Genomic DNA, 57,671 nt, shown 5'->3' with positions numbered 1-57,671 from the left:
GCGCGATTTCGTCCCGCGCCGCGACACCTTGGCAGGGCTTTGTCGATGAGAATGTCGCCTATGTTGAGATGGCGCTGGAGCCGGAAATTCAGCGCATCATGTTCAGAGACGGTCCCGCGGTGCTAGGAGACCCGTCCGGCTGGCCAAATGCCAATGGCTGTATTGCAACAGTCGCCCGCAGTCTCGCGGATCTGCAAAAGGCTGGTATTATCGTAGACATTGACCCGGAAGCTGCCGCGCGCCTCATTAATGCAGCCAGCAGTAGCGCTGCCCAATGGATTGCCAATGCAGAAGACCCGCAAGTCACCTCAAAAAAGGCTGTGCAGACATTTCGCACTTTGCTGGAAGGGCTTCTCATAAAGAAGGAAACGCTAGCGCCTGAAGCCAAAGCTCGTTGATGCGATGGCATGCATGTTTCGCAGCCTTTGATAAGCCGCTATCGATTTAGAAAAACTTGTGCCGTTACCACCAGACAGTCAGGACTAAAGTTCGATCTGCGTCTCTATACGATGGAGCATTTTTCGCATTTTCTGGTTTTCGGCATTGAGCTTTTCAGCCAGCTGTCGTTTTAGTGCAGCATTCTCGGCCTCAAGCGCTTGCAGTTCATCCAGAATATCAAGTTTCGCTCTCGGAGATGGTTTTGCCTTTACCGGCTTGGCAGCAATTGGCTTCAAGTGACGGCGAGTATTTCGCTTTTTACCTTCAGGCGTTGCCGAGACGGGAGCGGCGATAGCCGGAAGCGTTTCGGCTTCTTGCGGCGACGCGATTGCTTCCAAGATCACCGGCTCAACAATGGCTTTCCCCTGTGGGGTGGGTTCTTGGATGGTCTCAGCAGGCTTGCTGTCAGTTTGCGGGATAGCGGGCTTTGACGGCTCGGCTGCGAGCGGTGCCTTGACATCCTCATCCACTTCAAGGGCAATCGATTTCAGATCAAGGTTGCCCCAAAGAGAGTTGCCGCTCTTGCGCGCACGCCGGTTCTTATATTCAACCACAACATTGCGGATTGGATTCTTCATCCGAAAATAGCTTTCTCGATCAAATTCCATGGAAGTGTACGACAGGTACTGCGCTCTACCTATATATTTCGGGGCCCGTTTTCAACAATCAATCCGCCTTCACAATAGATCGCTCGCCGCATGTCTTTGGATGGCATCTCTTCACAAATTGTCAAAGTAATGGCACTTATGGTTGCATTAAGCATTGTCCCATATATTCGGCACCCGGAAAGCTTACCCGAGTATCAATTCAGGAGAAACTGAACATGGCTGATGAAACCATTGTAGAAGCAAACCAGACCGCTGCCGCAGAGCCTGCAAGCAGCAAGCCGAAAACCCGCGCACCGCGCAAGAAGGCCGAGCCTAAAGCAGCCGCTGCAAAGCCTGCGGCGAAGGCAGCCAAGGCTCCCAAAGCTGCCAAGAGCGCACCCAAGGCCGCTGCAGCTGCTGCAGCACCAGCTGGTCGCAAGGTGAAGAAATATTCGCCAGCCGAACGCGCTTCTATTCTTGCCTCCGTTGAAAAGGCTACCAAGGGTGGCAAGGTCACGTTGAAAGCTGCATTGCAGCAGGCTGAAGTCAGCGAACAGACCTATTACAACTGGAAGAATGCTGCTGGAAAGACCGCAGCACCGGCTGCTGCCAAGGCATCGTCGAGCGACGATCTCAAGGCGCTTGTTGCACTGGAAGCTGAAAACCTCAAGCTGCGCAAGGAACTGGCTGCAAAGCTTCGCTCCGAAAACACCGAATTGCGCAAGCGTCTCGGCAAGGCATAACAAACAACCCACTTGGGGCAGCCCCTGCCCCAACCCGACCATGACAAAAAACAGGTGACCCGCCGGAAAGCGGGCCACCTGTTTTGGTTTGGGACTATTCCTTGTGTTCCGGCCAGCCGTAACGATCGTCCAGTGCATCATACCCTGCAAGTCCAGTGACAGCACTGAACTCTGCATATGATACCATGGCGCTTGCGCGATTATGCGGTGTTCCTTCTGCCTTCAACACATCAAGTGTGTCTCGAACGGCTTTAACCGCAGAGAAAAGAGCAGAAAGCGCATAGAAAGCAACGTTGAAACCAAGCTCTTCCAGGTCCTTTGCGCTGAGTGCGGTGGTCTCGTTGCCATCAACAATGCTGACAACCTTGGGACCTTGCACGCCCTTGGAAACCGCCTCAACTTCAGCGATCTTCTTGATACCATCGACAAAAACGAGATCGGCGCCTGCATCCTGATAGAGTTTTGCACGGCGAATGGCTTCGTCGATGCCCTCGCTCTGGATTGCATCCGTCCGCGCTATCAACAACATGGGATGCCGGCCGCGCGCTTCGACAGCGCAACGCAAACGACGAATGTTTTCCTCTGCGGGAATGACGCGTACGCCCGTCCGCTGGCCGCATCGCTTAGGCAGTTGCTGGTCTTCAAGATGGATTGCAGCAACGCCAGCCTGAATATACTCTTCAACCGTTCGCCAGAGATTGGCGGGGCCACCGTAACCGGTGTCAGCATCAGCAATCACAGGAATATCAACCGCCCGGACCATGTCACGCGCATGCGTTGTCATTTCCGTTTGCGACAGCAGGCCGATATCCGGCAGACCGAGCCGCGAGGCCGTCGCCCCAAAACCCGTCATGTAAATGGCGGGAAATTGTGCCATCTCAACCAGACGTGCAGTCAATGCGTCGGCGGCACCCGGAGCCTGAAGCAGACGACCCGATTCAATATCAGCTCTCAATTTTTCAGCTGTGTTCTTCATTATGCTATCCCTGTTAGCGACCGCCGGATACGTCTACGACAACACCGGTGATATAGGACGCCTCTCCAGACAGGAGCCAAACCGCAGCATTTGCAACTTCAGCGGCGGTGCCAAGCCTTTTGAGCGGAATCATATTGGCCATCGCTTCAATATTGGCGGGATCGGCAAAAACGTCCTGCTGGATTTCCGTGTTGATGACGCCGGGCGCCAATGCGTTAACACGTGCCTTCGGCGCAAGCTCTTTGGCAAGTGCGACAGTAAAGGACGCAATCGCACCTTTGGTGGTTGCGTAAACGATATTGCCAACCATACCGCCGGTGCGCGCGGCAATCGAAGACAAATTCACCACGGAACGATCCGCACGACTGGAAGGAGCGCGAATGAAGGCGCTGGAAACATAGAAAGCGCTCTTCAGATTGACCCCGAGAACACGGTCGAGTTCCGGCTCGTTCATATCTTCGACAGTCATGCGCTGACCGATGATACCCGCATTGTTCAAGAGATGGTCAACACCACCAAGCGACCCGACAAGCGCGTCCATGGCGGCTTCAACGGATGCGCGATCCGCAACATTGACGTTGGCCGTCAGCACGCGTTCGCCGTGAACTGACTGACATTCAGCAAGCCGCTCAGCATTGATGTCCCATACCGCAACTTTCGCGCCGAGACCGACCAGCTTGTCGGTAACGGCGCGCCCGATCCCGATGCGCCGCCGGTAACCAAAACCGTTCGGTCAACGAAATAACCGGAGCCGATGTTTGCCGATTGTGATTGCTGCACTTCTATCCTCCCGCCACAAAGGGCGTCATGTTTCATTCGGCGGCAAGAATGACCAGATCGGTCCGATTGTCAACTAGGGTTCTAGTTTATGTATGGCACTTGTGCGTACTTCTTTTCCAGTCTATAGGTGCCGCCGAAAGGTGTCGCGGAGGGCGACATCAAAGCTTAGGGAGGAATGTCATGGCGGATGCTATCCGTGCTGACGGCGCTCAATTGAATACCAGTCTACGCGACCGGACGATCCGCAAGCTCAACATGCGCATTGTCCTGTTCTGCTTTATTTGCTTCATCGTGAACTATCTGGATCGCGTGAATATCGGCTTTGCCGCACTGCATATGAACGAAGATATAGGCCTGACGCCTTATATGTTCGGCCTCGGCGCGGGAATTTTCTTCATCGGCTATCTGGCTTTTGAAATCCCCAGCAACATGATCCTGCACAAGGTCGGTCCGCGCATCTGGATCGCCCGTATCATGGTCACCTGGGGCATTGTCTCCTGTGCGATGGCCTTCGTGCAGGGACCGACGTCCTTCTATATCCTGCGTTTTCTGCTCGGTGTAGCCGAAGCTGGTTTTGCGCCAGGCGTACTCCTCTATTTGACTTACTGGTTCCCAGCCAAAGAGCGTGGCCGTGCGACGGCCCTCTTCATGGCCGCAACCGTATTGTCGATTGTCATTGGCGCGCCCATTTCGGGCTGGCTGATCGACGCTGGTGAAGGCCTGTTCGGCCTGCACGGCTGGCAGGCGATGTTCATCCTCGAAGGATTGCCCGCAGTCCTGCTGGGCATTATCACGTTCTTCTATCTTGTCGATTCACCACAGAAAGACAGCAAATGGCTGGATGCGGACGAACGCGCCTGGCTTCTGGAACAGCTTGCCGCTGACGAAAAGAACGCCCAGCCCGATACACGCCATAGTCTGCGCGAAATCTTCAGCGATTTACGGGTTTGGCTCCTCACGTTGGTCTACATGTTCAACGGTATCGCCGTGTATGGTGTGATTATGTGGCTGCCGCAGATCGTGAAGACTTTTGGCCTGACCACCCTGCAGTCTGGCTTTGTCTCGGCCATACCGTTCATTTTCGCGGCACTCGGTCTGGTCGTCATTTCGCGCAGTTCCGACCGCACCGGCGAGCGCAAGATTCACACGGCCATTGCCGGCCTGTTCGGCGGCCTATTCCTCGCAGCCAGCGCGCTTGCGCCCAACCCCTATCTGGGCCTGCTGCTGCTTTGCATCTGCGCGTTCTTTCTCTGGTCCTATCTCGGTGTTTTCTGGACCTTGCCGACACAGTTTCTCACCGGTGCAGCAGCAGCTGGCGGTCTGGCTGCAATCAACGGCTTTGCACAGATTGGCGGCTTTACTGGCCCCTATATTGTGGGCTGGGTCAAAACGGCGACCGATAGTTTTTCTATCTCGCTTCTTGTACTTGCAGTATTTCCGATCATCAGCTTCTTCCTCTGCATGAGCTTGAAAGCGAAACGCGACTAGACCACATTACCGGCAGCGATCTTGAACGCGCTGTCGGAAATTCTTTGAGGAGACCGTGTACTGGCATGACAAAGCCGAAAACGCCCCCGCGCAAGAGTCTTGTCCCGACGATCGCTGATAAAATACGCGCGGCTATTGTCGACGCCGAGCTCGATTTTGGGGAAAACCTCTCCGAAGACACTCTGGCCTCTGCATTTGAAGTCAGCCGAACGCCTGTGCGTGAAGCGCTCAATCTGTTGCAGATGGAAGGGCTGGTGATCATCGTCCCAAAATCCGGCACCTATGTCTTCACGCCGACGCTGGAAGACATTGCCGAACTTTGCGACTATCGCGTTGGATTGGAAAAGCAAGCGATTGCGCTTACGCCCCAAGAATCGCTTCCGCTGGCGGTCAGCGAATTGCAGAAGCAGTTGCAAGCCATGACCGAGGCCATCGATCGTGGCGACATGCAGGCTTATGGCCGCGCCGATACCGCATTCCACCTTGCCTTCTTTCATCACTGCGGTAATCGCTATCTCAAAAATGCTTACGATCTTATTCTAGGCCGCGTGGCATCTTTGAGAACTCATCTTGCCATTCGCGCAGAAGGTGAACCGGACCGCTCCTATAAAGATCATGCGCATATGATCAGCCTCTTTGCCGAGAACAAGCGTGACCGACTCTCCACGATACTGGCTGCGCATATTCTTCGCACCAAGGACAATTATCTCGACGCTTTTCAAAAGCTGTCAGCCAACGTTGCTGGTGGAAGGGCTGCACGGCTTCGCCGTCGTCTGGCGCTGACGGAATAACTCTCACCTCAGTTTCGGGCTTATTGAGAATGGCGCTACAGCGCCATTTTTGTTTTCCAGAACGTAAAACTCAATCGCATGCCGACGCCGCCTCCACAAAATAACAAAATGCGCTTCACGCGTTATGTGACAGGCAGGATTTAACGACATAAAATCTGATACATCAGATATTGACATATCACAAAATAGGCGGCTATTTCTTTAAGCGAGGAGTTTCAGGGAGATTTGAGCTTTGGATTCTGCAGGCATTAGCTCTCAAGCCGATTAAGCTGAGAAATCTCAGAGACCATGTGCATGACAGCTTGCGGGAAGCAATTATTTCCGGTCGGCTGAAATCCGGCGAGAAATTGAATGAACGTCAGCTTGCAGCCGATCTTGGCATCAGCACCAGTCCGCTCAAGGAAGCGCTGAGGCAGCTTGAGGGCGAAGGGCTGGTTCGAACGGAATCGCGTCGCGGTACCTTTGTCTGCTTCAGCGAACGTCAGGCGGAAGAGATGATGCTGGCGCGCGCTGCGCTGGAAAGCATCATTGCGCGGCAGGCTGCAAAACACGGAAGCGAGGAAGCCTTTGATTTTCTTCGCGCCACCATTGAGGAAATGCGCGCGGCGGTCGAAACCGGCGACGTCGATGAATTGATTGAACTGAACGAGAAATTTCACGACGGCATTCATGAAGCGTCCGGTTGTGAATATCTGCGACGACTGCAAAACGCTCAGCGCATGTATGACCATGCGGCCCGGGTCACGGTGCTGTCTCGCGACGACGTCCGGCGCCAATCATTCAACGAGCATGAGGCTATCATGCTGGCGATTACCAAAAGAAACGGAGATTTGGCCGAGCGATTGATGCGTGAGCACATCGTAAAGGCAGGGGAGACGCATATCGAGCTGGTCTTCTGACCAGCCTATTGGGAGGAAACAATGGATCTAGCAGGCTATCGCCAAGTGCTTCGCGGCATTTCGGGCGTGCATGCAACCGCTTATGACGCACAGGGCGAAATCGACCCGGTGCTGACGGCGAAAATCGTTTCGCGTATCGCCGATGCGGGCGTTCATAATATCGTCAGCGGTGGTAACACCGGTGAGTTCTACAGCCTGACGGAAGACGAAGTTATTCGCCTGCAATCGATAGCGATTGAAGCTGCCGCCGGTAAGGCAGCGGTCACAGCTGCTGCGGGGCGTTCGGTACGTGAGGCCATAAAAGTGGCAAAGGCTGCCAGCGCGGCAGGTGCCGACGGCGTGATGATCCACCATCCGCTCGATCCCTTCGCGGCCCCGCATGCGCAGGTTGATTATTTTATCGCGATTGCTGAAGCGATTGATCTACCCATCGTCGCTTATATCCGTTCTGACCTGATCCCGCTTGATGAAATGGTCAGGCTCGCCACCCATCCGAAAGTTGCAGGGGTAAAATTCGCATCGCAAAACACGATGCTTTTCTTCGAATGCTGCCGGGCGACAAAAGGCATGGACGCGACCTGGATTTGCGGTCTCGCGGAAAGCTGGGCGCTGCCTTTCTACGCGCTCGGCGGACGGGGCTTCACTTCAGGACTGGTCAATGTCGCACCGCAGCGTTCGCTTGCTGTTTGGAATGCGTTGGAGGCCGGTGATTACGACCGCGCGCGATCGGTCGTCGAAAGCATCGCTGAATTTGAAACCATGCGCACCAAATACCGCAATGGCGCCAACGTTACGGTCGTCAAGGAAGCCTTGCAAATTCAGGGGCTTGCCGTGGGTAAGGTCCGGCTTCCCGGATTGCCGCAACTCGAAAAGCATGACCGCGAAACGCTCCAGCAGATTGTCGCGGTTTGGGAGACAGATGGCTTAGTCTGACAGATGAAATCAGGGCGTCCTGACAGGGAGAAGATGGGCGCACCGCAGAACCAAAAAATGGAGGAGAACATGAATAAGGGAATTTCACGCCGTACATTCATGGCGGGGGCCGGGCTTGCAACAGGCATGGGTATCATGCTGCCGAAACGTGCTTGGGCCCAGTCGGCTAAACTGCCATCATCGCCCGTTGCGCTGAATGTTATCGATGCTGCGGGCAACCTCGCTTTGACCCAGCCCATATTTGATAATTTTGCATCCGAACAAAAGGCGCTTGTTTCGCGCTTTACTTTCAATAAAGCGCCAGCGCCGGAACTGCCGGGCAAGATCAAGGCCCAACAGCGCGCCAACCGCATCGATATCGATCTGGTCATTGTCGGCCCAGACGCGCTCTCGGCAGGACTTGCCGATGATATCTGGACCGACATCATCGCCTTGCCGGAAAACGGCCTGCCCAAGCTTCAGGACATCTATCTTGAGCCAGCATGGCGCATGCAGGAAATGTCGAAGGGCAAAGGCGTGGTGGTGTCCTACTACCCGTCGGGACCGCTGCTTGAGTACCATCCCGACAAGGTCAAGACCGCGCCAAAAAACGCTGAAGAACTTTTGGCCTGGACAAAGGAAAATCCCAAGAAGTTCATTTATGCACGTCCGGCTAATTCAGGCCCGGGCCGCACATTTCTGATGGGGCTCCCCTATCTTCTCGGCGACAGCAATCCAAAAGACCCGATCAAGGGCTGGGATAAAACCTGGGCCTATCTGAAGGAACTGCACAAGAACATCGAATATTATCCGGCAGGCACTGGCGCCCTGATGAAGGAACTGGGCGAAGGCACCCGCGACATGACGGTGACCACCACCGGCTGGGATATCAATCCACGTGCACTGGGCGTGGTGCCGAAGGAAATGGGCGTCAGCAAGCTCGACGGTTTCCATTGGGTTTGTGATGCGCATTATTTTGCAATTCCAAAAGGCGTTTCGGAAGAGAAGATCGCCGTCCTGATGGAGTTTATCAAGTTTGCGCTGAAGCCGGACCAGCAGGCTTATTCTTACGATGCTGGTTATTTCTATCCGGGCCCAGCCGTCAAAGACGTTACGATCGAGATGGCGCCGAAGGAAAGCCAGAACATCATAGCTGAGTTCGGGCGGCCCGAATATGCCGAGTGGATCGCCAACAACCCGATTGAACTTCCACTTGAACCCGAGGCGCTCGTCGCAGCATTCCGGCGCTGGGATGAAGAGGTCGCGGCCAGCTAAGGCCTTCGTTTTAAAGCGCATCCTTTCCAAAAACCGTTTCACACTTTTCGGGATGCGCTCTTAAGCGGGTATTTCCAGGCGAGCCACATCGGCTCGTCTGGAAGCGCCCATGATCGCCAAACAAATCATGGTGTTTGCGTCAATGTCCTTTCAAGAACTCCGGCTAGACCGGATGAGCCGTTCATTCGGAACTTTCAATGCGCTGAGGGAAATCAACCTCACCATCCGGAAAGGCGAGTTCATCGCACTTCTCGGCCCTTCCGGCTGCGGAAAATCCACGGCTCTTAATTGTATTGCCGGTCTTCTCGGCACGACGGGCGGCGGCATCTATATCGACAATCGTCGCGTTGACCAGTTGAAGCCTGAGGATCGGGGCTTTGGCATGGTTTTCCAGAACTATGCGCTGTTTCCGCATATGAACGTTCTGCAGAATGTCGGCTTTGGCCTTAAAATGCGCGGGCTCGCCAAAAGCGAGATCGAAAAGCGCGCGCGTGCGGCACTGGCTTTGGTGCGCTTGCAGGGACAGGAAGAAAAACTCCCCGGACAGCTTTCTGGCGGTCAGCAACAGCGCGTGGCTATCGCCCGCGCAATTGTCATCGAACCTCCTCTGGTCATGATGGATGAACCATTATCCAATCTCGATGCAAAACTGCGCCTCGAAATGCGCGCCGAAATTCGTCGCATCCACAATCAGCTTGGTTCCACCACGATCTACGTTACGCACGATCAGGACGAGGCCCTGTCGCTTGCAGACCGCATTGTGGTGTTGCGCGATGGTGAAATTCGTCAGGTCGGCAGGCCCAACGAACTTTATGAAGCGCCGCTCTACAGAGATGTTGCAGCCTTCATGGGGTTCAGAAACGCCCTCCCCGGCAAGGTCACGCGCATCGAAAATGGTCAGGCAACCATTGACGTCGCTGGTAGCGCGCTGACGGGACGTGCGGTTGACGCCTTAAAAACTGGCGACGAAGCCGTTTTGATGGCACGCGGCGACGATGTCGTTTCAGGCTCGGGCCATCAGAATACGTTGCAGGCAACCGTTGAAACCATCGAATATCGCGGTCGCGAATATGTGGGCACAGCGCGCACGCAAACAGGTCTGGAATTGATCTTTCACGGCCCGAAAGGCGTCGAACCGGGCAGCCAGATTGCGCTCGGCATTGATGCGGCCAATGCGCTCGTCTTTCCGGCGGAGGACTGAGGCATGGTTGATCTAGCTCAAGAGCGATACGCCGAGGCGCCATTAACGCCCAGCCTGCGACAAAGGCTCGCCAATCGCGGCTTCGACGGTGTGACATTACTGATCCTCCCAGCGCTGCTGTTCGTGGTGGGCGTCTTCATCTACCCATTCCTCTATGGGCTGGTGCTGTCGTTCAATCCGCTGGACGGAGGCGGCGCGTTCGCCAACTACGCCAAATTCTTCTCCGATCCATTTCTTTACAAAACCATCGGCGCGACCCTCTGGCTTGCTGTTCCGGTGACGATCATCAGTGTGATGTTTGCCGTACCAATCGCCTTGCGCGTTCGATTGATGCGACGCCAGCGGCTGCTGACGACCATACTTGTCCTGCCCATTACGCTTGGCACAGTTCTGATCGCGGAAGGCCTTCTCAACTATCTCGGTCCGCAAGGCTGGTTCAGTCGCACGCTGATTTTCATCGGCCTGATCGACAGCCCGCTGAAGCTGACCAATAATTACTGGGGTGTGTTCGCTTCACTTGTCATCACCGTTTTTCCATTCACGTTTCTACTGACGCTCTCCTATATAACCGGCATCGATCCGGGACTGGAACGGGCGGCGGCCACCCATGGAGCCAATAGCTGGCAGCGCTTTCGATATGTCATGTTGCCCCTGCTGGTTCCCGGTCTGGTCGTGGCGGCCTGCCTCACCTTCGTTCAGGCCTTCGCGGTATTCCCATCCGCCGTGCTTCTGGGCGCTCCATCCGGCCCCACGCGCGTCATATCCATTGCCGCGGCGCAGGCCGCGTTCGAGCAATATGACGACTCCATGGCGTCTTCAATTGCCATGATCATGGCAGCGGTACAGTTGGTCGTCGTTGGCGCACTTCTTGGCGTCCGCTCGCTTTTCTATCGTGGCTCGACAGCCGGCGGAAAGGGATAAATCATGGTTCGCGACACATCCCTTCTCTCCAAACTCTGGATCACCGCCGTCTGGCTTCTCACCGGCTTCTTTGTCCTCAACGTTCTGGCGGTTATTACGGCTGTCGTCGTGTCGAGTTTCGGCACACGCTGGCTTGGCACATGGCTGCCGGATGCCTTCACGACACGCTGGTATGCAGCCGCATGGGCGGAATTCCAGCTGGATCAAGTCTTGCTGGTGACGTTTCAGGTGGTCTTTGCCGTTGTGATCCTATCCGGCATTCTCGGTGTAACCGCCGCCTATGCCATGGCGCGGCGCGATTTCCCCGGTAAGAAATTCGTGCTGCTGATCTTCCTTTTGCCGCTGCTCGTGCCACCAATAACCTTCGGTATTCCGCTCGCGACCGTTCTTTATAAATTCGGTGTCGGCGGAACATTCTGGGGTGTCGTTCTTGCCAATCTCGTGCCGACCGTACCTTTCGTCATTCTCGTCATGATCCCTTTCATTGAACAGATCGACCCCAAGGTTGAGGCGGCGGCGCGGGTTTTCGGCGCTGGGACATTCAAGCTCTTCATCCATGTGCTCCTGCCCATGTTGCTGCCCGGTGTTCTCGCCGCCATGCTTCTGGTTCTGGTGCGAACGGTGGCCATGTTTGAACTCACCTTCCTGACAGCGGGCCCAACATCGCAAACACTCGTCGTGGCACTCTATTATTCGGTGTTCGCAGCCGGTGTTCGTTCCGTCCAATCCATCGACGCCATGGCCGTGATCTACATGGTGACTTCGCTGGTATGGCTTCTTTTGGCGCTGCGCTTCGTCAACCCCACGCAAATTGTTGCGCGCAACCGTCAACCATCCGCGCATTAGCGTGACAGACTGAACAGGAGCCTATGATGAAGATCACGGCTGTGGAGACGGTGCAGTTGCCGCACCTGAACAACATCTTGTGGGTTCAAATCCACACCGATGAGAGGATTGTGGGTCTGGGCGAGACGTTTCGCGGCGCGAATGCCGTGGCGGCCTATATCCATAGTGATATCGCACCGCAACTAATCGGGCAGAACCCACTGGAGATCGACCGGATATCCAAACTCCTGCTGGAGCCTTATGTCGGCTTTCGGTCTTCCGGCGTGGAAATTCGCGCCGCGTCCGCAATCGACATCGCGCTTTGGGATATTTTTGGCAAGGTCGCCGGCCAGCCCATCCACCAGCTGCTGGGCGGGTTGTCGCGACACTCCATCCGCACCTACAATACCTGTGCAGGCTACACCTATAACAAAAGCGGTGCGCGTCGCTATATCGGCGATACGGACGAAGGCAAGGAAGGACCTTACGAGGACCAGCTTGCCTTTCACCGTGATGCGGGCGCGCTTGCCGAAAGTCTTCTCTCCGAAGGCATAACGGCCATGAAGATATGGCCGTTTGATCCATTCGCCGTGGCTTCGGGGGGGAAATTTCATCCATGCGCAGGATCTGGACAAGGCTCTGGAGCCGTTCCGCCAGATACGCAATGCTGTCGGCGACAAAATTGAAATTATGGTCGAATTCCATTCCATGTGGGACCTGACATCGGCGCTGACCATTGCGCGTGAGCTAAAGGCGTTCCGCCCGTTCTGGTCGGAAGATCCGGTCAAAATGATGAATCCGCAAGCGCTTGCGGTCTATGCCCAGAAATCCGGCATTGCGGTTTGTGCAAGCGAAACAATGGCAACCCGCGCTCAATTCCTCGACGTCCTGCGCGCCGATGCGTCCGATTATGTGATGCTGGATATTTCATGGTGCGGCGGACTTTCCGAAGCGAAGAAGATCGCCACCATGGCCGAAGCCTTCCAGCGCCCTATTGCGCCGCATGACTGCACGGGACCAGTCGTTTTCGCAGCCTCCATTCACCTGTCGCTCAATGCGCCCAATGCCATCTATCAAGAGTCGGTCCGGGCCTATTACACTTCATGGTATCGCGATCTGGTCACGGTGATGCCACGGATTGAAAACGGGATGATCTATCCCTTTGAAGGGGCCGGGCTTGGCTTGGAGCTCTCCGATTTCGTTCTTAACCACCCGGATGTTATCCGCAGAAAGACAGACGCATTATGATTGGACCGTTTCACTGTATTGCCGATCTGCGCGGCGCATTGATGGAAAGCCCCGTCTGGGACGAGCGCCGGGCGAAGCTTTTTGCCTGCGATATCAATGGGCGCAAGCTTTACGAAATCGACCTTGAACACGGCCCGGTTCGAGACTGGACCTTTGAAGCCGAGGTTCCATGCGTCGGGCTTGCCGAAAGCGGTAAGCTGATCGTCGCGCTGGCACGCGAAATCATTCTGTTCGATCCGGATAGCGGTGACAGGCAGCCCCTGTGGAGCGGCTATAATGAGCCACAAACATCGCGGCTCAACGATGGCAAGATCGGTCCCGACGGCGCGCTGTGGATCGGCAGCATGGATTGTCGCCCAACACGTGAGCCTATCGCAAAGCTTTATCGTGTCACTGCTGATGGGCAAGCTGCGGTCATGGCAAAGGGATTTGAGGTATCAAACGGCCTTGCATGGACACCGGACGCGACCACGATGTTCCATACGGATTCCGGGGACCATGGATCGACCGTTACGACTTTGACCGCGCGGCGGGCCGTATTAGCAACCAGAGACGCATTCGCGACCTCGACGAAATTACCGGCAGACCGGACGGCGGCGCATGCGATGCCGAAGGCGCTTACTGGAGTGCGGGTGTGTCAGCTGGTGTCCTGAACCGCTTCGATGCGGATGGAAATCTGCTCGCTAGCTTTCCAGTTCCGGTTCCGGCACCGACAATGCCTTGTTTCTGCGGTCCCGATCTGAAGCAGATCGCGCTGACTTCGCATCGCTTGGCGCCCGCCGACAAATTGGCCGAAGCTCCGCAATCGGGCGGTGTGCATCTCGCAACCAGCACCGTTGCCGGGGCAAAAGTGGCGCGCATGAAGGGAATTTAATTGAATGAAACACCTCCTTTTGACCGGGGCTTCCGGCAATCTTGGCCGTATGCTCACCCGAAAACTGTCACAAGCCGGTTACCGTTTGCGCTTATCCGACATTGAGCCCTTCCCCGATGCCTTGCCCGAAGGTGCAGAATTCATACAGGCGGATCTGAGCGATGCCGATGCGGTTGCCGAACTGGTTTGCGGAACCGATGCGATATTGCATTTTGGCGGCATCAGTATCGAAAAGCCTTACAATCTGATCGCCCGTGCTAACCTTCTCGGCGTTACACATATTTTCGGGGCTGCGCGCGCTGAAAAGCAAAGGGTGATTTTTGCAAGTTCCAATCATACGATTGGCTTTTATGAACGCGATGCGGTGCTGAGCAGCAATGATCCCTTCAAGCCTGATAGCTATTACGGATTGTCGAAAGCTTATGGTGAACTGCTAGGCCAAATGATGTTCGACAAACACGGCGTCGAAAGCGTTCACGTGCGCATCGGCTCCTGCCTTCCTGAACCAACCGAAGCGCGACACCTCGCCACCTGGCTTTCGCAAGACGACTTGGTGCGGTTGTTGATCGGATCGGTCGAGGCGCAGGAAACCGGCTTTGCCGTTGTCTGGGGGATTTCCGCCAATGCCGGGCGCTGGTGGGAAAAGGACGATGCCAGCCGCATCGGTTATGTGCCGCAGGATGACGCCTCGCGTTTTGGCGACCTCGCCGAAACTGGCGATCCGATCACGCGGCGCTATCAGGGTGGTGCTTTTACAGCACAGGACTATACGCGTGGCGATTAGCTTTGCACGAGCCGTGGGGCACAGTCACAACTAAAGCAGGCTCGCTGATAACAGGTCGGGCCGAAAATTTTCGGGGAGATATTGAAATGCCCAGGAAGCAATATGCCGATCTGCGTTCTGCGCGCTGGATGTTGCCGGATGATCAGCGTTCTTCGGGCCATCGTTCCAGAACCATGCAGATGGGTTATGATCCGGTGGACTGGGAGGGCAAGCCCATCATCGCGATCATCAATACATGGTCGGATGCGCAGCCCTGCCATGCCCATTTCAAGGATAGGGTCGAATGGGTCAAACGCGGCATATTGCAGGCAGGCGGCTTTCCCCTTGAACTGCCCGCTCTGTCCTTGTCTGAAAGCTACGTGAAACCCACAACAATGCTCTATCGCAACATGCTCGCGATGGAGACCGAAGAACTGCTGCGCTCGCATCCGGTCGATGGAGCCATTTTGATGGGCGGATGCGACAAGACCACGCCTGCACTCATCATGGGGGCAACAAGCGCCGGTCTACCCTTCATTTTCCTGCCCGCAGGTCCAATGCTTCGCGGCAATTATGCCGGGAAAACGCTCGGGTCGGGCACTGACATGTTCAAGTTCTGGGACGAGCGCCGCGCAGGCACCATCGGTAAGGAAGAATGGCAAGGCATAGAAGGCGGTATTGCGCGCAGCTATGGGCATTGCATGACGATGGGCACCGCGTCCACGATGACCGTGATTGCCGAAGCCATGGGCCTTTCCCTCCCCGGTGCATCGTCCATACCGGCATCCGACGCCAACCACCAACGCATGTCGACCCAATGCGGACGCCGCATTGTCGATATGGTCTGGGACGATTTGAAACCCGATCAGATCATTACACCTGCTGCTGTCAAAAATGCCGTTATCGTCGCCATGGCCACCGGCTGTTCAACCAATGCCATCATTCATTTGATTGCCATGGCGCGGCGCGCAGGCATTCCACTGGAGCTGGACGACCTCGACCGCATCGGGCGCACCACACCTGTGATCGCCAATATTCGGCCATCGGGAACGACATATCTGATGGAAGATTTCTATTATGCAGGCGGCATCCGCGCATTGATGAAACAGCTTACCGACAAGCTGGATCCCACGGCTATCACCGTGACAGGTGAGGCGTTGGTGGAAGGGCTGGAGAAGGTCCAGGTTTGGAACGATGATGTTATCCGCCCGCTTTCCAACCCCGTCTATCATGAGGGGTCACTGGCGGTCTTGAAGGGGAACCTGTGTCCCGATGGCGCGGTTATCAAGCCAGCGGCCTGCGACTCGAAATTTCATCGCCATAAAGGCCCGGCATTGGTTGCAGACAGCTACCCCGAGCTGAAAAAGATCATTGATGATCCCGATTATCCCCTGACGCCGGACACCGTGCTTGTCTTACGCAATGCCGGACCACAAGGCGGACCGGGTATGCCGGAATGGGGTATGATCCCGATGCCGAAGGCACTTTTGAAGCTCGGCCTGCGCGATATGGTGCGCATTTCCGATGCCCGCATGTCGGGGACAAGTTTTGGCGCCTGTGTGCTCCACGTTGCACCGGAATCCTTCATTGGAGGGCCGCTAGCCCTGCTCAAGACCGGCGATATGGTCGAGTTGGATATCCCCGCCCGCAGCCTGAACATGCTTGTTCCAGACGAAGAACTGGCTGAACGCCGCGCCGCCTGGAAGACACCTGAACCCAAATATGAACGTGGCTACGGCTTTGTGTTTTCCAAACATGTGGAACAGGCCGACAAGGGTTGCGACTTCGATTTCCTGAAAACCGACTTTGGCCGTCCGGTTGATGAACCGGTGATCTATTAAGAGGCAGACCATGACCGATTATGTTCTCTCGGAAGAAACCCGCGCCAAACTGAAGAAGGTCTCGACGGCCTCGGTTGCTACGGCGCTTTATAAACGCGGTTTGCGTAATCAGTTCATTCAAGGTGCGCTTCAGGTGGCGCGCAAGCCCGAAAACATGGTCGGACAGGCCTTTACCTTGCGTTACATTCCCGCGCGTGAAGATCGAAACCCGATTACTGTTTTCCGCAATCCTAATCACAAACAGCGTGTTGCGATCGAAACCTGCCCGCCCGGCTGGGTGCTGGTTATGGATGCACGCAAGGATGCACGTGCGGCAACCGCTGGGTCGATACTGGTAACGCGACTTGCGCTGCGTGGCGCGGCAGGCATTGTCTCCGATGGCGGCTTTCGTGACGTGACCGGAATTGGCGAATTATCCATGCCCGCCTATTGCGCAAAAGCATCGGCGCCAACAAATCTGACTTTGCACGAAGCCATCGACATTAATGTACCGATTTCGTGCGGCGACGCCGCCGTGTTCCCCGGCGACGTGCTGGTCGGCGACGCGGATGGCGTCATGGTCATTCCGGCGCATCTTTGCGAAGAAATCGCCGAGGAGTGCATCGGGATGGAAACATACGAAGATTTCGTGCTCGAAGAGGTCAAGAACGGTGAAGCGATAATTGGGCTTTATCCCTGCACCAAGGAGAAATTCGAACAGAAATTCCAGACATGGCGGCGTAAGAACAATCGATAGCCAAACCGGCAGTCATACTGCATGCTTTATGGCTGCCAGCATTTTCTTTTCGTCCGGACGCAAGGTCAGCACACGCACGCCATTGCCGGTGACGGCAACTGTGTGCTCGAATTGCGCCGATAGTTTTCCGTCGCGCGTGACGACGGTCCATCCATCCTTTTCGGTTTTCACCTTGGCCGTTCCCTGATTGAGCATTGGTTCGATGGTGAAAACCATGCCTTCGCGCAAGCGAACCCCCGTACCCGGTTTGCCGAAATGCAGAACCTGCGGTTCTTCATGCATCTCTCGTCCGATGCCGTGGCCGCAATACTCGCGCACAATGCTGTAATCGTTCCGCTTGGCATGACGCTCAATGGCGTAACCAATATCGCCCAACGTGGCGCCGGGTCGAACCGCTGCAATGCCTTTCCACATGGCTTCATAAGTCACGCGTACAAGACGGGAGGCAAACGGCGCGACGTCGCCGATCATGTAAGTCTTGCTGGAATCCGCGATATAGCCACCCTTTTCAAGCGTAATATCGAAATTGATGATTTCGCCATTAGCGATAACATCACCATGGGACGGCATTCCGTGGCAGACGACATCGTCCTTCGAACAGTTCAGAACAAAGGGATAATCATATTGTCCTTTGCTGGCGGGTCGCGCTTTCAACTCACCCGTAATGTAACCCTCAACCAGATCGTTGACCTGCATCGTTGTCATACCGGCAAGCGGTGTACGGTCCAGCAGTGTGAAAACAGAAGCCAACAACGCTCCTGAAATCGCCATCTGTTCCAATTCGGCGGGCGTCTTGGTCATGATGGCCGTACAGCCATGACCGGAATTTCCACCTGTGCGGCGCGCAACTGCATCTGCACGATTTCGTTGAATGACATATCTGGATTGGCCTGCGCCAGCATGCCGATTTTCATCCAGTATTCTGCCTGCGCATTGATCGAACGGCACATGACATCGCTCGCCTTGCGCAATTCTTCATGCAGATCATCGGCGATCTTCACTATACCCATCGTTGGCTCCAAACTTACGGTTGATAAGCATACCATATACGATTCATATATAATCGCCAACGCAATTTGGGGCGCACCCTGCACGGCTGTGCATATTTTCGTATCAAACAGAACAATTGAACTATTTTAGGGAAATTCAGAATGAATTTTGCAAAACCGTTGACAGCTATCGATAAAAGGCCAAGACTGTGCACACGTTTGCAAAAACGTCGACGTGGAGGCGTCGTAAAATGGGAGGGAAAGAATGCGTTCGACATTTTTTGGTTGCGGCGCTTGCCGCCGGTATCTCGTCAATGGCTTTTGCGGCCCATGCGGCTGGCAATCTCAATCTGATTTGTTCGGCAGATGTAGTGATCTGCGAGCAAATGAAAAACATGTTCGAAAAAGACACCGGCATCAGTGTAAACATGGTGCGGCTTTCTTCAGGCGAAACCTATGCCAAGGTTCGCGCAGAGGCCCGCAATCCAAAAACAGATATCTGGTGGGCGGGCACGGGCGATCCCCATTTGCAGGCCGCTGGCGAAGGGCTGACGCTCGAATATAAATCACCGATGCTTGATCAATTGCAAGATTGGGCCAAGAAGCAGGCGGAAAGCGCGAACTATCGCACGGTTGGCGTCTATGCCGGCGCTCTCGGCTGGGGCTACAATACCGATATTCTTGCCAAGAAGCAGCTCAAAGAACCAAAATGCTGGGCTGACTTGCTGGATGCGTCCTACAAGGGCGAAATTCAGATGGCCAATCCCAACTCTTCCGGCACGGCCTATACGGCGCTTGCAACGCTGGTACAGATCATGGGCGAAGACAAGGCCTATGATTACCTCAAGAAGCTCAATGAGAACGTCTCCCAATATACCAAATCAGGCTCGGCACCAGTCAAATCCGCCGCGCGTGGTGAAACCGGCATTGGTATCGTATTCATGCATGATGCGGTGTCGATGACTGCCGAAGGTTTCCCGGTCAAATCCGTCGCGCCGTGTGAGGGCACCGGTTACGAAATCGGCTCCATGTCCATTATTAAAGGCGCAAAGAACCTCGACAACGCCAAGAAATGGTATGACTGGGCGCTAACCGCGGAAGTACAATCTCATATGAAGGATGCCAAATCCTTCCAGCTTCCATCGAACAAGTCTGCTGAAGTGCCGAAGGAATCACCGCGCTTCGAAGACATCAAACTCATCGATTATGACTTCAAGACCTATGGTGACCCTGCAAAACGCAAGGAGCTCTTGGAGCGCTGGGACAAGGAAATTGGCGCGCACGCCAACTGATGGGTTTTAAACCTTCGATCACCGTTTGAACGCGTTGCCGCTTCCGGCAACGCGTCTGCCTGAATGGCGTTGCCGCTAACGCCTCGCCATTCATCGCAACAATTCCAAGACCCGAAATGAAGCGGACGCACTATGGTACAGCAAAACCGCAGACTGGATATTGCTCTCGCATTTGCGCTGGTGGCCTTCGTCTTACTGCCCTGGTATCGGATAGAAGACGGCTTTCTTGGTTTTGGCTGGCTTGGCGACCTGTTCAGCGAAAGCACAACTGCACCCGGCATCCTGCAAATCGTTGCTTTTTCCCGTCCCTGGCTCGGCGTTGCGGCGGCCCTTATGCTTGTTTGTGCATTTGCCCGCATAGCCTTGCCTGTGGGCAGGCGCAGTTCCATTTTGATCTGGGCAAGCCTTTTTGGTCTGGGGTTTCTCGTCCTTCAAGGGCTGGCTGTTGGCGGTTCCGGTTGGAATTGGACAATCAGTGAAAACTGCTTTGGTGCACTAAGCGATGGACAACCAGCCTTTGGTGCAGGCGCAATCCTGACCTCTCTCTGCTTTTTGCTAATTTTCGCCTTCGGTCTTGCTGAACGTGGCGTGATGAAAGGCGATGCTTTCGTCGTTTCCTCCATTACCATGCTCGTCGCATTGGTAGGTGTATTTGTTTTCTACCCGGTGCTCAGCATGTTTGTCGGTTCCGTTCAGGACTTCGACGGTTCGTTCAAGCCGGAGGGGTTCATCGGAAACATACAAGATTCCTCCATCTGGAGCCTCGCCTGCGTGGTGGGGGAAGGTCGCTGCGGTGTTGCATGGCGCACCTTATGGCTTGCACTGATGACGGCCTCTGGCTCGACAATCATGGGCCTTGCCTTTGCCCTGGTGGCGACGCGCACAAACTTCCCTTTCAAGAAAGGACTTCGACTTCTCACCATCCTTCCAATCATCACGCCGCCTTTCGTCGTCGGTTTGGCCCTTACCTTGTTGTTCGGGCGCGCGGGCGTGGTCACGGAACAGATCTCCAACATATTCGGTGTCGAGCCGGGGCGTTGGCTCTATGGCTTGACCGGCATCTGGATTGCGCAGGTTCTTTCCTTTACGCCGATTTCATTTCTGGTCCTCATCGGCGTTGTTGAGGGGGTGTCGCCGTCGATGGAGGAAGCGTCGCAAACCTTGCGCGCAGACCGCTGGCGCACTTTCCGAAAGGTCTCGCTGCCATTGATGGCGCCGGGCCTTGCCAACGCCTTCCTTATCGCTTTCATCGAGAGCATGGCCGATTTCGGCAATCCGATGGTTCTGGGCGGCAGCAACGGCGTGCTGTCGACGGAAATCTTCTTTGCAGTGGTGGGTGCGCAAAATGATCCATCGCGCGCAGCTGTCCTCGCCATGGTGTTGCTGTGTTTCACTCTCAGCGCCTTCCTTATCCAGCGCCTTTGGCTCGCTGGCAAAAACTTCGCGACCGTAACCGGCAAGGGCGATTCTGGCGTGCATGCCGCCTTGCCACACGGGTTGAAAGTCGGCGTCTACGTGCTTGTTATCCCGTGGATGATATTCACCGTCATCGTCTATCTCATGATCCTTATCGGCGGCTTTGTGCGCCAGTGGGGACTCGATAATACATTGACGCTGGAGCATTATACCCGCGCCTTCTCCATTGGCTGGACCGAGACCGGCATTGCTTGGACCGGTGTTGCATGGAACTCCTTCTGGACCACAATGGAAATCTCGCTGATCTCAGCACCGCTCACAGCCGCTGTTGGCTTGCTCACCGCATATCTGATTGTTCGGCAACGCTTTGTCGGCCGCAATCTGTTCGAATTCGCATTGATGCTGAGCTTTGCAATTCCGGGCACGGTGATCGGTGTCAGCTACATCATGGCGTTCAATCTGCCGCCGCTCGAAATGACCGGCACTGCGGCAATCCTCATCGCCTGCTTCGTTTTCCGTAACATGCCTGTCGGCGTGCGAGGCGGCGTCGCTGCAATGAGCCAACTCGACAAAAGCCTTGATGAAGCGTCCCTGACCTTGCGGGCAAACAGCTTCCGCACCATTCGCAAGGTCATTCTGCCACTCCTGCGCCCCGCCATAACCGCAGCGCTGGTGTATTCCTTCGTGCGCGCGATCACATCAATCAGTGCCGTCATCTTCCTGGTTTCCGCGCAGTATAACATGGCGACATCCTACATCGTTGGACTGGTTGAAAATGGGCAATTCGGCGTCGCCATCGCCTACTCCTCAATGCTGATTGTGGTGATGATCGCCATCATCACCGGCTTTCAGTTACTTGTCGGAGAACGAAAACTCAGGCGAGAAAATCGTGTCGCCGCTGTCACGCCGATCAAATCCGCCAATCAGGAGAAAATAGCATGACGACGATCCGCCCCGGCTCCGTCACATTCGAGAATGTCTCCAAGAAATTTGGAAACTTCACCGCCCTGCCCGATCTATCCCTGATTGTCGAACCGGGAACACTGGTCACTTTGCTCGGCCCTTCAGGCTGCGGAAAGACCACCACTTTGCGGCTGCTGGCGGGGCTGGAACACCCAAGCTCGGGCCGCATTCTGATCGGCGGCAAGGACGTCACAAATCTTCCAGCCAATGAACGCGATGTTTCGATGGTGTTTCAGTCCTACGCACTGTTTCCACATATGAATTCGCTGGATAACGTCGCCTATGGGCTGGAATCTTCCGGCATCAAGAAAGCCGAAGCCCGCGACCGAGCAGAAGAAGGACTGAAGCTGGTTGGTTTGGGCGGCATGGGCCACCGGCTGCCCGCCGAGCTTTCGGGCGGACAACAGCAGCGCGTGGCCGTGGCGCGTGCTCTGGTGCTGGAACCACAAGTGCTGCTTCTCGACGAACCGCTATCCAACCTCGATGCACGGCTTCGGCGGCGCGTGCGCACGGAAATCCGCGAATTGCAGCAACGGCTTGGTTTCACGGCAGTCTATGTAACGCATGATCAAGATGAAGCACTGGCCGTATCCGATACGATCATCGTAATGAAGGATGGTAATATTGCGCAGAAAGGCACACCGCGTGAACTCTATGAGTCACCGGCATCGGCTTTTATCGCGGACTTCATGGGCGAGGCCAATGTCATGCCCTGCGAAGTGATCGCCACCGAGAATAACGAGGCCGTCATACGCATTGGCGCAATGACCCACCGTGTCGCTGCGCGTAATGCCAAAATAGGGCCTGCACAACTGGCGATCCGACCGAACGCCGTTAACCTGCAGCCGCTCGCCGGCGGCGATTTTCCGGGGCGCGTGGCGCACGCCGCTTATCTTGGCGATCACATCGAGTATGAGATCGAAACGGAACATGGCAAGCTCTTCATAGTTGACCCCGAAGCGGAACAAGCCTTGCCAACATCCACGGATGTCTCGATACACTTCAAGTCACGCGGGCTTGCGCTTATCAATCAATAGCCCGCCAAAACGTGCCGATCATCACTCTCGCCGGAAGCAAAGAATGACCCACAATCTCCAATACGATCTGGAAACGCGGCTGGCGCTTGCCAAAGACATTGCGCAGGCGGCTGGCGCCAAGGCACTCGACTACTTCAACAATCGCGAAGCGCTGACCATAGAATTCAAACGTGATCCCCAAGACGTTGTGTCCATTGCTGATCGGGAAGTGGAGCAGCTTATTCGCACGCTTGTTTCCGAAAAATTTCAGGAAGACGGCTTTCTGGGTGAGGAATACGGACTGAACGACGGATCATCGGGCTTTACCTGGGTTGTCGACCCCATTGATGGAACAAGCCCTTTCGTAAACGGTATGCCAAACTGGTGTGTGTCGATTGCCGTTTTGAAAGACGGCGAGCCTGTTATTGGCGTTATCAAGGCACCGTGTTTCGATGAGCTCTATGCATCGGCAAAAGGTCTTGGCGCGACGCTGAATGGCAAGATTCTGGCGCTCGATTCAATGAAGACACTTCAAAACGCAGTCACAGGCATCGGCGCAAATAACTATGTCACCCCACAAACCGTGGCGAAGATCGTCGAAAATCTGCTGGAAGCCGGTGGCACTTTCATACGCAATGGGTCGGGCGCCCTAATGATCGCCTATGTGGCGGCAGGCAGGCTCGTCGGCTACTACGAGCCTTACATGCACGCATGGGATTGCATGGCTGGCTTTTGTCTCGTGCGCGAAGCTGGCGGGTACACCCATCCATTCCCTGTGAACGGCGCGAATATACTTAAAGGCCATCCTGTGTTTGCAGCCTCCTCCGGAGCCGTCGATGATCTGAAAAAGGTCGCTGGCCTTTGACATCATTGTTCCTGTGTGACGACCGCGCTATTTGACCGTTTGGGGCCTTCGTCTGGACCTTCCAGCCAATGTTTCGCTCCGAGCGACAGATTCATCGTTTGATCGCCAAGCTTCACGATCTTCGAGAATGACCCCGACACTGGCACAGTCCATTGATTGGCTGTCCAATGATAGTCAGCATCAAGATTTGCCGAAATTGTTCGTCCCTTGCCGATATGCCAGCCGATAAACGGCTGGAGTTCGGTGCGGTTCATGTCCGGCCTGCTATCCGCCCCAAGAACGGACCAGATATGGTTTACCGAGAGGCCAGTCGTGATTGCACTTGTTTGATAAAGCAGCAAACCCGATGGCCCGAGAGAGAACTTACCAGACCCCAGTAAGTCGTCTGCCGCCGTTGGGAACGAGAACAGCGGCCCTATCGCCCCTATGAATGGGCCATGGGCGGATGGGGTCAAAGAGAACGTGCGTTATTGTCACCGATCCCGAAAGTGCTGCCTACCTCGCCAAACGGGTTACAATAGACTAACGGAATATCGGTGTGGGAAATAACGTTCCAGCGATCATTGAACCGCATAGGAATGACTGGTTCGATATCGAGAGAGAAGCCCCGCACCTTTCCGCTTCCACGACCAAAAACAATATCAGAATGAACTGGCACACTGACCATGAAGGAAGCGTGCTCTGCTCCCTTAAAACTGGACCGTTTATAATGAGAGTTTTCCGCGCTATTTTCCTAGCTGGAAGAAGGAGTGGAAGGCATGAAAGCATCGAAGTTTTCGGACGCTCAGAAGGTGTTTATTCTCAAGCAGGGAGATGACGGCGTTCCGGTCGCGGAAATCTGTCGCAAGAGCGGGATCAGCCAGGCAACTTATTTCAACTGGAAGAAAAAGTATGCAGGTCTGCTGCCTGATGAGATACGGCGGCTGCGCGCCTTGGAAGAGGAAAATACGCGGCTGAAGAGGATTGTTGCAGACCTCACGCTTGATCGGGAGATGTTGCAGGATGTGATCCGCCGAAAACTTTAAGGCCTGCGCGGAAACGTGATCTGGTGGCGGGAATGCTTGTTGATTGGGGAATATCGATCCGACGGGCTTGTGCAGCACTAAGCTTCGAAAGATCGACTATCAATTACAAGTCCCGCCGCACCGTGCAGGCCGCTGTTGAGAAGCGGATCAAAGAGATTTGTGAGACCCGTGTGCGATACGGTTACCGTCGCGTACACGTCCTGCTTCGTCGCGAAGGCTGGACCATCAACATGAAGAAAACACGTCGAATATACAATGAGTTAGGACTTCAGCTCAGGAATAAACATCCGAAACGTCGTGTCAAGGCCAAGCTGCGTGAGGATCGTCAACAAGCGATCGGGCCGAATGATGTTTGGGCGATGGACTTTGTGCATGATCAGCTGGCAACAGGAAAGAAACTCCGGATTCTGACTATTGTCGATACGCATTCACGCTACTCGCCGGCAACCGATCCGCGCTTCAGTTATCGTGGTGAGGATGTCGTTCAGACACTTGAGAAAGTGTGTCGTCGTGCTGGTTATCCGAAGACAATAAGGGTTGATAATGGAAGTGAGTTTGTTTCGCGTGACCTCGATCTGTGGGCCTATGCCAACAAGGTCACACTGGACTTCTCCCGACCCGGAAAGCCGACGGATAACGGGTTCATCGAAGCCTTCAACAGTAAGCTTCGCGCCGAGTGCCTGAACGCACACTGGTTCTTAACGCTTGAAGATGCGCGCGAAAAGTTGGAGAATTGGCGTCGACACTATAATGAGGATCGTCCTCACTCGGCAATCGGATATAACGTGCCGATTGCCTTGCATAATCCCGATGGCGTCATCAGCCCGCCATTGGCATAAGAGCCGGAAAATTCTAATTCCCGGCGGTCCAATCTTGGGGCTCAGTGCAAGAGCCGGAAAATTCTAATTCCCGGCGGTCCAATCTTGGGGCTCAGTGCAAAACCCGGAAAATTCCAGTTCTCCGTGGTCCAAATTCGGGGTGCACCTCACAATACCGCTGGAGCGAACTCAAAACTGGATAAAACTTGGGGGCAACGTCAGCGGGGTTGGAGACTTTCCGCGCCAATTCATTGATGTCGTCACTCGCAGACTGTGCAAATGATGGAGCCGATAAGACGAAAATACCAATCGCGAGACCCATGACACTCCGTATTGCAATGAACATGGCTAACGCGAAGCGAAATTCCATATGCCCGAGTTTCTTACCTATGCTTGATTGGACACGAGATATGCTAGTTCGCTGCGGCCTGGGAGAACGCCACTCCAATAATCCGTTCTCCATCCAGCTGGTAGACGAGCGACTGCTCGCCTGTCGCACCTGAAACTTAATGTTCGTTCGAATAACGCGCAAATTGCTTGGCGCTTACCTTGCCGAACCGCTTTTCGAACGCATGTTTGTTATCTTTCAAGGCGGGGATGGGCAATTTGAGGTTCGTCAGATCGATGCGAGGCTGTCCGCATTTCGCAGACTTGTCCGTTACAATCTCCGCCGAGATCAAATTGAGAATGGCCTCCTGACCTTTCTTCCTGTTCATCCCGTCCGAAATGAACCAGATACGACGGGGCAAATTATCGCCGCCATCGATTCGGTCATTGCCAATGTTCCGCCAGATTGTACCAACGTTGTAGTCAACGGCATAAGTTATAAGGACTGCAACGGAAACTGGTTCGAGCCAAAGTATAACGGACACAGCGTCGTCTATGTCGCGGTGGCTCCGCCGAAGTAATGTTAATTCTGGTCATCCGCTTCGCCGTCACAAGCGAAGCGGATGACGTTCCAACAGAAATGCTGGTGCGTTCTGCGACGGCATTTCAATATCGGCGTTATATCAATCTGCGCTGCTTCTCACGCTCTCTCAATAACGCGGATGCGTTGACCACCACCAATGTCGATGAATTGCGTGGGCGGTGGTATCTGGTGCACATCATGCCCGCCAAAACCCTGCGGATAGAAGGCATAGCCTTCTGGCGCCGGCGGCGCTGCGCCATCGTCGAGCAGACGCCCACCGGAAAGTTCGGTCATCGGATCAGGAATAGCCGAGATCAATCGCCTTGTGTAAGGGTGGGTCGGGTTCGAAAAAATCCGGTCCCATGGCCCACTTTCGACGATTTGCCCGAAATACATCACCGCCACGCGGTCGCTCATATGCTCCACGACGCTGAGATCGTGGCTGATCATGATATAGGACAGACCAAGCCTTTCCTTCAATTCCAGCAACAGATTGATGATTTGCGCGCGAATGGAAACATCGAGTGCCGAAACAGGCTCATCAAGGACAATCACCTTCGGATTGAGCAACAGCGCCCGCGCAATGCCGATGCGCTGACGCTGACCGCCGGAAAACTCATGCGGGAAACGTTTCGCATGCTCAGGTTTGAGACCGACCAGACGCAAAATATCTTCAACCCGCCCGTCAACTTCGCTGCGCGATGCCACCCCATGCAGCCGCAAAGGCGCAGCGAGTGATGTATAAACGGTCTGGCGCGGATTGAGCGAAGCGAATGGGTCCTGAAACACCATTTGCGCCATTTGCGAGCGCTCAAGCCGCGATGGCTCGTTCTTGCCAGTGATCGGACGGCCTTCAAAATAAATCTCGCCGCTCGTCGGCTTTTGCAATCCGACAATTGAAAGCGCGAGGGTGGATTTCCCACAACCGGATTCGCCAACGATCGACAGGCACTCGCCCTTATTGAGCGTCAGGCTGAGATTGTTGACAGCGCGCAGCAACTGCCTGGAACGGCTGAATAGTCCACCGCTGACGGGAAAATAGACGCATAGATCGTCAATAGTAACGAGCGCATTGGTCGTCTGGGTTGAACGCATGTCATTCATGATGAAAACACCTCACCACACCCATATCCTGAAGCGGAGTCCAGCCGGGCTTTTCCGCACGGCATATTTCGGTTGCGCGTGTGCAGCGCGGTTCGAACCGGCAGCCTTTTGGAAAGGCGGAAATAGATGGCACGACGCCTTCGATTTCCTGAAGTCGCCGTTGACCTTCCTTCTGGCGCGAACCGAGTTGTGGCAGCGATGCCAGAAGTCCGTGCGCATAGGGGTGCGACGGATGTCGGAACAGCCCCGCCGTTATGCGCTCCTCGACCAGATGCCCGGCATACATGACGCCGACACGACGGCACATTTTGGCAATGACGCCGAGATCGTGGCTGATCATCAGCACAGAGGTTCCTCTGGCGGTGCAAAGGTCCTGCATCAGACGCAGAATTTCTGCCTGTACCGTCACGTCGAGTGCTGTGGTCGGTTCGTCGGCGATCAAAAGATCGGGATCACAGGCCAGCGCAATCGCAATCATCACGCGCTGGCGCATGCCGCCCGACATCTGATGGGGATAGTTTTTGACCCGTTGATCGGGTGCCGGAACCTGAACACTTGCAAGCGCTTCGACGGCCCTGCGTTCAGCCTCATGCCATGTCGCGCCCTGATGCAGCACAAACATTTCCGCGATCTGCCGCCCTACCGGCGATAGGGGGTTGAGTGCCGTCATCGGCTCCTGGAAAATCATGGCGATGCGATTGCCCCGCAGCTTGCGCATCTCGCGGGACGACAGGGCAGCCAGATTCTGCCCTTTAAAGCGTATCGCACCACCAGTAATCGCCAAAGGTTTGCGCAGCAAGCCGATCATCGACAAAGCCGTGATACTTTTGCCGCAACCGGATTCCCCCACGAGACCAAAGGTTTCACCCGCGCCAATGGTGAAAGACACGTCTTCCACCACATTGTGTCGGGAAGAACCGGAAACGATATCAATGCGAAGGTTTTCCACCTCCAGAAGTGTTTCTTCGCTCATACCTTGCGTGTCCTCATATGCGGGTCGAGCCAGTCGCGCAGCCCATCGCCAAACAGATTGAGGCCGAGCACGGTGAAGAAAATCGCCAGACCCGGAAAGATTGCCGCCCATGGCGCGCTGACGATCAGTTCGCGGGCGTCGGTCAACATATTTCCCCAGCTTGGATCTGGCGGGCTGATACCGAGCCCGAGATAGGAAAGTGCCGCCTCTGCAAGGATGGCGTCGCCCATGCCAAGCGTGCCGATAACGAGGATCGGTCCGATCATATTCGGCACGATCTGTGTGATCATGATGCGAATATCGCTGTAGCCGAGCATCTTTGCAGCCTGCACATAGCCCTGCTTCTTGAGGGAAAGCGTGGAACTGCGGGCAATGCGGCACGTCCATGACCAGTTTGTCAGCCCAAGCGCCAGCAAGAGACTTGGCAGGCCCGGACCGAGAACCGCCATGATGGCGAGCGCAAAGATCAGTGACGGGATTGCAAGCATCAGATTGGTCAACCCGTTGACAAAATCATCCCACCAGCCGCCGAAATAGCCAGCGGATATGCCAAAGCTAAGGCCGATCACCGTGTTGATGCACTGTGAGACGATACCAACCGTCAGAGACACTTGCGCGCCATAGAGAATACGCGAATAGACGTCTCGCCCCTGTGCGTCGGTCCCGAACCAGAACTGGGCGTCGGGCGGCAGTTCGGCATTCATCAGGTCGGCATCAAGAACCGGATTATAATGCGCCAGCAGCGGTGCGAAGACTGCCGCCATCAAAATGATGATGCATACCAGCCCGCCGAATATGAGATTGAAACGGAGCTTCATGGGCGTCACTCGTGGCTGATACGCGGGTCGATGACCGCGTAGAGAATGTCAACGATCGTATTGATGACGAGGAACCATAAAACGATCACGAGAATTGCACCCTGCACCACCGGGATATCGCGCAGCGAAACACTGTCGATCAATAATGAACCAAGCCCCGGCCAGGAGAAAAGCTTTTCCACCACCACGGCCTGCCCCATCATCGATCCGAATTGCAGACCGATGGTCGTGATGATCAGCACCAGCGCATTGCGCATGACGTGCCATTTCACCAGCCTGAAACTGTTCATGCCCTTTGAACGCGCCGTGCGGATAAAATCGGCCCCCATCACTTCCAGCACGGCTGCACGGGTGGTTCTCGCCAGCAACGCCAAGGGCGCAACGCCCAAAGTCAGAGCAGGCAGGATGATATTGCGTATGCCTCCATCGCCGTAACCGAAGCTTGGTAACCAGCCGAGTGTCAGCGCAAACAGATACATCGCCAGCAAACCAAGCCAGAATTGCGGCATGGAAAGGCCCGACACCGCGCCGATCATGGTCGTGCTATCGAGTATGCTTCCGGGCTTGAGCGCGGCCAGAAAGCCCAGCGGCACACCAATCAAAATCGCAAGTCCCATGGCCGCAAAAGCGAGCTTCAATGTCGGCCACATACGCTCCTGAATAAGCGAAACAACGGGCTGCCGCGAGCGATAGGACGTACCGAGATCGAACTGCGCCAATTGCACGAGATAATTGCCAAAACGCACGTGAACGGGTTTGTCGAGACCGAATTCCTGCGTGATTTTTTCGACCAGTTTCGGGTCGCTCATGCCTTTGCCACTGGCGACGAGGCCGGAAGCGATACTGCCCGGAACAACGCTGAATATGACGAAGACCAGCAACGATACAGCCAGAACTGTCGGTATCATCTGCAAGACGCGGCGGACAATAAAATAGAGCACGCAGTCCTCCTTTCAGATCAGCGATGAAACGCTGGAGCAAAGGGGATTTGTGGCCCGCCCGAAAACGAGCGGGCCGGTCCATGGAAGCTCGGATTAACGACCGGACGGAACCGTGTCGTCGACCCAAAGCTTTTCGTAGGACTGAATTGCAATCTCGGCCGCATTTGGCTGCAAGCCATGCAGCCATGGCTGATGCGCCATGACAGCCTTGTTATAGTTGAAGAACCAGACCGGCGCTTCTTCCTGCAACAGATTGTTGGCTTTCTTCAGAAGCTCATTCTTCTCTTCTTCGGTTTTGACGGCTTTCGCGGCATCGACAATCTTGTCGAATTCCGCGTTGGAGAACTTCTGATAGTTACAGGCCGATTGCGGTGTCGTGGAATAGAAGCACTGCATCGCCGTGAGCGCGTCCGGGCCGCTTTCCAGCGACCACATATAGGCCTGGAAATTACCGGCTGGAACCACATCGGCAAGAACCGATGCTTCGACAGGCTTTGCTTTCACCTTGATCCCAACCTTTGCGAGCATCGGGATGATGGCCTGAACAATGGTCAAGCCCCAGCTTTCATTCTGCGTGGCCGTCAATTCAAATTCGAAACCATCCGGATAACCGGCCTCTGCGAGCAGAGCCTTTGCCTTCTCAGGATCATAGGGGTAGGGCTTGGCATCCTTGTCGAAAGCAGGCGACGAGTTCGGGAGCCAGCCAACCGCACGGTAAGCCTTATCCTTGACGAGACGCTTGATGATCAGATCACTGTCGATGGCGTAATTGATGGCTTGGCGAACACGCTTATCCTGAAACGGCTTAAAATCGGGATTGAAACCGACCGCGCGCGTATAGGCTTCAGCAACTTCGAGCATGTTTTTGCCAAGTTCCGGATCCGCGCGATAGGTGCTGTATTGTGCCGGCCCGAGCACGGCCACATCGATTTCCTTGTTGCGGAAGGCAACATCGCGCGCTGCCGCATCGCCCATGATCATGATATTGATCTTGTCGGCGTAGGGCTTGCCGTTATCGTAATATTTGTCCCACTTCTCGACCGTCAGACGCGAGCCGGGCACATATTCGGCAAACTTGTAAGGTCCAAGACCGATCGGATGGCGCTGAAACTCTTCGCTGTCGCCCTGTCCCACAGGATAGATTGCGGTATTGTTGCGCATGAACTGGAAGCCCGGATCAATCGGCTGCTTCAACGTGATTTCCAGCGTGTGATCGTCGATCTTCTTCAGACCCGAAATTTCCTTGGCCTTGCCCTGTCCATAATCCTCAGCGCCCTTGATTTCCGCTATATAGCGCGCTGGAGGCATGGCCTTCTTCGGGTCCATTATCCGGGTGTAGCTCCAGATAATATCGTCTGCCGTCAATGGCTTGCCGTCATGGAAAAATGCATCCTGACGCAGCTTATAAGTATAGACGAGCTTGTCGTCCGAAACACCTACATCTGTCGCCAGCGCCAGAACCGGCTTGTTCAGATCCGCATCCCAGTCATAGAGCGTGCGATGAATGGCCTTGGCGTAGAATTCGTCCTGTGTTGCAGGCGATGCCTGAATATCCAGTGTCGAAAAACTGTCGCCATAAGGCGCAACGAAGTTGACGACGCCTCCCGAGCGCGGCGTATCGGCAGCAAAGGCCGCAGTTCCGGCCAACAATGCGACGGACACCGCCGCAAGCAACGCAAATTTCCTCATGATCTTCCCCTTTTGATTTTTGTAGATCGGATGAATGAACGTATTCAGGCAGCGCAACCGAGGCTTCGCTGCCTGTTCTCCCTACGAACGTTCGAACACCACTTCACCTTCGCGAAGGGTGAGCACGCAATGCGTATCGTTGAGAATTTCCTTCGGCTTCGCGGTGAGCATATTGCGCGAAAAGACTGCAATATCAGCCACCTGTCCCGGGACCAGTTTGCCTTTTACGGTTTCTAACTTCTGCGAAAACGCGCCATATTCCGTATAGACCTGAAGAGCCTCTTCAATGGTCACACACTGTCGCGCATCCATCACCGTGCCCCTGCCCGTTTCGCGCGTCAGCATCGAATAGATGTTGGGATAGGGATTTGGATGACAGACCGGCGCATCGCTTCCCGTTGCCGGTTTGAAACCAAGGTCTTTCCACGTCTTGAGCGGATAGCTTGAAAGAGCCCTCTCCTCGCCCAAAACCGAAATATAGGCATCCCCGAAATCATAGATGAAGACTTGCTGCGGACATGGATAAATGCCCGCCTTCTGCATGCGCGCATGCTGTTCCGGCGTTGAAAATCCGCAATGCTCAATGCGATGACGGCGGTTCGGGTCTGGATAGGCAGTGAAAGCTTTCTCATAAGCGGTGATGAGCTGCCCGATGGCAGCATCACCAATCGCGTGGCACGCAAGCTGATATCCCTTCTTGTGCGCATCAAGCACAAGTGCCTCAAGCTCCGCATCGGGCAAAATCTGCACGCCAATATTGTTGTCGTCACCCAGATATGGTTTGCTCATCCAAGCCGTGCGACCGCCCGCAGAACCGTCGAGGAATATCTTGACGGCGCCAACGGTCAGCATGTCATCACCGACACCGGAGACCAGCCCGGCCTCATAGCATTTTTCAACGATTGACGGGCCCGGATCGCCCAGCAGTACCAGCCACGTTCGCACCGGCAAACGCTTTTGCAGCTTGGCAATATTATAGGCGCGAATTTCGTCGAAACCTGCAACCTGCCCGACCGCTGCATCCATGACGCTGGTAATGCCGTAAGAAAGCAGCAGATTGCCTGCTGCTTCGATAGCTTCGATCATTTCCTCTGTCGTCGCGGTCGGGATGGCCTTGCGAACCGCGCCTTGCGCATTTTCGGCAACCATGCCGGTCAGCACGCCGTTCCGCTGCTCGATCAAGCCGCCGTCGGGAACCGGAGAGTTTTCATCGATCCCTGCAAGTTCGAAGGCCTTCGAGTTGAAGATCGAAACGTGACCGCAGGCGCGCACGAGCATCACGGGATGGTCTGGCGCAACCGCATCAAGTTCCGATTTATGCGGATGACGACCAATATCCAGCTTGGTCTGGTCGTAGCCGCGCGCCTTGATCCAGGTGCCCGGAGGAACAGAAGCCGCCGTTTCGCGGATTGCATTCAGAAGACTTTCCAGCGTAGGCGCGGCATCAGCCGTTGCATCAATCCATTTGAGCGTCAGCCCGACCGATATCAGATGAAGATGAGAATCGTTTAGTCCCGGTGTGGCGAAACGCCCTTCCAGATCGATCAACTGCGTCTTGTCGCCCTTGAGGCCCCAGACCTGATCTTTAGTGCCGGTGGCAAGCACCTTGCCTTGCCAGATTGCCAGGGCTTCGACTGTGCCCTCTTCGTATCCACACCAGATCGTGCCGTTATAAATTATGGTATCAGCACGCAATTCGGGCATTACAGACATTCAGCGATCCCCTCCCTAAGTCACCGCTTTCATAGAACTATTGAGCAGAGTTCCATTGATGGATCAACCGTTCAAGCCGTGGATTTTGCAAAATTTGTGGGAGCAATTTGATCAAAATGACGAACCCGTCGACGGTTCGCCGAAACTGCCGAGAATCGCGGCAATCCATCTTCCAAAAATGGAAGCTGGCTAATGGTAGCAACAACTCTGATGGGAAATAATGGTAGCGCAAGCTCATACCGAAGCAAATGTCATTCTATAATGAGCCGCGTAGAAAAGTTGAAGGCGGAGCCCTACGGTCCCGCCCTCCTGTTCAATCAGATAATGCCCAGAGCATCCATGGCTTCTGCCACCCGCACAAAACCGGCGACATTGGCACCGAGGACATAATCGCCCGGCGTGCCATATTCCTCGGCGGTTTCCGCACAAAGATCGTGGATATTGCGCATGATTTCAGCCAGACGCGCTTCCGTCTGCTCGAAGGTCCAGCTATCGCGCGATGCGTTCTGCTGCATTTCAAGCGCCGAAGTCGCCACACCGCCCGCATTGGCAGCCTTGCCGGGCGCGAAGAGAACTTTCGCATCCTGGAAAATCTTCACCGCTTCAGGCGTGGAGGGCATGTTAGCGCCTTCACCGACAGCGATAACGCCATTCTTCACAAGCGTCTTGGCATCCTTGCCGGTCAACTCGTTCTGAGTTGCCGACGGCATGGCCACATCGCAGGGAACATCCCAGATCGAGCCGCCCTCAATGTAATGGACGGACTGGCCCTTCTGGCGTGCATATTCGGAAATACGTTCGCGACGCACTTCCTTGATTTCCTTGACGAGATCAAGATCGATACCGTTCTCGTCAACGATATAACCATTGGAATCGGAGCAGGCGACCACTTTGCCGCCAAACTCGATCACCTTTTCCATTGTGTAGATGGCAACATTGCCCGAACCGGAAACGACAACGCGCTTGCCATCGAAATCCTGTTTGCGGGCCTGAAGCATGCGCTGCACGAAATAGGTCGCACCATAACCGGTTGCTTCCTTGCGCGCCCTGGAACCGCCGTAGAACAGCGCCTTGCCGGTCAATACGCCGGCTTCATAGCGATTGGTCAGTCGCTTGTACTGACCGAACATATAGCCGATCTCGCGCCCACCAACGCCGATGTCACCCGCTGGAACGTCCACATATTCGCCGATATGACGATGAAGTTCGGTCATGAAGGACTGGCAGAAGCGCATGATTTCAGCGTCGGAACGGCCACGCGGGTTGAAATCCGAGCCGCCCTTGCCGCCACCAATCGGCATGCCGGTCAGCGCATTTTTAAACGTCTGTTCGAAGCCGAGGAACTTGATGATGCCGACATTGACCGAAGGATGGAAGCGAATCCCGCCCTTGTAAGGTCCAAGAGCCGAATTGAACTGCACGCGGAAACCGCGATTGATCTGTACGCGACCCTGATCATCAACCCACGGCACGCGGAAAATAATCTGCCGTTCCGGCTCGCAAATGCGTTCGATCAGGGCATTGTCGGCATAATATGGTCGTTTCGCAATGACGCGCCCAACACTTTCCAACACCTCTCGCACGGCCTGGTGGAATTCAATTTCACCCGCGTTGCGATGGAGGACATCTTCGAGAATGGGCTCGAGCTTTTCATGGACGTTGACCAAAATTTCATCTCCAGAGTCGGTATGTAATCTCATAATGATCACTCTCTAGAATAATTTTTGATCAATTTGAATAAGTATTAAGCATTAATTGTGCGCGAAAAGCAGGGGCAACCTTCTTTTCAGACACCAAGCGCCTGAAATGACGCTACAGAAAAAGATCCGACATACAAAAATGCAATGTTTTCGAGCATTTGCGTAAAAAATAGCCAACTGAAAGTTACCAGTGCAATCATTTCAAGTGTACGACTGGATCGTTTCGATCCATGCCTTGGAGGCGCGGTTTATGGCAACCGCGCCTTGAGTCCTTTACGGGGCACAACGCCTACTGTTCTGAAAACTCCAGAATTGTGCCGCTGGCGTTCTCGGGCAAAACGGCCACGCCTGCCGCCGTTGACGCAAAGGACACGCCATGTGCGGTCAGTGCGGCACGCGCTTTATCCAGTGATCTCACGCGAATGCGCAAGGTTGCAAAAGCACTGGCAGGCGTTTTGTCCAAATCGACATTCGGGTAAAGCGACGACGCTTTCTCGCGATCCAGAACCAGTAGATCGGCCGAGTTCGGCCCGGTCAGAACTTTCCATCCGCCATCGTGCTCAACCGCTTCCCCGGCCTTGAACAGACGGGCAAAACCTTTCGCAGTTGTTTCAGGATCGGCAGCGATGATGACGATAGTCGAGAGACCGATAGCACCATTTTCATGTTCGATCAGCTCCGGCAGCCAGACCGTTTCGCGGGTCTTGTGCTGACACATGAAAACCATGCCCTGCGGAACTTCGCTGTCGGCAAAAGAGACTGTTTCAAACGCTGCGACGCCCTCGCCGCCGCCCGGCAGCTGCACCGGGCGCTGGAATGCGCCAACTTCGCCCGTCGCTATATCGAGTGTTGCTAGCTCCGCCTTTGCCTCGCGTGCATTGTCGATCCGGCAGGCGATGGCATGCAGTCCTTCACCTTGCGCCGCAAGTTTCTGGCGCTGGTGCTGATTGCCCGGGGTTTCAGCAACAATGCCTAGAAGCTCGAAGTAATCTTCCGGAAACATGATCGTGTAATTGCCGGTGCCTTTTTCCTTGCTGTGCAGTCCGCGGGGGCTCAGCGTGAATCCGAAGCGACGGTATTGCTCGGCACTTTTCTCCAGATCATTAACCAGCAGAAAAACGTGGTCGACGCCTTTTACCGGGTGAGACATGTGGAGTTTCCTTTTTTGATAAAATCAGATGTTAGTGGATGGAGGCTTATTTCTTTGTCGGCGCCAGCACAATCTCATGAATTGTGACCTTCGGATTCATTCTGGCGACATAGAGCGCGGTTTCGGCCATATCCTCCGGCTGAATGACGTCATCCATGCGTGCGAGATCAAAACCCGGACGGCGCGCCAAAAGCGGCGTCGCCACCTCACCGGGACAAAGCACCGTGGAACGAATACCGTTTTGTCCCTCTTGCGCGTTCAGGCTCGCACTGAGATCGTTGAGCGCGTGTTTGGAGGCGCCATATGGTACGCCGCCAGCGGGCGACGAAAAACGCCCCGCCCAGGAAGATGTATGGATCATCAGGCCGCCACCCTGCGCCCGCATTGGTGCAAGCGCGGCTGCAATCACGTTGATCGCGCCCTTGATATTGATGTCGATGACATCATCCCATGCATCGAAATCGATATCCGACCAGCTGCGGCGCGGAATGTTAAGCCCAGCATTGTTGCAGACAACATCGAGACGCCCGGTCCATTCGACGATCGCTTCAGCGACATCTGTCATCGCCTTGCGGTCGAGCACATCAGCCGGGAATATCCGGGCCTCGCCGCCTGCAGAAGTAATTTCATCCGCGATGATGGCCAGCCCTTCCGCCTTCCGGCCTGTCAGGGCCACCGGCCAACCCTCGCTTGCGAAACGGCGTGCCATTGCAGCGCCGATGCCCGAACCGGCGCCGGTGACCCAGACCGCTCCGGGTTTGGTTTTGCCCGCATTTTCACTCTGTTCGGGAGAAATCTGGCTCATCAACAAACTCCAAGATAGAAAATCGACATTTATTAACGCATGGTTATCGAGAAATTATACTAATTTTATCGCACAAATTAGTTTATCTTGACAAAATCATAGCGGATTCTAGCATAACGGTGCTTGCATAAGGAAAAGGCCATTGAACGCTGCTTTAAAGAGCAGTTTCAGGGGCTTGAACAATATCGGGACGTGCGGGAAAAGAGGCCGGAAAGCCCTCCTCAACGTCCTTCAGGGGAACATAGAATGCATATCAGAAAAGCTGGCCTTGGCCTGTTTCTCGCAGCCTTTTCACTTGCTACGGCGTCGTCCAACGCTGAAGAAGTGAAGCGCGGCGGTACGGTCATTGTCCATATGAATACCGAGCAGGGCGTCCTCAACCCTGCGCTGCGCGCCTCGACCGGCGTTTACCAGATCACCGGTCGCATCATGGAGCCGCTGATCGACCGCACTTACGAGGGCTACGTGCCGGTTCTGGCAACGAGCTGGTCTTCATCGGAAGACGGCAAGGCCATCACCTTCAAGCTGCGCGAAAATGTGCGCTGGCACGACGGCCAGCCATTCACCTGCGATGACGTTTCGTTCAGCGCGATGAACCTCTGGAAGAAGCTGCTTAACTATTCGACCACGCTTCAGGCCAATCTCGAAGCTGTCGACTGCACCGATCCGCATACCGCCGTGTTCCGTTATTCCAAGCCGATGCCGCTGGAATTGCTGGTCGCCGCGATGCCGGATCTCGGTCATCCGGTGCCGAAGCATCTTTATGAAGGCACCGACATTCTGAAGAACAAGTACAATTCCGCGCCGGTCGGCACGGGTCCGTTCAAGTTTGTCGAATATGAGCGCGGCCAGCACATCATCGCCGAGCGCAATGATGATTACTGGCGCGGCAAGGAATATCCTTACCTCGACCGCATTATCTGGCGCTTCATGCCGGACAAGGCAGCGGCAGCGGCAGCGCTTGAGGCTGGCGAAATGATGGAAACCGCTTTCAACGGCATTTCCATGTCGGACACCGAGCGCCTCCAGAAGGATGGCCGCTTCGACACAGGCACCAAGGGTTTCGAAAACAACGTTGCCCACTCGACCATCGAGTTCAATCTGCGCAACCCGATCCTTGCCAATCTGAAGGTTCGTCAGGCGATCTATCACGCGCTCGACATCGACTTTGCAATCAAGACGATCATGCGCGGCTACGCCAAGCCGGGTCGCGGTCCGATCCCGAGCGCTGGCGGTGCAAATTATACCGATCAGGTCCAGACCTATCCATATGACGTGGAAAAGGCCAAGAAGCTGCTCGACGAGGCTGGGTATCCCGTCAAAGAAAACGGCGTCCGCTTCAAGCTGCGTCACCGTCCGGCACCATGGGGCGAATATACTCAGCTCTGGGCTGAATATTATGCGCAAGCCATGAAGGAAGTCGGCATCGACGTTGAAATCCTGACCAATGACGCACCGGGCTTCCTGAACGGCGTCTATCGCGATCACGATTTCGACACGGCAAGCGGCTGGCACCAGTTCCGTTCCGATCCGGCTGTTTCCACCACCGTCTGGCTGCGCTCCGGCGCTCCGGTCGGCACGGCATGGTCCAACCAGTTCGACTATAAGTCTGACGAAATGGACAGCCTGATCGACAAGGCCGCAAGCGAGCTCGACCCGGCCAAGCGCGCCGATCTCTATCACCAGATCCAGCAGCTTGAGATGAAAGACCTGCCAGTCATCTTCGCCATCGAACATCCGTTCGTCGGCGTGACCAACAAGGTTCTCAAAAACCACCACAACACGCCACGGTGGGATTCTTCAAGCTGGTACGATCTCTCGATCGACCAATAAGCAATGCCAACCGCTGCCGGTCACCCGGCAGCGGTTCACCAGTTTTAGAATGCTGACTATGAATATCTTGCAGGATAATCCGCAATGTCCCTGCCCCCAATCCTGACCTTTGCGCTGCGCCGCATCTTGCAGGCGGTTCCCGTCATCCTTCTCATCATGATCGGGGCGTTTCTGCTCATCAAGCTTGCGCCTGGCGACACGGTTGACGCGCTTGTCGGTGACATGGGCGGTGCAGACCCTCAATTCGTCGCCAATCTGCGCACGGAATACGGTCTGGACCAACCAGTCTGGGTGCAGCTGTGGATTTACATGACCAAGCTGGCTCGGTTCGATTTCGGCTGGTCCTATGTCTATGAACTGCCCGTGTTGGACGTGCTGATGGCGCGGCTCGTGCCGACGCTCCTGCTGATGATTTCTTCGCTTTCCGTAGCGTTCATTTTCGGCATCACGCTTGGTGCCTTTGCTGCGCGCAAGGCTTATTCGCTGACCGACAATGTCATCTCGACGCTCGGTCTTGTCTTCTACGCCATGCCGAGCTTCTTTCTCAGCCTCATCCTGATGTTTATCTTTTCCGTCAAGCTGGGCTGGCTGCCCGTCGGCGGTTACAAGACGCTTGGCGGTTTTTACACTGGCTGGAAGAATGTCTGGGATATTGCCGTACACCTCGTCATGCCGACGACGGCGCTTTCGCTGATCTATCTTGCCTTCTACATGCGCCTGATGCGCACGAGCGTGCTGGAAGTCGCCGACCTCGATTATGTCCGCACCGCCCGCGCCAAGGGCGCCAGCGGCGCAAGGCTGATGTTCCATCATATCATGCGCAACGCTTTCCTGCCGGTCGTAACGCTGCTCGGCCTTCAGTTTTCCACCGTGCTTGGCGGCTCGGTTGTGATCGAAACGATCTTCTCGCTGCCCGGCCTTGGCCAGCTCGCCTATACTTCCGTGATCAAGCGCGACCTCAACACGCTGATGGGTATAATCTTCCTGTGCTCGGTGTTGGTGGTGATCGTCAATTTCATTACCGATCTCATCTATGCGCGGCTTGATTCCAGGATCGAACTGTCATGACATCCCAGGACCTTTCCCTCACCCGCCCACAGGTCTCCCGCACGAAAGTTCTGTGGCAGCGCTTCAGCCGCAACCGCGCTGCCGTGCTGGGCCTTGTTCTTTTCATCGCCGTGGTTCTGATTGCCCTGTTGGCCGATGTCATTGCGCCCGGCGACCCGCTGCGCCGTGCGGGCGATCCGCTTGTCTGGCCATTCCTCAATGCGATAACGCCGCTTGGCACCGATCAGCTCGGGCGTGACATTATGGCTGGCATTTTCCACGGTGCACGCATCTCGTTGCTGATCGGCGTCGTCGCAACCTTGATCTCGATTGTCATCGGCATCGTTATCGGTGCGCTTGCAGGTTATTATGGCGGCTGGGTGGATGATGTGCTGATGCGCATCACCGAAGCCTTTCAAACCGTGCCGAGCTTCGTGCTGCTTCTGGCGCTGGTGGCAATCTTCGGCTCGTCCATCGAGAATATCATCATCTGCATAGGCATCGTCTCATGGACCGCGCCTGCACGCATGGTGCGCGCCGAATTTCTGGCGTTGCGCCAGCGCGAATTCATCGACGCGGCGCGCAATCTGGGTGTCGGCAATATGTCGATCATCTTCCGCGAAATACTGCCAAACGCTTTGCCGCCGGTGATCGTGTTCGCATCTGTCGTTATGGCCACCTCCATCCTGATGGAAAGCGCGCTCGCCTTCCTCGGTCTCGGTGATCCTAATTATGCCAGCTGGGGCAACATGATCGGCCAGGGCCGCGCCGTGCTCCGCACCGACTGGTTCTGCTCGGTCATTCCCGGCATCGCCATTCTGCTCACCGTTCTTTCCTTCAGTCTGCTTGGCGAAGGCCTGAACGATGCGCTTAATCCGAGGCAGAAGAAATAATGACCGCTGCACCCGTTCTCGAAATCAGCAACCTGCAAATCGCGCTGCCGAAGGGCGCCGACCGTCCTTTTGCCTTGCAGGACCTCACACTGACCATCAATCCCGGTGAAATCGTCTGCCTTGTTGGCGAAAGCGGTTCAGGCAAATCGCTTTCGGCAGGCGCGATCATGCGCCTTTTGCCGGAACCGCATGTGCGCGTGACGCATGGCACGATCAAGCTTGAAGGCACTGACCTTTATTCGCTCAGCGAAGCTGACATGAAAAAGCTGCGCGGCGACCGCATCGGCATGGTCTTTCAGGAGCCGATGACAGCGCTCAACCCGCAGAAGACAGTTGGCTGGCAGATCGATGAAGTGCTGCGCCTCCATACCATACTTGGCCGCAAGGAACGCCGTGCCGCCGTGCTGGACATGCTGGCAGAGGTGAAAATTCCCGATCCGGAATCCGCCTATAACGCCTATCCGCACCAGATATCCGGCGGGCAGCGCCAGCGCGTCATGATCGCCATGGCGCTGATCCTGAAGCCGCGCCTCATCATTGCCGACGAACCGACTACTGCGCTCGACGTGACCACGCAGGCGCAAATTCTGAAGCTGATCCGTGATCTGCAACGCGAGCATGACACGGGCATTCTCTTCATCACGCATGATTTTGGCGTGGTGGCAGAAATCGCCGACCGCGTCGCCGTGTTACGGCTCGGCGAACTGGTCGAACAAGGCCCTGCAAACGAAGTGTTGAACCATCCCCAGCATGCTTACACGAAAGCGCTGATCGCATCGGTTCCCGCACTCACCCCGCCCGAACCGAAGCCGTCAGTTGAAGCCCAACCGATTATTCTCAAGGCAAGCGCTTTACGCAAAACCTTCAAGGCGCGTGGCGGATTGCTAACCGGCAAACGCAGTGCCGTGCCCGCCGTAAAGGACCTTTCGTTCGAATTGCGCCAAGGCGAAACGCTGGGCGTCGTCGGCGAAAGCGGGTCGGGCAAGACGACCGTTTCGCGCATCGTCACGCGCCTGCTGGAAGCAGACAGCGGCACGGTCGATGTGAACGGCAAGGATTTTCTGAGCGCAAGCCCGCGTGAAGTGCGCGCCATGCGGAAGGATATCCAGATGGTCTTTCAGGACCCGATGGCCTCGCTCAATCCGCGCCGCCGTGTCGTGGACCTCATCGCACAAGGCCCTATCGTCCATGGTGTACCGAAGGCAGAGGCGCACGCAAAGGCCCGTGAGTTGCTGGAACTGGTCGAGCTTTCGCCCGCTGCTGCCGACCGTTTTCCGCACGAGTTTTCAGGCGGGCAGCGCCAGCGCATCGGCATTGCCCGTGCGCTCGCTTTGGAGCCGCGCATCATCGTCGCGGATGAACCTGTCTCTGCGCTCGATGTTTCGGTACAGGCGCAGGTTCTGCGGCTTCTGGCCGATCTGCGTGAAAGGCTGAACCTGTCGCTGCTTTTCGTAACGCATGATTTGCGCGTCGCAGCGCAGCTTTGCGACCGCATCATCGTGATGTCCAAGGGCGAGATCGCCGAAACCGGCCCGACGGCTGAAGTCTTCGCCAATCCGCGCCACGAATATACCCAGCGCCTGCTTGCCTCGATCCCCGGCAAGAACTGGACGCCACCTCGTTTTGAGAATGCGTGACGTCATGCAAAAAGTAGAATTCCCACCCTCCATCTGGGCCGCCACGGCACCTCCCCGCACAGCTGCAAAGCCGTTGACCAGTGACGCGGAAGCCGATGTTGTTATTGTCGGCGGCGGTTTTACGGGCCTGTCGGCAGCACTTCATCTGGCAAAGCGTGGTAAGCGCGTCATCCTGCTGGAAGGCAATGCGGTCGGCTGGGGTGCTTCGGGTCGCAACAATGGTCAGGTCATCCCGACCATGACGTCCGCCGAGCCGGATGCGATTGCCAAGCGCTATGGCGCTGCGGGCGAACGCTTTGCCCGCCTGATCGGCAATAGCGCTGATATTCTGTTTTCCATCGTGCGCGATGAAAATATCGAGGCTGAAGCCGAACAAAAAGGCTGGTTCCAGCCTGCCCATTCGCCGGGTCGGGTAAAGCTTTCGCAAATGCGTGTCGAGGCGTGGAAGCGGTTCGGCTTTCCGGCGGAGTTTCTTGACCGATCCGCGACATCGCAACTGATCGGCAGCGATTTCTGGTACGGCGGCATGTTCAACCCCACCGGCGGCCATATCAATCCGCTGGCCTTCGCGCGCGGTCTTACCGCTGCTGCGGAGCGCCATGGCGCAATCATTCACGAGCAAAGCCCGGTTACATCCTATCGGCAAGTCGGCGATCATTGGGAAGTGCGTACCGACAACGCCACAGTGCGCGCTAAAGGCTTTTTGCTCGCGACCAATGCTTATACCGGCGAGCTTCGCGAAAGGCTTGCCCCGCGTCTGGCCCGGACAATCGTGCCCGTACTCTCATGGCAGATGGCAACCGCACCCGTCAGCGATAATCTGCGCGCGTTAATTCTGCCCGGACGGCAGGCGGTTTCCGATACACGCGGTGACCTGCGCTTCTTCCGCTACGATGCGCGCAACCGGCTGATCACCGGCGGCATTGTGATGGGTGACTACGATGTCGCCGAGCGCGTAAAGCGCAAGACTGCGCGCGGCATGGCGGAAGCTTTTCCCGCCCTCGGGGAACCGGAAATCACCCATGTGTGGAGCGGCTTTATCGGCATGACGTGGGATCGTTTCCCACGCGTTCATCAGCTTGGCACCAATGGCTGGGCTTGGATCGGCTGCAACGGACGTGGCGTCGCGCTTGGCACATCACTTGGTCGCGAATTCGCGCGTGCGCTCGATGGAGAATCGGTGCAGGAGCTTGCGCTACCCGTTTCAGAGCCCGCGCCATTGCCTTTTCACAAAGTCGCGCGGAAAATCGCGCCTTTCTATCTCGCCTGGCTTCGGCGCAAGGATCTCACCGAACCCAATCTCTAAATCAGCTTATTCATGTGAAAGGTCAGGTCCATGAATCAAATGCCAATTCTCGAACGCCGCCGCATTGAGGCGATGGTCATCAAGAACATCTATGATGTGCTGCGCGAACGCTCCGGCGACGAAGAAGCCCAAGCCGTGGTGGGCGAAGCCGTCAGCCGTTCAGCAATTGAACAGGGCAAAAGCTTTGCCGAAGAACTGGGTCGCACGCCTACCTTGCAGGATTTTGCCGACATCCAGCCGCTGTGGACGAAGGAAAACGCGCTGGAAATCGACGTGATTTCGCAGGGCGAAAACCATTTCGATTTCAATGTCACGCGCTGCCGTTATTCGGAAATGTACCGCGAGATGGGCCTTGGCCATATCGGGCATCTGCTTTCCTGCAATCGCGATGGCGATTTTTGCATCGGCTATAATCCCGCAATGAAGCTGGAACGCACGCAGACCATCATGAAGGGCGCGAGCCACTGCGATTTTCGCTATCGCCTCGACGCCACCGAAGAAAATACGAAGGAAGCCTGATATGCCGGTTGAAAACTGGACGTCGAACCAGCTCGATGAACTCGTCGCATTTCGTCGTGACCTGCACGAAAACCCCGAGCTGCTTTACGATGTGAACCGGACGGCAGACAAGGTTGCCGATGCACTGCGCGCGGCTGGCGTCGATGAGGTCGCAACCGGCATCGGGCGCACTGGTGTTGTCGGCGTCATACGCGGTCAGAGCAACAAGTCTGGCCGTGCCATTGCCTTGCGAGCGGATATGGACGCGCTGCCGATTTTGGAAGAAACCGGCGCGGAATGGTCTTCGAAAGTGCCAGGCAAAATGCACGCCTGCGGTCATGACGGCCACACGACGATGCTTCTCGGTGCGGCCCGCGAACTGGCACAAAGTCGCGCTTTCGACGGCACGGTTATCGTGATCTTCCAGCCTGCCGAAGAAGGCGGTGCCGGTGCCAAGGCGATGATCGACGACGGCCTGTTCAAGCGCTGGCCGGTCAGCGAAGTTTATGGCATGCACAACCGCCCAAACCTTGCGGTTGGACATTTCACCATCAATTCCGGTCCGATCATGGGATCAGTCGACGTTCTCGACATCACCATTGAAGGTGTTGGCGGACATGCGGCCTCGCCGCATCAGACCATCGACCCAATCCCGGTGACAGCCGCTCTCATTCAGGCAATCCAGACCCTGACTGCGCGCACCATCGATCCGCTGGATTCTGCCGTGATTTCGATCACGACTATTCAGGGAGGCGATGCGTTCAACGTCATTCCGCAGAAAATCCGTTTGACCGGCACGGTTCGCACGCTTCGCGAGGACGTGCGTAATCACATCGAGGAAAAACTGACCCGTGCAGTGCAGGGCATTGCCGATGCTTTCGGAGCAACGGCAACGCTCGACTATCAGCGCAACTATCCCGTGACCGTCAATCACGAGCACGAAACCGAACTTGCAGCCATTGCTGCCGAAGCCGTCTCTGGCGCTGATCGTGTCACGCGCGACATGCCGGCCACACTTGGCGGCGAAGACTTCGCGTTCATGCTAAACGAAGTTCCGGGCGCGATGATCAATATCGGCAACGGCCCAAGCGCCAATCTCCATCACCCCAAATATGACTTCAACGACGATGTCATTGCCTGGGGTTGCTCTTATTGGACAACTTTGGTGCGTCACCGTTTGCCAGTTTGACGTCACAGAATACGGTGAGGCAGAATAATGCCTCACCGCACAGTTTTAAGCGGCACTTTTCTCAGGAAGCTGTGGCGAGATCGGAAAAAGCCAGTCATAAGCGATATTGAAAACAAAGGCATAAGCCAGATAGAAAAGCACGATCACCACGTCCATCATCAGCGCGACGATGATCGAAATGCCCAGATACCAGGCAATAAACGGTATCAGCAGCACAATCAGACCCGCTTCGAACAAGATGGCATGTGCAACGCGGATGGGCATAGTTTTATGCACCGTTCCCCTCAGTCGCAGCAAAGCCCGATCAAATCCAAGATTGAAAAGAAAATTCCAGATAGTCGCGGTAGTGGCGGATATGACGCCGATGACACCCATCGCATCCACCGGCTTATCAAAAATAATCGCCGAGCATGGAATGAAGATTGCCAGTCCAATAATTTCAAACATCGCCGCGTGGCGAACACGATCTGCAAAACTACGCACTTATTTATTCCTTGATATTGGTGTGCCCTTTCTATCTATTATTATGGATTTTAAAAGTTAGATACTATCTGGATTTGCGATAGATGAATGTCGAGCTGGACCAACTGGAAGCATTTGTTGCCGCCGCTGAACACGGATCGTTTTCGGCTGCGGCCCGCCATCTGCGCAAAGCGCAGTCAGCCGTCAGTGTGTTGATCTCCTCTCTGGAAGACGATCTTAACGTCAAACTTTTCAGCAGAGCGACACGCAGCCCGGCACTGACCGAAGCAGGCGCGAGGCTGTTGCCCGAAGCGCGTCTGATGCTGGATCGGCGTGAACATCTCATTTCAGTCGCACGAAACTTCGATGAGCATGTCGAGTCCCGCCTTGTGGTTGCTCTGGATGAACTCTATCCCGAACCGGCGGTCGCCGCCCTTTTCGCCGCGTTTGCGAAGCACTATCCCCATGTCGAACTCGAATTGCAGTTTCCGCATTCATCCGTGATCGCCGGGCTGCTTAAAAACGGCAAGGTTGATCTTGGCGTCATGTGGCGGCTGGATCAGATACAGCCCGAACTCGGGTTCAAGACCATTGGCTGGGTGCCGCTTGTGCTTGTCTGCGGTCGAAACCATCCCCTTGCGAGCAGCCCTGTGAATTGGGAAGACCTGCGGACGCACCGGCAGATCATGGTTCGCAAACGCAGTGACGAGGACGAAAAACACAGGCTTCGCGTGGCCGCCGAGGTCTGGTGGGTGGAAAGCCACTGGGTCATTCTGCAAATTCTGAAACAGAGCATCGGTTGGGCTTATATCCCGGAACATATATTGAGGGATTCACCATTGGCGGATGAACTTGTCATCCCAAAACTGCAATTCGACGGTGGCGCCCATCCCGTGGCGCTTGAACTGGTCTGGAACAAGCTCCGCCCGCACGGACCCGCTGCCAAATGGCTGAGACAGCAATTTGCCTCAAACAAGTTTTGATACGCTCAAACGCGCCGCACAAAAGGCGCGACGAGGCACTATTATTTTTTAACAGGAAACTGAAAATTGACGCCCGCAAATATCTGCCATTTCGGCGCGCCGTCGCCTTGATGCCAAACCGTATATTGCGGCTCGATAAACGCATTCATGGTGATGCCTTTATCAAGCTCGAAAACTTTACCGATACCCAAACCGACCGGAATATACCCTTCATTGTCCTCAAGATTGAAGTTCCATGTTGCTGTCGAGCGAAGATACCAGCCATCCTTCAGATTGTAATTGATGATCGGCTCGACGGTTGCCAAGCTTACCCTCTCTCGGTCGCCATGCCCTGCGAACGATGTTTGATAGGTCACCAGGCCGCCCAAAAGACCCCAACTTTGCGGCGCGACGATTACGCCCGACGCCCCGACCTGCCATTTTCCGCTGCCAAGTGCGTCATCCGTCGCGGTTGGGATAACCAATATCGGCCCCGCACCGAATGTGATGTCTCCATGCTTGGGGAGAATGAAAATGTCCATCAGCGTCAGATCACCCAATCCTGTCACATATCCGTCGGGAAACTCCGGCGCTGTGGCGATGGGTAGCGTATACCGTAACAATTGCGGCAAACCGGCTATCTCCGCTGGCACCAGTCCACGCAGGAGAAACTGATTGGATCGCCGACCGGATAATCCATATATTTCCGGCACATAATAGTTATGGAAGTTGACGGTAATCTTCGGTGTCAGGGGATTATTGGCGTCGTTTACCGACTGATGCTCTTGCGCTGCAACGCCATTCATCAAAACGAAGGACAACAGCAGTCCAAGACCTGTACGCGTGAAGATCGACATCTCAAGTTTCCCCATTTCATATCGAAAAAGGTATCTTAAACGCACGGAAAATGAAGTTTGTTACAGTAACAAACAGCACATTTTCTGTGTGTGTAGCGAACTACGTCTTGCTAGGATTCCATCAGAGCGGACATACGCACCAGATCGGCCAGCGATCCTGCCTGCATCTTCTGCATGACATGCGCACGACGCACCTTCACGGTGATTTCCTTCACCTCGAGTTGAGCGGCTATCTGCTTATTCAATAGACCTTGCACGACGAGCGCGAACACATCACGTTCGCCCGCTGTCAGGCTCATCCAACGGTCGTGAATCTCAGAACGCGCTTGTTCGTCCTGCAAACGTTTCTTATCGCCGTCGATGGCCCGATAGACAGCGTCCAACAGATCATGATCACGAAATGGTTTCGGCAGAAAATCAACAGCCCCGTTTCTGATGGCATTGACGCCCATGGTGATATCGCCGTGACCGGTAATGAAGATAACCGGAATACGAATACCGAGGCCTGTCATCTGGGCGAAAAAATCCGTACCTGTCTGCTCCGGCATTCGCACATCAAGTATCATGCAGGACGGGCCGGACTGGCGTTCGAAATCAAGGAAACTCCGCACAGATTCAAAGCTGATCACCTTCATATCGATGGAAGCAAATAAATCTTCCAAGGCGCGCCGAACCGAGAGATCGTCATCGATAATGTAAACGACCGCTGCGTTCTCGTGTGTAGCCGTCATTGCTCGCCCATCCTGACCGCTGGCACTTCCAGCAGAAACGTCACGCCATTCGACCCGGCACCCAATGCACCTTGGGCATCGGTCCAGATACGACCACCATTGGCCTCTATGATAGTGCGGCTGATCGTCAGCCCCAACCCGAAGCCGCCGTCTTTCGTGGTCCAGAACGCATCGAAAAGGCGTTCTCGCGTTGCATTCGTGAGACCTGATCCCGTATCAGCTATCGAAAACCGCAAGCCGGCATTTACGCCGAACTGGGATTTTATCAGGAGAAACCGATCGTCCCTATCCGTCCCCGCCATTGCTTCAATGGCATTGAGGATCAGGTTGCCGATGACCTGCTGTATTTGCACCCGATCTGCCCAAGCGGACGGTAGATCGTTCGCCAAGTCAAGTTGAAGGCGTATCCCATTCCGGTGAAGCTCTGCTGCGGCCAGATCGGCCATTTCACGGATGGCCATGTTGAAATCAAAGCGCCCGATCTTTGGCTTTTCGCCTTTGGACAAGCGGCGAACACGATCAAGGATTTCACTCGCACGATGAGAATCCGCAGATATCCGCTCAAACGTTGATAGAGCACGCGCCACGTTTGGCGGAGTTTGTGACAGCCAACGGTGGCCGGCGCCCGCACTGGTTTCGATTGCAACCAGTGGCTGGCTGACTTCATCGGTAATGGAGCCGGTCAGCTGACCAAGGGTGGTCAGTCGTGCAAGTCGCAACAAGCGTTCCCGCGTCTCGTGGGCTTCTGCTTCCGCATCGACCAGTTTCAGGCCCAGATACGCTGTGCACGCGATGGCCACAATGCTGATCAATGTGTTGATGAAACCAACATTATAAGAGCCCGAGCGCGTCAGGCCGAAGCTTACAACAGTCAAGACGATGCAGCCAGCGGCGACACCAATCACTGTGCGGTGCGAGAACAATCTGGCCGAAACCAGCACGATAGCTGTATAGAAAACAGCGGCGGCTATCGCGTAATCGGTGACTGTGTCGAATACGAAAATGGCGGCGCAGAAAATCGCTAGTACCAGAGATGCCGCAATGTCCTGCGGAGACATGCGGTGAAGGCCTTTCATTCGCATCTAGCGCTCCTCTCTGGTGTTAAGTTTGAAGCTTCATTTGAACCTTATAGCTCCAATCCTTTGGTTTGATCTACCATGATACTTCGCAAGATCCGGCATGCGTTCAAGCCACACAGTCGTTTCTATGAAAAAGTGACCAGCAGCATAGCTGCTGGCCACTTCCTTCGATGTGACGCTGCGAGGCACCGACAGCGTCACATCAGAACCACTGACCAAAGCGACGAATGTAGAAACTCTTCATGCCTTGGGCGACAACACAGTAGGCGAACAGCGTTGCGAGCAGCCATGGGAAATAAGCCCAGGGTAGCGGTTGCAAGCCGACCATAGTTCCAAGCGGCGAGAATGGAATGTAGATGCCAAGCGCCATGATCAAACCGGTCATCAGCATCACGGGCAAAGCGGCAGTGCTTTGGATGAACGGTATTTTCTGCGTGCGCAGCATATGCACCACAAGCGTCTGCGACAGCAGGCCCTCAATGAACCAGCCCGACTGGAACAGTGACTGCATGTCCGGCGTGTTCGCCGCAAAGACATACCACATCAACGCGAAAGTCGTGATGTCGAAGATCGATGACGTCGGCCCTACCCAAATCATGAAACGACCGATGTTCCGGGCGTCCCATTTCCGGGGTTTTGCCAGAAACTCTTTGTCCATGCGATCCCATGGCAGGGAAAGCTGGGAAATGTCGTACATCAGATTCTGGATCAGCAAATGAATTGCCAGCATCGGCAAGAACGGTATGAAAGCGCTCGCCACAAGGACCGAAAACACATTGCCGAAATTCGAGCTGGCGGTCATATTCAGATATTTGATGATATTACCAAAGGTTTCACGACCTTTGATAACACCCTCTTCCAGCACCATCAGACTCTTTTCGAGAAGGATAATATCGGCAGATTCCTTCGCAATATCAGTGCCACTATCAACCGAAATACCCACATCCGCATCGCGCAATGCTGGGGCATCGTTGATACCATCGCCAAGAAACCCAACCGTATGACCATTTGCCTGCAACGCTTTGAGAACCCGTGATTTTTGCAATGGCGTGAGCTTTGCAAAAACTGTGGCTTCCTCAACCGTCGCGCGCAATTTTTCGTCGTTCATCTTCTCGATTTCTCGACCAAGAATTGGCGTGCCCGGCTCCAGTCCAACTTCACGGCAGATCTTTGTGGTGACGACATCATTGTCCCCAGTGAGTACTTTGACGGCAACGCCATGCTCGGCCAAGGCGGCAATTGCGGGACGTGCAGTTTCCTTTGGCGGATCGAGGAAGGTCAGGAAGCCTTGCACCACCAGCTCTTTCTCATCCGGGATATCATAGCGCGCCACGGTGGAAGACGGATCGATCTCTCGTGTGGCGACCACCAGCACACGGAAACCATCACGATTGTAATCGCGTGCCAGTTCGACAAGCGCTTTACGGCGCGCATCATCCAGCGGCTTGATTTCATCGCCGTCGCGAATTGAGGTTGAGATCGCCAGCATTTCTTCCACTGCGCCTTTACAGACCAGCAGATGCTCGCCACCAAAACCTTCAACCACAACCGACAAGCGGCGACGAACGAAATCGAACGGCAGTTCATCCACTTTTTTGTAGAACCGAGCTGAAGCAGTGCTTGAGGGGCTGTCTTCGGCAAAGCGAATAACGGCCTGATCCATAAGGTTCTTCACGCCGCTCTGATGGTAGCTGTTGAGCCATGCCAACCGCAATACACTTGGATCACATTGGCCGTTAACATCAAGATGGTGTTCGAGGATGATCTTGTCTTGAGTCAATGTGCCGGTCTTGTCTGTACAAAGCACATCCATCGCCCCGAAATTCTGGATGGCATTCAGACGCTTCACCACGACTTTGCGGCGCGCCATTGTGACAGCACCTTTGGCAAGGTTCGAGGAAACGATCATCGGTAACATTTCGGGTGTAAGACCAACCGCCACAGCGAGCGCAAACATGAAGGCGTCAGGCCAGTCCCCTTTGGTAAAGCCGTTGATCAGCAGGACCACCGGCACCATTACCAGCATGAAGCGGATCAGAAGCCAGCTCACGCTGTTAACACCCCGATCAAAGGCCGTTTCTGCGCGCGAACCCACGACCGCCTTCGCAAGCGAACCAAAGTAAGTGCGTGCGCCGGTTGCGACCACAACAGCAGTCGCTGTGCCGCTGACGACATTTGTGCCCATGAAGCAGACAGTCGGCAGATCAAGCATGTCCATCTGATCACCGACGGTTGCTTTAGTCTCGGCAGACTTTTGAGCAACAGCGCCAAGCGTGTCATATTTTTCAACCGGTAGAGCTTCACCCGTCAGGGCCGCCTGACTGACGAACAGATCACGCGATTCAAGCAGTCGCACGTCGGCAGGGATCATATCGCCAGCTGAAAGCTTGACGATATCGCCTGCGACGAGTTCGGCCATGGGAACTTCGACCAGTTTTGCTTCCACACCTTGTGCGTTTCCGCTTCCCTGACGGCGCAACACTGTTGCAGTTGTGCGCACCATGGCCTTAAGCGCTTCCGCAGCTTTGCCGGAGCGGAATTCCTGCCAGAAACGCAGCAATGCGCTGAGGAACACCATCGTCAAGATAATCGTCACGCCGGTATATTCCGGGTCTTCGCCGTTGCGCAGCGGAAGAATGATATCCGTAACGGACGATATAGCCGCAAGCGTTACCAACACGGCGATAAACGGGTTTTTGAAGGCGAGCAGAAACTGTACCAACGCGTGCGGACGCTTTTCATGTGCTACATGATTGGGTCCGTCCTTGATCAGGCGGTGTTTCGCTTCAGTCTCAGTCAGGCCGTTGATGGTCGTCCTGAAATTTGCGAGCGTCGTATCAACGCTGTTTTGTGCCTCGCGCACCGCACGCATTGACAGTTTCCTGTCGTCCTTGCGGGCAGCGGCAGATACGGGCTGTTTCAATATGGCATTCATGTCATTATCCTCATGCCGCCACGTCCGGCACGAGCGCTGACATGCCCCCCTTAAGGGATATGCCAACCCATGCCGCACCGTCGAAGCGACGTCCGGTTTGTTTTCCTGTCGAGATTGTGAAAAGCCTGCCCGATTAGCGCTACCGGGGATAAACGAGCGGACCTACTGGGGTCATCGTCCATGGTCTAATTTCACTGTTTGAATGATTTCGCTTATCAATGCACCCAGGTTGACGTTCGGTTCTGCTGCCCGGCAGCAAGCAACAGGCCGAAACGTTCCAACACCGGCAACGACCTATAGTGTGCAATCTCTTCGCGGTCTGTTGTCCAGCGACATTCCACGCGTCCGTTTTCAGGATTGACGTACCAGATCGTTGTCAGTTGGGGAGCCTTCCGGATGGCTCCGTCACGGTTCACATCGGCTTCAAACACGTGGCTATAAGTGGTTATGCTGCTGCGAGCGGTTTTGCGGCTAATGGAATGCATAGGCACACCAAAGCGCGCGCCAAAATTTGCGATTGCGGCTGCAATATTCATCTCTTACCTCATGACGCGCCACTGCGAGCGTCCGGGCAAGAGCATGAGATTAGCTCTCGTCGAACAACCCCAGTGGCGACAGCTTTCGACTACTGTCGCTTGGCATTGTGTTTTCCTGTGTTAAGGAGCTTGTTGCTCCGACGGCATCTCTTTACCAGATGCGCCTTTCGCGAGCTACGAAAATGCATGGTTTTTGCAAGGTGCATTATGGTACACGGCATATACCAAGGTATACGCCGTGTGATGCTTGGGCAGTCTGCATGCACCGCAGCCGCTGGCGTAGCTCAATTACGATGCTTTTCCAAACCGATCCGCCGATTGATCCAATCGGGCTTGATGGTGGCTTTGGACAGTTCAAGATCGGCAAATAGCTTCTCCTGTACCAACTCAGGCATTTTGCTTGAACGCGGCGCTCCCGACGCTCGGCTGACATGCATCAAAACCTGCTCGCAGAAGGCCGTTTCCTCCCCGTCTCCATTCAGCATCCGCATAAAAACATGCATACGCTTGTGATCGACATTCAAGACAGACAGCTCCACGTTCAATGTTTCATCGACGTGGCATTCTTTCAAATATCCGATACGGCTATCGAGGGTATAGAGCGTGGCATTATTTGCCTCACGATAGGCGGCATCAATGCCAATTCGGTCCATATAGGCAGTGGCGGCATCCGAAAAGACGATACCATAGGCATAGTCCCCCATATGGCCGTTATAGTCTATCCAGCTCGGCGAAACGCTTGTGCGATAAATGGGTAAGGTTTCACTCATGCTCATTTCCTCCGCTCCAGCCAGGCATAGAACTCTCCGACGATACCTTTACGGAAGAGGATGACGCATGCCATGAAGATGATGCCGGTGACGATTGTGACGGGGAAGTCGGACGTTGCGAGATAGTTCTGCAAGGCGACGACGAAGGCTGCACCGACGATGGGCCCGATCAGCGTGCCGATCCCGCCAAGCAGCGTCATCAGGATCACTTCACCCGACATCTGCCATCCGACATCGGTCAGCGTTGCAAACTGGAAGACGAGCGCCTTCAGACCGCCTGCCAGACCGGCAAGGCCCGCCGACATCACGAAAGCGGCCAGCTTGTAGCGATTGACGGAGTAGCCGAGCGATATGGCGCGGTTTTCATTCTCGCGCACCGATTTCAGGATCATGCCGAAGGGCGAGTTGATGATGCGCCAGATGGCAAACACGCCGAGCACGAACAGCGCCAGCACGAAGTAATACATGTTCATCGGATTGTTGAGATCGATGAAGCCAAACAGATATCCGCGCGGCACGCCCTGCAAGCCGTCTTCGCCATGGGTGAAGGCAGCCTGCAGGCAGAAGAAGAAGAACATCTGCGACAGCGCAAGCGTGATCATGGTCGAATAGATGCCCTGTCGGCGAATGGCCAGATAGCCGATGACGAGGCCAAGCGCTGCGGCGGCAAGAATGCCGAGGATCAGGCCCACTTCCGGCGTCACGCCCCATTCCTTCACCGTATGCGCGGTGATATAGGCCGCACCGCCGAAGAAGGCTGCGTGGCCAAACGAGAGAATGCCGGTATAGCCGAGCAGCAGGTTGAACGCCGAGGCAAACAGCGCAAAGCACAGCATCTTCATCAGAAAGATCGGATAGACCACGAAGGGTGCTGCGGCCAGTGCGACGATGGCGATGATGAGGATGGTGGCCGACAGGCTGTTGATCGCCGGTTTGCGGGTCGGGGTGGCGCTATGGCTTGCAGCCGTTGCTTTAAGAGCGGTATCAGCCATATCAGGCCTCCTTCCCGAACAGTCCGGCGGGTCGCACCAGAAGGACGATAGCCATGATGACGAAGATGACGATGCTGGAGGCTTCCGGGTAGAAGACCTTGGTGAGCCCTTCGGCCAGTCCCAGCACATAGCCGGTGATGATGGCGCCGAGGATCGATCCCATGCCGCCGACAACCACCACGGCAAAGACCACGATGATGATGTTCGAGCCCATCAGTGGGCTGACCTGATAGATCGGGGCGGCCATGATGCCGGCAACGCCCGCAAGGCCAGCACCCAGCGCATAGGTGAAGGTGAGAAGCAGCGGCACATTGATGCCGAAGGCCTTGACCAGTGTCGGGTTTTCGGTGGCGGCGCGCAGATAAGCGCCAAGCTTGGTCTTTTCGATCAGAAGCCAGGTGCCAAGGCAGATGATCAGCGAAGCCACCACCACCCAGGCGCGATAATTCGGCAGGAACATGAAGCCGAGATTGTTGCCGCCTGCAAGCGACGGTGGCACCGCATAGGGCTGTCCGGCAGCACCATAATAATAGCGGAACGTGCCTTCGATCACGAGCGCCAGGCCGAAGGTGAAGAGCAGGCCGTAAAGCGGATCGAGATTATAAAGCCGTGACAGCGCCACGCGCTCGACAATCGCGCCGCCGAGACCGACGATGATCGGGGCCAGAATAAGCGCTGGCCAATAGCCGATGCCAAGCCAGCTCAACAGCAGATAACCGACAAAAGCGCCCAGCATATATTGCGCGCCATGGGCAAAATTGATGATGCGCAACAGCCCGAAGATGATGGCAAGGCCAAGGCTCAGCATGGCATAGAACGAGCCGTTGATGAGACCGACCAGCAATTGGCCGAGAAGCGCTTGCAGGGGGATTCCAAAAATCATTGTCATGTCAGACTCCCAGCGCTTCGTTCAGGGCCGCCATGCGGTCAGGCAGTTCGGCGGTTGGGAAGTTCTCCGTCACCACGCCATGATCCATCAGATAGAAGCGGTCTGCGACCTTGGCGGCAAAGCGGAAGTTCTGCTCGACCAGAAGGATGGTCATGCCGCGCTTCTTCAGTTCCACCAGCACATCGCCGATGCGCTGCACGATGACAGGCGCCAGACCTTCGGTCGGCTCGTCCAGCAGCAGCACCTTGACGCCGGTGCGCAGGATGCGCGCAATGGCCAGCATCTGCTGTTCGCCGCCCGACAGCTTGGTGCCGGGGCTGTTGCGCCGTTCATGCAGGTTCGGGAACAGCGCGTAAATCTCGTCCAGAGACATCAGGCTCTGCCCACCTCCCTGGCCAACTTTGGCGACAACCGGCGGCAAAAGCAGGTTCTCATGCACGCTGAGCGTGGCGAAGATGCCGCGCTCTTCCGGCACGAAGCCAAGACCCGCATGGGCGATGCGATGCAAAGGCACGCGCATGATGTCTTTGCCCTCCAGCGTGATCGTGCCGGTGCGCTTGCGGATGATACCCATGATGGCGCGCAAGGTTGTCGTCTTGCCGACGCCGTTGCGGCCCAGAAGCGTGATGGTTTCGCCCGGCCAGATGTCGAGATCGACGCCATGCAGGGCATGGCTTTCGCCATACCAGGCATTCAGTCCGCGCACGGACAGGAGCGGTTGGCCTTTATTCATGTTCGGTTCCCATATAGGCGGTGCGCACGCGCTCGTCCTTCGAGACGTCGGCATAGCTGCCGGAGGCGAGGATCTCGCCGCGTTGCAGCACCGTGACATGGTGGGCGATATCGGCCACCACCTTGAGATTGTGTTCCACCATCAAAACGGCGCGGTCCTTCGCGACATCGGCAATGAGGGCGGCAATGGTGTGAACGTCTTCATGGCCCATGCCGGCCATGGGCTCATCCAGCAGCAGCACTTTCGGATCAAGCGCCAGCGTGGTGGCGATTTCCAGCGCCCGCTTGCGGCCATAGGACAGATCGGCAGCCAGTGCATGACGGGCATCGGCAAGGCCGACGCGCTCCAGAAGCTCGACGGCTCTCGCATCCAGCCGGTCCAGCGCGGAAAGCGAACGCCAGAATTGCGTGGCAAGACCGTTCGGGCGTTGCAGCGCCACCTTGACGTTTTCCAGCACGGTGAGATGCGGGAAGGTGGCCGAAATCTGGAACGAACGCACCAGTCCCATCCGCGCCACTTTGGCCGGGTCGGTTTTGGTGATGGTTTCGCCCAGAAGCGTGATCTCGCCGCTTGTCGGCTGCAGAAACTTGGTCAGAAGATTGAACACCGTCGTCTTGCCAGCCCCGTTCGGGCCGATCAGCGCATGAACGCGGGCGTGTTCCACATCAAGATCGACATTCTTCACCGCATAAAAGCCGCCAAACGACTTGCCCAAGCCGCGCGCCGACAAAACAGGACGCGCAGCGGTCCGCGATAGAGAAGTCGAGGTCGCCGGCCCTGCTTCACGCAGAGCCGTCACATTGCCAGTCGAAGCTGTCATCCAAAAAGCCTCTTTAC

General features: G+C 55.5%; 53 protein-coding genes and 2 pseudogenes (1 of these 55 running past the window's edge). 29 read left to right on the top strand and 26 right to left on the bottom strand.

What is annotated here, in order from left to right; all coding sequences use genetic code 11:
- Positions 1–398: the 3' portion of a TetR/AcrR family transcriptional regulator gene (locus QLQ11_RS17720; RefSeq protein WP_283735296.1), read on the top strand. The gene continues 223 nt to the left of window position 1, outside the view; the window shows 398 of its 621 coding nt (coding positions 224–621); the start codon falls outside the window, past its left edge; its stop codon occupies positions 396–398.
- Positions 399–482: 84 nt separating this feature from the next.
- Here the strand turns inward: QLQ11_RS17720 and QLQ11_RS17715 are convergent, their stop codons facing one another.
- Positions 483–908 carry a hypothetical protein gene (locus tag QLQ11_RS17715; protein WP_283735297.1) on the bottom strand — a complete coding sequence of 142 codons (426 nt, stop codon included), beginning with the start codon at positions 906–908 and terminating at the stop codon, positions 483–485.
- A 353-nt stretch (positions 909–1,261) separates the two neighbouring features.
- Between QLQ11_RS17715 and QLQ11_RS17710 the strand changes: the two genes are divergently transcribed.
- Positions 1,262–1,768 (top strand): transposase, encoded by a 507-nt coding sequence (locus tag QLQ11_RS17710; RefSeq protein WP_121537897.1) that lies wholly within the window; start codon positions 1,262–1,264, stop codon positions 1,766–1,768.
- Between the two features lie 94 nt (positions 1,769–1,862).
- On the opposite strand, the gene QLQ11_RS17705 is transcribed toward QLQ11_RS17710, so the two are convergent.
- Together QLQ11_RS17705 and QLQ11_RS17700 are read right to left on the bottom strand one after the other, a co-directional pair.
- Positions 1,863–2,744, bottom strand: a complete 882-nt coding sequence (locus QLQ11_RS17705) for an oxaloacetate decarboxylase (RefSeq protein ID WP_121537998.1) — start codon at positions 2,742–2,744, stop codon at positions 1,863–1,865.
- Positions 2,745–2,757: 13 nt separating this feature from the next.
- Positions 2,758–3,420: an SDR family NAD(P)-dependent oxidoreductase gene (locus QLQ11_RS17700; RefSeq protein ID WP_371836079.1), complete on the bottom strand. Its 663-nt coding sequence runs from the start codon at positions 3,418–3,420 to the stop codon at positions 2,758–2,760.
- A 284-nt stretch (positions 3,421–3,704) separates the two neighbouring features.
- On the opposite strand from QLQ11_RS17700, the gene QLQ11_RS17695 reads away from it, so the two are divergent.
- The 13 genes and pseudogenes from QLQ11_RS17695 to QLQ11_RS17635 all read left to right on the top strand — a co-directional run bounded on the left by QLQ11_RS17695 (position 3,705) and on the right by QLQ11_RS17635 (position 17,298).
- A complete protein-coding gene (locus QLQ11_RS17695; RefSeq protein WP_121538002.1) occupies positions 3,705–5,012 on the top strand; it encodes an MFS transporter in 1,308 nt (435 codons plus the stop codon).
- A 65-nt stretch (positions 5,013–5,077) separates the two neighbouring features.
- Positions 5,078–5,803, top strand: coding sequence for a GntR family transcriptional regulator (locus QLQ11_RS17690; protein ID WP_121538004.1), 726 nt, complete (start codon positions 5,078–5,080; stop codon positions 5,801–5,803).
- A 290-nt stretch (positions 5,804–6,093) separates the two neighbouring features.
- Positions 6,094–6,702, top strand: coding sequence for a GntR family transcriptional regulator (locus QLQ11_RS17685; protein ID WP_121538071.1), 609 nt, complete (start codon positions 6,094–6,096; stop codon positions 6,700–6,702).
- Between the two features lie 21 nt (positions 6,703–6,723).
- The gene (locus QLQ11_RS17680; protein WP_121538006.1) at positions 6,724–7,635 is read left to right on the top strand and encodes a dihydrodipicolinate synthase family protein; all 912 of its coding nucleotides are present in this window, start codon (positions 6,724–6,726) and stop codon (positions 7,633–7,635) included.
- Between the two features lie 99 nt (positions 7,636–7,734).
- The gene (locus QLQ11_RS17675) at positions 7,735–8,889 is read left to right on the top strand and encodes an extracellular solute-binding protein (protein WP_235858945.1); all 1,155 of its coding nucleotides are present in this window, start codon (positions 7,735–7,737) and stop codon (positions 8,887–8,889) included.
- A 127-nt stretch (positions 8,890–9,016) separates the two neighbouring features.
- Complete coding sequence (locus QLQ11_RS17670; protein WP_283735749.1) at positions 9,017–10,090, top strand: ABC transporter ATP-binding protein; 1,074 nt, start codon at positions 9,017–9,019, stop codon at positions 10,088–10,090.
- A gap of 3 nt (positions 10,091–10,093) precedes the next feature.
- Positions 10,094–11,011 (top strand): ABC transporter permease, encoded by a 918-nt coding sequence (locus tag QLQ11_RS17665; RefSeq protein ID WP_121538008.1) that lies wholly within the window; start codon positions 10,094–10,096, stop codon positions 11,009–11,011.
- A 3-nt stretch (positions 11,012–11,014) separates the two neighbouring features.
- Positions 11,015–11,857: an ABC transporter permease gene (locus tag QLQ11_RS17660; protein WP_121538010.1), complete on the top strand. Its 843-nt coding sequence runs from the start codon at positions 11,015–11,017 to the stop codon at positions 11,855–11,857.
- A 26-nt stretch (positions 11,858–11,883) separates the two neighbouring features.
- Positions 11,884–13,084 (top strand): annotated as a pseudogene (locus QLQ11_RS17655) (mandelate racemase/muconate lactonizing enzyme family protein).
- Positions 13,081–13,958, top strand: a pseudogene (locus QLQ11_RS17650) (SMP-30/gluconolactonase/LRE family protein). Before QLQ11_RS17655 ends, QLQ11_RS17650 begins: the two co-directional pseudogenes overlap by 4 nt.
- A gap of 4 nt (positions 13,959–13,962) precedes the next feature.
- Entirely contained in the window at positions 13,963–14,742 is a 780-nt protein-coding gene (locus tag QLQ11_RS17645; protein ID WP_371836040.1) for an NAD-dependent epimerase/dehydratase family protein, read from the top strand.
- A gap of 86 nt (positions 14,743–14,828) precedes the next feature.
- A complete protein-coding gene (gene araD / locus QLQ11_RS17640; RefSeq protein WP_121538016.1) occupies positions 14,829–16,562 on the top strand; it encodes an L-arabinonate dehydratase in 1,734 nt (577 codons plus the stop codon).
- Between the two features lie 10 nt (positions 16,563–16,572).
- Complete coding sequence (locus QLQ11_RS17635; protein WP_121538018.1) at positions 16,573–17,298, top strand: ribonuclease activity regulator RraA; 726 nt, start codon at positions 16,573–16,575, stop codon at positions 17,296–17,298.
- Between the two features lie 12 nt (positions 17,299–17,310).
- On the opposite strand, the gene map is transcribed toward QLQ11_RS17635, so the two are convergent.
- Together map and QLQ11_RS17625 are read right to left on the bottom strand one after the other, a co-directional pair.
- Positions 17,311–18,099, bottom strand: coding sequence for a type I methionyl aminopeptidase (map, locus tag QLQ11_RS17630; RefSeq protein WP_121538020.1), 789 nt, complete (start codon positions 18,097–18,099; stop codon positions 17,311–17,313).
- Positions 18,096–18,308: a ParD-like family protein gene (locus QLQ11_RS17625; RefSeq protein ID WP_109365955.1), complete on the bottom strand. Its 213-nt coding sequence runs from the start codon at positions 18,306–18,308 to the stop codon at positions 18,096–18,098. Before QLQ11_RS17625 ends, map begins: the two co-directional genes overlap by 4 nt.
- A gap of 230 nt (positions 18,309–18,538) precedes the next feature.
- On the opposite strand from QLQ11_RS17625, the gene QLQ11_RS17620 reads away from it, so the two are divergent.
- From QLQ11_RS17620 to QLQ11_RS17605, 4 genes are all read left to right on the top strand, one after another.
- Positions 18,539–19,579: an ABC transporter substrate-binding protein gene (locus QLQ11_RS17620; RefSeq protein WP_371836039.1), complete on the top strand. Its 1,041-nt coding sequence runs from the start codon at positions 18,539–18,541 to the stop codon at positions 19,577–19,579.
- A 132-nt stretch (positions 19,580–19,711) separates the two neighbouring features.
- Positions 19,712–21,937: an iron ABC transporter permease gene (locus QLQ11_RS17615; protein WP_121538024.1), complete on the top strand. Its 2,226-nt coding sequence runs from the start codon at positions 19,712–19,714 to the stop codon at positions 21,935–21,937.
- Complete coding sequence (locus tag QLQ11_RS17610) at positions 21,934–22,995, top strand: ABC transporter ATP-binding protein (RefSeq protein ID WP_121538026.1); 1,062 nt, start codon at positions 21,934–21,936, stop codon at positions 22,993–22,995. The genes QLQ11_RS17615 and QLQ11_RS17610 overlap by 4 nt, the downstream gene beginning before the upstream one ends.
- A 43-nt stretch (positions 22,996–23,038) precedes the next feature.
- The gene (locus tag QLQ11_RS17605; protein ID WP_121538028.1) at positions 23,039–23,839 is read left to right on the top strand and encodes an inositol monophosphatase family protein; all 801 of its coding nucleotides are present in this window, start codon (positions 23,039–23,041) and stop codon (positions 23,837–23,839) included.
- A 2-nt stretch (positions 23,840–23,841) separates the two neighbouring features.
- On the opposite strand, the gene QLQ11_RS17600 is transcribed toward QLQ11_RS17605, so the two are convergent.
- Positions 23,842–24,093: a hypothetical protein gene (locus tag QLQ11_RS17600; RefSeq protein WP_121538030.1), complete on the bottom strand. Its 252-nt coding sequence runs from the start codon at positions 24,091–24,093 to the stop codon at positions 23,842–23,844.
- 504 nt (positions 24,094–24,597) lie between these two features.
- On the opposite strand from QLQ11_RS17600, the gene QLQ11_RS17595 reads away from it, so the two are divergent.
- Positions 24,598–25,703, top strand: a protein-coding gene (locus tag QLQ11_RS17595) for an IS3 family transposase (RefSeq protein ID WP_109988023.1) whose coding sequence is annotated in 2 segments (ribosomal slippage) — positions 24,598–24,859 and positions 24,859–25,703 — 1,107 coding nt in all. Because the reading frame shifts where the segments join, the coding sequence is not laid out codon by codon here.
- Between the two features lie 488 nt (positions 25,704–26,191).
- Positions 26,192–26,590, top strand: coding sequence for a hypothetical protein (locus QLQ11_RS17590; protein WP_121538032.1), 399 nt, complete (start codon positions 26,192–26,194; stop codon positions 26,588–26,590).
- A 119-nt stretch (positions 26,591–26,709) separates the two neighbouring features.
- On the opposite strand, the gene QLQ11_RS17585 is transcribed toward QLQ11_RS17590, so the two are convergent.
- The 9 genes from QLQ11_RS17585 to QLQ11_RS17545 all read right to left on the bottom strand — a co-directional run bounded on the left by QLQ11_RS17585 (position 26,710) and on the right by QLQ11_RS17545 (position 37,485).
- Positions 26,710–27,696, bottom strand: a complete 987-nt coding sequence (locus QLQ11_RS17585; protein ID WP_121538034.1) for an ABC transporter ATP-binding protein — start codon at positions 27,694–27,696, stop codon at positions 26,710–26,712.
- Positions 27,689–28,669, bottom strand: coding sequence for an ABC transporter ATP-binding protein (locus QLQ11_RS17580; protein WP_121538036.1), 981 nt, complete (start codon positions 28,667–28,669; stop codon positions 27,689–27,691). Before QLQ11_RS17580 ends, QLQ11_RS17585 begins: the two co-directional genes overlap by 8 nt.
- Positions 28,666–29,487 (bottom strand): ABC transporter permease, encoded by an 822-nt coding sequence (locus QLQ11_RS17575; protein WP_109365946.1) that lies wholly within the window; start codon positions 29,485–29,487, stop codon positions 28,666–28,668. The genes QLQ11_RS17580 and QLQ11_RS17575 overlap by 4 nt, the downstream gene beginning before the upstream one ends.
- Before the next feature lie 5 nt (positions 29,488–29,492).
- A complete protein-coding gene (locus tag QLQ11_RS17570; protein ID WP_121538038.1) occupies positions 29,493–30,428 on the bottom strand; it encodes an ABC transporter permease in 936 nt (311 codons plus the stop codon).
- Between the two features lie 93 nt (positions 30,429–30,521).
- A complete protein-coding gene (locus QLQ11_RS17565; RefSeq protein WP_121538079.1) occupies positions 30,522–32,117 on the bottom strand; it encodes an ABC transporter substrate-binding protein in 1,596 nt (531 codons plus the stop codon).
- Between the two features lie 81 nt (positions 32,118–32,198).
- Entirely contained in the window at positions 32,199–33,821 is a 1,623-nt protein-coding gene (locus tag QLQ11_RS17560; RefSeq protein ID WP_371830814.1) for an amidohydrolase, read from the bottom strand.
- A 326-nt stretch (positions 33,822–34,147) separates the two neighbouring features.
- Positions 34,148–35,530 (bottom strand): NADP-specific glutamate dehydrogenase, encoded by a 1,383-nt coding sequence (gene gdhA, locus QLQ11_RS17555; protein ID WP_121538042.1) that lies wholly within the window; start codon positions 35,528–35,530, stop codon positions 34,148–34,150.
- A 289-nt stretch (positions 35,531–35,819) separates the two neighbouring features.
- Positions 35,820–36,680: a VOC family protein gene (locus QLQ11_RS17550; RefSeq protein WP_121538044.1), complete on the bottom strand. Its 861-nt coding sequence runs from the start codon at positions 36,678–36,680 to the stop codon at positions 35,820–35,822.
- Between the two features lie 46 nt (positions 36,681–36,726).
- Entirely contained in the window at positions 36,727–37,485 is a 759-nt protein-coding gene (locus QLQ11_RS17545) for an SDR family oxidoreductase (protein ID WP_121538046.1), read from the bottom strand.
- A gap of 246 nt (positions 37,486–37,731) precedes the next feature.
- On the opposite strand from QLQ11_RS17545, the gene QLQ11_RS17540 reads away from it, so the two are divergent.
- From QLQ11_RS17540 to QLQ11_RS17510, 7 genes are all read left to right on the top strand, one after another.
- Positions 37,732–39,318, top strand: a complete 1,587-nt coding sequence (locus QLQ11_RS17540; protein ID WP_283735299.1) for an ABC transporter substrate-binding protein — start codon at positions 37,732–37,734, stop codon at positions 39,316–39,318.
- 84 nt (positions 39,319–39,402) lie between these two features.
- Positions 39,403–40,386, top strand: a complete 984-nt coding sequence (locus QLQ11_RS17535; protein WP_109365939.1) for an ABC transporter permease — start codon at positions 39,403–39,405, stop codon at positions 40,384–40,386.
- Complete coding sequence (locus QLQ11_RS17530) at positions 40,383–41,258, top strand: ABC transporter permease (protein ID WP_121538047.1); 876 nt, start codon at positions 40,383–40,385, stop codon at positions 41,256–41,258. Before QLQ11_RS17535 ends, QLQ11_RS17530 begins: the two co-directional genes overlap by 4 nt.
- Positions 41,258–42,895 carry an ABC transporter ATP-binding protein gene (locus tag QLQ11_RS17525; RefSeq protein ID WP_121538049.1) on the top strand — a complete coding sequence of 546 codons (1,638 nt, stop codon included), beginning with the start codon at positions 41,258–41,260 and terminating at the stop codon, positions 42,893–42,895. Before QLQ11_RS17530 ends, QLQ11_RS17525 begins: the two co-directional genes overlap by 1 nt.
- Positions 42,896–42,899: 4 nt before the next feature.
- Positions 42,900–44,201, top strand: coding sequence for an FAD-binding oxidoreductase (locus QLQ11_RS17520; RefSeq protein ID WP_121538081.1), 1,302 nt, complete (start codon positions 42,900–42,902; stop codon positions 44,199–44,201).
- 30 nt (positions 44,202–44,231) lie between these two features.
- Entirely contained in the window at positions 44,232–44,720 is a 489-nt protein-coding gene (locus tag QLQ11_RS17515; protein ID WP_121538051.1) for an L-2-amino-thiazoline-4-carboxylic acid hydrolase, read from the top strand.
- 1 nt (position 44,721) lies between these two features.
- Positions 44,722–45,888, top strand: a complete 1,167-nt coding sequence (locus tag QLQ11_RS17510; RefSeq protein ID WP_121538053.1) for a M20 aminoacylase family protein — start codon at positions 44,722–44,724, stop codon at positions 45,886–45,888.
- Positions 45,889–45,933: 45 nt separating this feature from the next.
- Here QLQ11_RS17510 and QLQ11_RS17505 read toward each other — a convergent pair whose 3' ends face one another.
- The gene (locus tag QLQ11_RS17505) at positions 45,934–46,371 is read right to left on the bottom strand and encodes a PACE efflux transporter (protein WP_121538055.1); all 438 of its coding nucleotides are present in this window, start codon (positions 46,369–46,371) and stop codon (positions 45,934–45,936) included.
- A gap of 83 nt (positions 46,372–46,454) precedes the next feature.
- Between QLQ11_RS17505 and QLQ11_RS17500 the strand changes: the two genes are divergently transcribed.
- The gene (locus QLQ11_RS17500; RefSeq protein ID WP_121538057.1) at positions 46,455–47,333 is read left to right on the top strand and encodes a LysR family transcriptional regulator; all 879 of its coding nucleotides are present in this window, start codon (positions 46,455–46,457) and stop codon (positions 47,331–47,333) included.
- Positions 47,334–47,374: 41 nt separating this feature from the next.
- Here the strand turns inward: QLQ11_RS17500 and QLQ11_RS17495 are convergent, their stop codons facing one another.
- The 10 genes from QLQ11_RS17495 to QLQ11_RS17450 form a co-directional block, all read right to left on the bottom strand.
- Positions 47,375–48,169, bottom strand: coding sequence for a hypothetical protein (locus QLQ11_RS17495; protein WP_171319840.1), 795 nt, complete (start codon positions 48,167–48,169; stop codon positions 47,375–47,377).
- Positions 48,170–48,279: 110 nt separating this feature from the next.
- Entirely contained in the window at positions 48,280–48,900 is a 621-nt protein-coding gene (locus QLQ11_RS17490) for a response regulator transcription factor (protein WP_121538061.1), read from the bottom strand.
- On the bottom strand, positions 48,897–49,982 hold the full coding sequence (locus QLQ11_RS17485; protein WP_283735300.1) for a sensor histidine kinase: 1,086 nt from the start codon (positions 49,980–49,982) through the stop codon (positions 48,897–48,899). Before QLQ11_RS17485 ends, QLQ11_RS17490 begins: the two co-directional genes overlap by 4 nt.
- A 199-nt stretch (positions 49,983–50,181) precedes the next feature.
- The gene (mgtA, locus tag QLQ11_RS17480) at positions 50,182–52,914 is read right to left on the bottom strand and encodes a magnesium-translocating P-type ATPase (RefSeq protein WP_371835766.1); all 2,733 of its coding nucleotides are present in this window, start codon (positions 52,912–52,914) and stop codon (positions 50,182–50,184) included.
- Between the two features lie 215 nt (positions 52,915–53,129).
- Positions 53,130–53,450 (bottom strand): hypothetical protein, encoded by a 321-nt coding sequence (locus tag QLQ11_RS17475; RefSeq protein WP_121538067.1) that lies wholly within the window; start codon positions 53,448–53,450, stop codon positions 53,130–53,132.
- Positions 53,451–53,734: 284 nt separating this feature from the next.
- The gene (locus QLQ11_RS17470; protein ID WP_283735301.1) at positions 53,735–54,220 is read right to left on the bottom strand and encodes a thioesterase family protein; all 486 of its coding nucleotides are present in this window, start codon (positions 54,218–54,220) and stop codon (positions 53,735–53,737) included.
- A 2-nt stretch (positions 54,221–54,222) separates the two neighbouring features.
- The gene (locus tag QLQ11_RS17465; protein WP_283735302.1) at positions 54,223–55,212 is read right to left on the bottom strand and encodes a branched-chain amino acid ABC transporter permease; all 990 of its coding nucleotides are present in this window, start codon (positions 55,210–55,212) and stop codon (positions 54,223–54,225) included.
- 1 nt (position 55,213) lies between these two features.
- Positions 55,214–56,101: a branched-chain amino acid ABC transporter permease gene (locus QLQ11_RS17460; protein WP_094513372.1), complete on the bottom strand. Its 888-nt coding sequence runs from the start codon at positions 56,099–56,101 to the stop codon at positions 55,214–55,216.
- Between the two features lies 1 nt (position 56,102).
- Positions 56,103–56,834, bottom strand: coding sequence for an ABC transporter ATP-binding protein (locus tag QLQ11_RS17455; protein ID WP_109369606.1), 732 nt, complete (start codon positions 56,832–56,834; stop codon positions 56,103–56,105).
- Positions 56,827–57,654 carry an ABC transporter ATP-binding protein gene (locus tag QLQ11_RS17450; RefSeq protein WP_109369605.1) on the bottom strand — a complete coding sequence of 276 codons (828 nt, stop codon included), beginning with the start codon at positions 57,652–57,654 and terminating at the stop codon, positions 56,827–56,829. Before QLQ11_RS17450 ends, QLQ11_RS17455 begins: the two co-directional genes overlap by 8 nt.
- Between the last annotated feature and the right edge of the window lie 17 nt (positions 57,655–57,671).

This window comes from Ochrobactrum sp. SSR (assembly GCF_030067775.1).
Classification (GTDB): Bacteria; Pseudomonadota; Alphaproteobacteria; order Rhizobiales; family Rhizobiaceae; genus Brucella; species Brucella teleogrylli.
The sequence above is the reverse complement of the archived record's forward strand: the minus strand, read 5'-3'. Positions and strand labels throughout refer to the sequence as shown.

Excerpts from the sequence above, each read along its gene's own strand:
- QLQ11_RS17710 (WP_121537897.1), top strand. The coding sequence starts at position 1,262 with ATGGCTGATGAAACCATTGTAGAAGCAAACCAGACCGCTGCCGCAGAG.
- QLQ11_RS17705 (WP_121537998.1), bottom strand. The coding sequence starts at position 2,744 with ATGAAGAACACAGCTGAAAAATTGAGAGCTGATATTGAATCGGGTCGT.
- QLQ11_RS17695 (WP_121538002.1), top strand. The coding sequence starts at position 3,705 with ATGGCGGATGCTATCCGTGCTGACGGCGCTCAATTGAATACCAGTCTA.
- QLQ11_RS17690 (WP_121538004.1), top strand. The coding sequence starts at position 5,078 with ATGACAAAGCCGAAAACGCCCCCGCGCAAGAGTCTTGTCCCGACGATC.
- QLQ11_RS17680 (WP_121538006.1), top strand. The coding sequence starts at position 6,724 with ATGGATCTAGCAGGCTATCGCCAAGTGCTTCGCGGCATTTCGGGCGTG.
- QLQ11_RS17675 (WP_235858945.1), top strand. The coding sequence starts at position 7,735 with ATGGCGGGGGCCGGGCTTGCAACAGGCATGGGTATCATGCTGCCGAAA.
- QLQ11_RS17670 (WP_283735749.1), top strand. The coding sequence starts at position 9,017 with ATGGTGTTTGCGTCAATGTCCTTTCAAGAACTCCGGCTAGACCGGATG.
- QLQ11_RS17665 (WP_121538008.1), top strand. The coding sequence starts at position 10,094 with ATGGTTGATCTAGCTCAAGAGCGATACGCCGAGGCGCCATTAACGCCC.
- QLQ11_RS17660 (WP_121538010.1), top strand. The coding sequence starts at position 11,015 with ATGGTTCGCGACACATCCCTTCTCTCCAAACTCTGGATCACCGCCGTC.
- QLQ11_RS17645 (WP_371836040.1), top strand. The coding sequence starts at position 13,963 with ATGAAACACCTCCTTTTGACCGGGGCTTCCGGCAATCTTGGCCGTATG.
- araD (WP_121538016.1), top strand. The coding sequence starts at position 14,829 with ATGCCCAGGAAGCAATATGCCGATCTGCGTTCTGCGCGCTGGATGTTG.
- QLQ11_RS17635 (WP_121538018.1), top strand. The coding sequence starts at position 16,573 with ATGACCGATTATGTTCTCTCGGAAGAAACCCGCGCCAAACTGAAGAAG.
- map (WP_121538020.1), bottom strand. The coding sequence starts at position 18,099 with ATGACCAAGACGCCCGCCGAATTGGAACAGATGGCGATTTCAGGAGCG.
- QLQ11_RS17625 (WP_109365955.1), bottom strand. The coding sequence starts at position 18,308 with ATGGGTATAGTGAAGATCGCCGATGATCTGCATGAAGAATTGCGCAAG.
- QLQ11_RS17620 (WP_371836039.1), top strand. The coding sequence starts at position 18,539 with ATGGGAGGGAAAGAATGCGTTCGACATTTTTTGGTTGCGGCGCTTGCC.
- QLQ11_RS17615 (WP_121538024.1), top strand. The coding sequence starts at position 19,712 with ATGGTACAGCAAAACCGCAGACTGGATATTGCTCTCGCATTTGCGCTG.
- QLQ11_RS17610 (WP_121538026.1), top strand. The coding sequence starts at position 21,934 with ATGACGACGATCCGCCCCGGCTCCGTCACATTCGAGAATGTCTCCAAG.
- QLQ11_RS17605 (WP_121538028.1), top strand. The coding sequence starts at position 23,039 with ATGACCCACAATCTCCAATACGATCTGGAAACGCGGCTGGCGCTTGCC.
- QLQ11_RS17600 (WP_121538030.1), bottom strand. The coding sequence starts at position 24,093 with ATGAACCGCACCGAACTCCAGCCGTTTATCGGCTGGCATATCGGCAAG.
- QLQ11_RS17590 (WP_121538032.1), top strand. The coding sequence starts at position 26,192 with ATGTTCGTTCGAATAACGCGCAAATTGCTTGGCGCTTACCTTGCCGAA.
- QLQ11_RS17585 (WP_121538034.1), bottom strand. The coding sequence starts at position 27,696 with ATGAATGACATGCGTTCAACCCAGACGACCAATGCGCTCGTTACTATT.
- QLQ11_RS17580 (WP_121538036.1), bottom strand. The coding sequence starts at position 28,669 with ATGAGCGAAGAAACACTTCTGGAGGTGGAAAACCTTCGCATTGATATC.
- QLQ11_RS17575 (WP_109365946.1), bottom strand. The coding sequence starts at position 29,487 with ATGAAGCTCCGTTTCAATCTCATATTCGGCGGGCTGGTATGCATCATC.
- QLQ11_RS17565 (WP_121538079.1), bottom strand. The coding sequence starts at position 32,117 with ATGAGGAAATTTGCGTTGCTTGCGGCGGTGTCCGTCGCATTGTTGGCC.
- QLQ11_RS17560 (WP_371830814.1), bottom strand. The coding sequence starts at position 33,821 with ATGCCCGAATTGCGTGCTGATACCATAATTTATAACGGCACGATCTGG.
- gdhA (WP_121538042.1), bottom strand. The coding sequence starts at position 35,530 with ATGAGATTACATACCGACTCTGGAGATGAAATTTTGGTCAACGTCCAT.
- QLQ11_RS17550 (WP_121538044.1), bottom strand. The coding sequence starts at position 36,680 with ATGTCTCACCCGGTAAAAGGCGTCGACCACGTTTTTCTGCTGGTTAAT.
- QLQ11_RS17545 (WP_121538046.1), bottom strand. The coding sequence starts at position 37,485 with ATGAGCCAGATTTCTCCCGAACAGAGTGAAAATGCGGGCAAAACCAAA.
- QLQ11_RS17540 (WP_283735299.1), top strand. The coding sequence starts at position 37,732 with ATGCATATCAGAAAAGCTGGCCTTGGCCTGTTTCTCGCAGCCTTTTCA.
- QLQ11_RS17535 (WP_109365939.1), top strand. The coding sequence starts at position 39,403 with ATGTCCCTGCCCCCAATCCTGACCTTTGCGCTGCGCCGCATCTTGCAG.
- QLQ11_RS17530 (WP_121538047.1), top strand. The coding sequence starts at position 40,383 with ATGACATCCCAGGACCTTTCCCTCACCCGCCCACAGGTCTCCCGCACG.
- QLQ11_RS17525 (WP_121538049.1), top strand. The coding sequence starts at position 41,258 with ATGACCGCTGCACCCGTTCTCGAAATCAGCAACCTGCAAATCGCGCTG.
- QLQ11_RS17520 (WP_121538081.1), top strand. The coding sequence starts at position 42,900 with ATGCAAAAAGTAGAATTCCCACCCTCCATCTGGGCCGCCACGGCACCT.
- QLQ11_RS17515 (WP_121538051.1), top strand. The coding sequence starts at position 44,232 with ATGAATCAAATGCCAATTCTCGAACGCCGCCGCATTGAGGCGATGGTC.
- QLQ11_RS17510 (WP_121538053.1), top strand. The coding sequence starts at position 44,722 with ATGCCGGTTGAAAACTGGACGTCGAACCAGCTCGATGAACTCGTCGCA.
- QLQ11_RS17500 (WP_121538057.1), top strand. The coding sequence starts at position 46,455 with ATGAATGTCGAGCTGGACCAACTGGAAGCATTTGTTGCCGCCGCTGAA.
- QLQ11_RS17495 (WP_171319840.1), bottom strand. The coding sequence starts at position 48,169 with ATGTCGATCTTCACGCGTACAGGTCTTGGACTGCTGTTGTCCTTCGTT.
- QLQ11_RS17490 (WP_121538061.1), bottom strand. The coding sequence starts at position 48,900 with ATGACGGCTACACACGAGAACGCAGCGGTCGTTTACATTATCGATGAC.
- QLQ11_RS17485 (WP_283735300.1), bottom strand. The coding sequence starts at position 49,982 with ATGCGAATGAAAGGCCTTCACCGCATGTCTCCGCAGGACATTGCGGCA.
- mgtA (WP_371835766.1), bottom strand. The coding sequence starts at position 52,914 with ATGAATGCCATATTGAAACAGCCCGTATCTGCCGCTGCCCGCAAGGAC.
- QLQ11_RS17475 (WP_121538067.1), bottom strand. The coding sequence starts at position 53,450 with ATGAATATTGCAGCCGCAATCGCAAATTTTGGCGCGCGCTTTGGTGTG.
- QLQ11_RS17470 (WP_283735301.1), bottom strand. The coding sequence starts at position 54,220 with ATGAGTGAAACCTTACCCATTTATCGCACAAGCGTTTCGCCGAGCTGG.
- QLQ11_RS17465 (WP_283735302.1), bottom strand. The coding sequence starts at position 55,212 with ATGGCTGATACCGCTCTTAAAGCAACGGCTGCAAGCCATAGCGCCACC.
- QLQ11_RS17460 (WP_094513372.1), bottom strand. The coding sequence starts at position 56,101 with ATGACAATGATTTTTGGAATCCCCCTGCAAGCGCTTCTCGGCCAATTG.
- QLQ11_RS17455 (WP_109369606.1), bottom strand. The coding sequence starts at position 56,834 with ATGAATAAAGGCCAACCGCTCCTGTCCGTGCGCGGACTGAATGCCTGG.
- QLQ11_RS17450 (WP_109369605.1), bottom strand. The coding sequence starts at position 57,654 with ATGACAGCTTCGACTGGCAATGTGACGGCTCTGCGTGAAGCAGGGCCG.